Genomic DNA, 57,671 nt, shown 5'->3' on the forward strand with positions numbered 1-57,671 from the left:
CAAACCCGTACAAATTCCATCCCCCTTCTTCGGCGATGGGATCACGATTGATCCACCTGCCATCAACCGGATTGTAATAGCGGTAATTGTAATAGACCAAGGAAAGTTCTGCATCGTTCATCTCGCTGCTCCACTGCACCGGCTGGACGAGGCTACCCGTACCGGTTACGGTCCCATAGGGTGAGTAATCGTAAGCCGCCGCGATCGTTCCCTGCGCGTCGAAGACTTCCGTGACGTTCTTGTTGAAGTCAATGCCATAGCAGTACAGGGCATTGTCTCGCACCAGGGCCAGGGGGCGCGTGGCTACTGGTTCCAAAGGATCCCACAACAGTGTCCGGAGCACGTTCCGGCTGTTGAGCATGTCCAGCGCAGCTATCTGCAGGTAGCCGCGGTACAGGTAGCGTTCATGGCTGGTGACCGTTCCGTTGACGGTTACTTTCTTCATGTAGCGGCGGCCCTGGTAGTCGTACCCGCATTCAACCACCGTAGCGCCGTCCTGGCTGGTGAAGCCCACCGCACGGTTGGCCGCGTTGTAAGCGGCCGTCCAGATACCCGTTGATGTTTTGATCAGCGTCTGGTTGCCCGAGGCGTCGTAGTGCGGCACGAAGGGGGCTTCCAGAGTTGAGAGTGGAGAGTTGGGAGTGGAGTTGGCGATGCTGGTGTACTGGTTGAGTTCGTTGGCTGTGTAGGCGAGTTCCTCGGCCAGTTCCTGCGCCGTCTTGCGGTTGCCGATGTTGTCGTAGCTGTAACCGTAGGGGGCGGTGCCCAGGGTAGCTGCGGTGAGTTCGTTTCTGCCGTTGTAGCTGAAGCTGTCATTGCGGGCAGCTTCGGTTCCCCGCTGCCGGGTGCGGGTGACCGGGCGTCCCAATGCGTCGTAGCTCTGGGTGCGCGAGACCGGCACGGTTTCTCCCAGATGGTAGTTGATGGCTGTTGCCAGGTCGCGGTGTTCTTCATAGGCAAGTTCCCTGACGATGCCGTTGGGCATCGCCAGGCTGAAGAGCAGGCTGCTTCCTGCCAGATAGCTGTAGGCGAATGTCTGTTCTTCTCCTCCGTGCATGATTCCGGCGCCGGCAAGCCGCCCGTTGGCTTCATACCCCTGGCTGACTTCCTGAAGAACGGTGGTTCCCTGCTTTAAGGCGTAGCCGGAGGAGCGGCCATAGGCGTCGTAGCTTTCCTGAAGCTGATAAGCGCTTCCCCCGATGGTGATGCTATCGGTGTCCGGTTCGCTGTATTGGTTGTAGGAGATGGTGCGCGTACCGGAAGCGTCCGTCACCCGCATCAGCTGGTTGAGGTAGTTGTAGGCGTACTGGATGCCGGGCGTGGAGTCGCTGTAGGAGACGGAGGTGTTGACCCCCTTTTTCAGGTTGTAGCCCCAGGTGGTGACGATCCCCCGCGCGTCCGTGAGGGTCGATTTGAGGTTCAGGGCGTTGTAGGCGGTGTCTTCATGGGTGCCGTCCGCGTAGGTTTTGCGCACCAGCAATCCCGTGGCGTCATCGTAATTCCAGGCGGTGACATCCCCGTCCGTGCGTCCCGTGGGATCGGTGGTGATGTCGCCGGCATCCTCCCGGAAGGTGGTGAGGCTGACCATTCTGTCGGCTTCGTCGTAGGCAAAGAGCAGGGGCTGGATGGCCGTGCCCCATTCGGCAGTCTTTCGGCCCCGGAGGTCGTACTTGTAACGGGTCTGCATTCCCGAGGGCGTTGGTGACCACGGAAGGCTGGTCAAAGAAGGGATCGTAGGCGGTAGAAGTCGTGTTGCCCGCCGCATCCGTCACCGAGACGGTGCGCCCCGCAAGATCGGTACGCGTTGTGGTCGTGTTGCCCCGGCCGTCGGTGCTGGCGTAGATGACGCCGGTTTCCGCATAGGTGCGGGTTTGGCTGGTAGTGATGCCCGCGTGGTCCGTCTGCGACGTGGTGAACCCGTCGATGACTGTAGCGGTGGCCGTGACATTGGAAGTGGGAATGCTGCTTTTTTGCGTCCGCAGGGCGCCTGTTCCGTATTCGCTCCACTGCGTGGATATATTTCCCCTGGGGTCGATGGAAATGACTTTGCCTTCCAGCGTGGACGAGAGGACGGAAAGAAGCGTCTTCTGCGTCTCGTCATAGGTGCCGCCCTGGCCGTTGTTCCTGGTCGCCGTGACGACACGGTACACCCCGTCTTCGGCTTGTTCCACGCCGTAGCTCCACGCGGTGATGCGCGAGTTGGACACGGTGGCCGGATCGGCAAGCTTCCAGGTTTCCTTGACCTTGTTGCCGAAGGCGTCGTATTCCCACAGGGTCGGGGCCATCGTTGTGGCCGCGGTTTCCGCATCCGTCTGTGTTTTGGTGAGCTGTCCCTTGGCGTTGTAGGTGTTTCTCGTGTACATGAACCCGCCGACGGTGTTGGGGACGCCCGTGCGCAGGGTTTCCCCGGCTCCGTTGACGATGCTGCGCTGCAGTTCGGTTTCCGTTTCACCGGACACGGCTTTCGTGAAGGTCCGAACGCCGTCATTGGCCAAGTCAATGGAATGGATGACATGACGCTGTCCCGTGCCGGATTCTTCCAGGACCGTTCCGTCCGGCGCGTTGCGCGTGACGAACGTGGCTCCGGAGGGAGTGGTTTGCGTCGTCGTCAAGCCGTCCTGGCTGTAGGCGCAGGTGGTGACCCGGCCCAGGACGTCCGTAGAGGAAGTTATCCTCCCCAGCAAGTCGTACTCCGTGCTTTCCTCGGTCGTCATGGCCCCCGTATCCCGGCGCGTGGAGAGGATGCGTCCCGCCGCATCCCGCGCGTAGGTGGTGATGGTTTCCGGCGTGACGACGGTTTCCCCGTCCGTCACGCCGGAGCGGGTTGTTTCCATCAATTGTCTTGCCGTGTCGTAGGCATAGTCCGTTCTGACGCCGTCTTCATCAATACCCCACAGCAGGCGCCCGTCGCACATCAATTCGCGCTGCGTCACCCGGCCGTTGCCAGCCGTCTTTTTCACCCACCGGTTCTGCGTGTCAAATTCGTAAGAGGCGCTGTCTGTGATGGCCCATTCCCCGCTGCTGAGCAGAACGTGGCTTTCCTCCCTGACGCGCTGCCCTTCCGCCGTGATCCAGGCAATGGTGCGCGTGCTCTGTCCCGGCACGGTTTCCCCGTTGAGGCGCGTTTCAACCGTTTCCGTGTAGAGGGCGCCGTGTTCCGTCGTGGCCGCGTAGTCGTGCCACGTTTGCACGCCGTTGAGGTCCCGGGTCATCCGGGTGCGTCCGCGGGCATGGATGTTGGCGGCGCCGGCCAGCCATTGTTCCGTGGCCGTCAGGCGCGTGCCCGTCACTCCCAGCCCCGTGACCCGCTTTTCCGTCCTTTTGACGTGGTTGGCCGTCGTGTACTTGTAGGCAATGGTGGTCAGCGTCTTGACGTGTCCTTCCAGCGGAAGCAGGTCTACCGTTTCCGTGGCGGGTTCGCCGTTGAAGTCGGCTTCTCCCGAATAGGCATAGGTGTAGCGCGTGATGCGCCTGCCGCTTTCCGCCCACGGTTCGTCGCGGGAGAGCAGCCGGCCGTAGAGGTCATACGCGTAATGAGTCTGGCTGCCGCCGGGAGCCGTTTCCGTCTTGAGCCGTCCGCACTGGTCGTAGGCGTATTGCGTGGTTTGCGCCTCCGGGCTTTCGTAGCCTTCCACCCGGGTGAGCAGCAGGTCGCCTACGTCCGTCGTTTGATAGATGGAGCAGGTGCGCGCCGCCATGATGCCCCCTTTGGAGATTTCCGTCACCAGCTGCCAGACCGAGTCTTCCGGTTCCACCTCCGTGCGCGTGCGGGTGGTTGTAATCGCCTCTTCTCCCGTCCCCCTCCGCATGTTCCACGCCAGGCCGTTTTTCCACCAGGTGACGGCATAGGGCTGCCTGGCCGGCGTCTGCTCCGTGATGGTGAATTGGCCGTCCGTGGAAAGGGAGAGGGCAAACGTTTTGAAGGGAACGCCTGTAACGCTATAAAATCCCTGTTCGTCCGTTCCGGTGATTTGCCCCGGCGTGTAGAGCGCGATGAGGTAGCCCGTAGCCGTGACATCTTCCACGTTGAGCAGGCCGTCCCACAGGTTCCAGATTTGCCTGAGGGAGCCGTCCTGGGCATGCCTGACGTCCAGATAAGTGGCGACATTGGAGATGACCTGCCTGTCGGCCGTGGTGTAGGTGAGGAGCGTTCCTGTTTCCGCCGAGAAGAGGTAGGCGCTGCCATCCATGACGGTCCATTGCAGGCAGGATTGCCCCTCCACCGTGGCCAGAGCCGCGCGCCCTCCGCCCGACGTGTCCACCCCGATGGGCAGCACGGACCCGTCCGTGTAGCAGCGCATCGCAATCACCCGGTCTCCCTGCACCAGATTGAACCGCACTCCGGGCACAATGCCCCCTTCGGGCACGTCCAGACGGCTGTTCAAGGGATGGTTGTAGGCCAGAGACACCGGGTTTTCCAGGCCGGAGATGTTTTCCTCAGCCCTCAGTTCCAACCGCCCCGCAGGAAGATTTCCCAGCCCCCTGAATGCCCCAAAGTTGCACGACCAGTACATCAGCGTAGCCGTGCTTTCCGCCGTCACGCTGCACCCTGCCGAGGAGTAGTTCCCCAGTGTGCTGCTTTTCACACCCGCCGCAGAGCCCGACCGGGCCAGCGACGGGGAGGGCGGCGTTCCGCCGCTGTTATCACACGTGTCTCCCTCGCACGGGCACTTCTCAGGTTCCTCCTTGCCGCCCGGCTCCGTCGGAACCACGTCGATGCTGTAGTTGCAGATGGAGACGTTGTCTTTTTCAGGCTTGTAGTCGATGTTGGTCTGGTTGACTTCCCAGCTGTAAGCGCCGGAAGGCAGCTGCGCCCCGCCGGTGCCCGTGTGGTATTTGTGGCCGCCCTGGTCTCCCGCCTCCTGCGAGTTTTCCTTCAGGTCCACCTGCGCCACCACCTTGCCATTGGAGTCCTTCACCTCCAGGCTGCCCCAGTCGTCCACCCCCAGGAAGAGAGAACAGGTGCCGTAGAGCTTTTTGCCGTCCGCTCCTTCCGGGATGGTGAAGGTGCCGTAGGTGCTGTACCCGTCCGCCGAGGTGCTGGGAGGACCTACTTTGTGGTTGTCTTTTTCGTGGATTGGTTCAAACGGCAGCGGATCGGGCTCCGAAGCGGTGCGCATGCCCCGCAGCATGGGTTTGGCCGTAGAGCCGAAGTACCATTTGCGGTAAGCAGGAATGGAAGAAGACTTGCTGCCAGGAGTAGCAGCTGGAGTGTTCATAAGGTATTAAGGTGTTGGGATTGATGAACGAAATGAGAGGAAGGCTGTCCTCCATGATCATTTCCCCAGTAGCATATGTCCGCATCTCATGTCAATGTAATTATCCCGAATTTTCCATATTTACGTTATGAAATCATGGGAATTTATTATGGATAAACTACACTACTATTTTTAACATCAATTTGTTTGTATCATAGACATTAATATTTTCTATCTGTTAGAGAAAAGTTTCTGATAGAAGACCATTTTTTCCTGCCTCCTGTCAGATTCCCGGAAAAAGTCCTATTCTTCGATAGGAAAGAAAATACTTATGTCTGCGAAGACAGGTTTTATCCGGCTTTAATTCACTTGCAAAGTTTCAAACAAATACTGCACGCTTGCAAAATTTTTCATGTGAAAAACCAGAAGGAGAAAGATTGCTCCTTTTCCATGGAATCCGTACACTTTTGCCATGCCTGTGACTCCGGAACATATTCTCCAAGACATTTTTTCTTTTTACCGGGAAAAAGAACTCCCCGTGCTGCTCAACCAGTATAAAAGATGGTCGGAAAGCCGCCCGCTGGAAGGATGCCGGATTATTGACGCCTCCCCTGTATTCCGGAACACCTGCGCCAAATACGCCGCCCTGCTGGCGGCCGGAGCGGATTTGACGGTGGCCGTCTCCCGGGTCATGCCCCATGATCCGGAAATCCTTCTCCTGCTGGCGGCCTATGGAATTCCCGTGATAGGCGCGGAACGGACCGAAGGTCCTTACGATGTCGTCCTGGATTGTGCGGGCGCCCTTTCCCATGTCCCCAGCCGCTGCGGTTATGTGGAATTGACGCGGTCCGGTGCGGAACATTACGCGGGATGCACGCAGCCCGTCTGGATGGTGGATGCGGGGAAAATCAAACAGATTGAAACCTGCCTGGGCACCGGGGAAAGTTTCTTCCGCGCCCTGGCCTCCCTGGGATTTGATGACTGGCATGGGAAAACGCTTGTCGTCATCGGGTATGGGAAAGTGGGCCGAGGCATCGTCCTGCATGCCCTGAACAACCGGATGCGCGTCATTGTGGCTGATGTAGAAGAAAAACGCCTTCCTTCCCCGTCCGTTTCCTTTCTCTGCGCGACGGATGGCGCGGCTCTCAGCCACGCGGTAAAACAGGCCTTCTGCGCCGTCACGGCCACCGGCAGGCGGCATGCCCTGTCAGGTCTGATTGATCCCGCCCTGCCCTGCTCCTCCGGTGTTCTGCTGGCGAATATGGGTGTGGAAGACGAATGGGGGCCATCCATCCCGAAAAACAGCATTCTGAATGAAGGGCGTCCCCTCAATTTCATCCTGCCCGATCCCACGCAAATGTGCTATATTGATCCTCCACTGGCTCTTCACAACCAGGGCGCCGTGGAACTGGCCGCAGGCCGCGGAAAGCCCGGTCTGTTTCCACCTCCTCCGGAAATGGAGGAATACTTCCTTTCCCTGATCCGTTCCGGGGGAATCATTCCAGAGCAACTGCTGGACTCCCTTTCCTGACTTATCCTCTTGCGTCCCCGGAGCCGGAAGAGTATCCTATAGAATGCGGCTGGAAACTCAACATGCCCGCCGGATCCGTTTCATTGACTTCGCAACTCATGAGCACTTATTATTCCTACCATAGCTATCACCTGGCCGGGAAGCTTTACGGCACTCTGGGGTGCGCCCTGGCGTGGGGCATCTTTGGAGCCGGCTGGTGGATTCTCCCACTGGCTGCGGTCCTGACTTGCCTGTGGCTTTCCGTCATTCTCGGCAGGCCGCATTTTTTGACTGTCACGTCCGTCTTCATCGCATGGGGCAACGGAATCGCGCGCAGGGAAATTCCCTGGGAAGCCATTGAAAGCATAGGATATACGCCGGACCAGGAAAACAAGCCGGGTCTCAAAATAGAGTTGAAAGACGGCAATATTCTGGATGTGGATTCCTCCTGCTTCTCCTCCCTGCCCGCCGTGCGGGAAGCCATTCTTCAAGCCTCCGGCAAATATCCCGTGCATCTTGCTCCGGACCTGTTTGCCGCTCCGGGCATGCTGAGCGAATAAGCATTCCAAAAGCCTTTTTTTCCACAGAGGGAGGGAAGACGTTATCCTTTTATTTTCCACAGATCCATGCTTCATCTCATTCGGGAAAATGAAAAATGTTCCACGTAGAACATTCATGTGAATAACATATTCATTCCATTCACTTTCAAACAATAAAAAACAGGCGCCATGTTTCCACGGCGCCTGTCCCTTTGTATGAATGATTTTGTGCCAGTCAAAATCAGTTGGGAGATCTCATCGGCATGAGCACGTACAGGAACTCATCGCCAATCTTCAGCACGCCCGGGCTCATTTCATCAATGAGGTTCAGCGTGATCATCGTATCGCCGGGCATGGTTTTCAGGGGGGCCATGAAGAAGTCCGGATTGAAGGAGATGGAAAGGGGCCTGCCGGAATAAGTGATGGTCACGGATTCGTGCGCCTCACCCACGCCTTCCGCGCTGGATGCCACTTCCAGTTCGTTTTCCCGGAAGTTCAGCTTGATGTTCGTGCTCTTGTCCACGGAGAGGAGGGAGACGCGGCGCACGGTTTCCAGCAATTCTCCGCAGGGAAGCTCAATGCTTTCCTTGCAGTCCGTCGGAATCACCTGGCGGTAATTCGGGTAATTGCCGTCAATCAGCTTGCTGATCAGCAGCGTATCGTTGATTTCAAAAGCCGCCTGGTTGCGGGTGAAACGGATCGTGACGGAACCCACTTCATCCAGCAGGCGCCTCAGTTCCCCTACGGCCTTGGTAGGCAGAATGGCGTCCAGCTGCTGTTCTTCCGGGAAATCCAGAGCAGTTTCCGCCAGGGCCAGGCGGCGGCCGTCCGTAGCCACCAGCGTCATCTTTCCATTGCGGAAGGAAAGGGAGATGCCGTTGAGCACGTAGCGGGTCGTATCCGTGGAAATGGCGTATTCCGTCCGGCGGATGCAGTCGCGCAGAAGGTTCTGCTCCACCTGGTACACGGTTGCCTGTTCAAAGGAAGGAAGCTCGGGGAATTCGTCCGCCGGAAGGCCGTTCAGCTTAAACTGGGAGCGGCCGCATTCCACGGTCGCCTGGTTGCGCTGGTTCACATCCACCTGCACTTCCGCTTCAGGAAGTTCGCTGATAATGCTCACCAGCTTTTTGGCGGGAAGGGTAACCGTACCGTCCCTCACCACGTTGGCGGGCACCACGCCCGTGATGCACACATCGAGGTCGGTTGCAGTAAAGCGCACCTGCCCGTTTTCAGCTTCAATCTTTACATTGGAAAGAATGGGCAGCGTCGTTTTGGAAGACACCACACTGACTACCTGTCTCAGGCCATCCAGAAATACTTGCTTGGAAATAGTAAACTTCATGTGACTGTGCTTTTATCTGCCTCGCATCCTCTCACAAATGCCTCCCTCTCTTCAAGTTCTTTCTCCGTCAAATCGGCATATTTGGCAGTATTTTTTTCAAAAGCATACCATATATAGTAATTCACCATTTTAAAGGGCATATCTTGCATGGTGCGTTTTTTGAGATTATTTAAGCATTCTTAAAAGTCTGTTCCACCAGCTGTGCGTCTCCGGCATTTCCGGTTCGCCGGAGCATTGGAAATGCAGCTTCAGCAAGGTTTTCGGACAGAAATTTTCACAAATGCAGGAAACGGAAAGAAATAAAGTGGTAAAAACTTTTTCATCCGTACTCATTCCGGAAATCTTGGAATGAAACAAAAAACTTTGTTGGTTTCCACTCAGGATACCCCCGTTCACGGGCAAACCATGTGTTCGGTTCCGAAAAACCGTCCTACCGGAAAATTTCGCCGGGCATGGTCCATGTTCCGGGGGAAACCACTCGTCCCGGCAGTACAACGGTATTGGCTCCAAGCCTGACGTGATCTCCAATGACGGCTCCCAGCTTGTTCCTTCCCGTTTCTACCAGCCTCCCTCCAGCCATCATCCGCTGCTCCGCCCCGTCGTGCCTGAAATTGGAACAAACCGTTCCCGCGCCAAAATTGACATCGTTTCCGATGATGGAATCCCCGGCATAACTCAAATGAGAAATAAACGTCCCGTCCCCCACAATGCAATTCTTCAACTCAACGCCCTGCCCCACAACACACCCGTCTCCCAAAGAAACATATCCCCTCAAATAGCAATTCGGACCAACCCTGCAACCGTCTCCCACCCATACGCAGCCTTCCACCACCACGCCGGGCAACACTGCGGAATCCCTCCCAAGCCGCAAGGTTCCCATAACATGCGCGCCGTCTTTTATGAAACCGCCATCTCCTTCCATTCCCCTCATCACTCTCTCCTGCCAGTCCAGCAGATCCCACGGATATACCAGCCGCTCCACGGCCATATTCCTTTTCAAGGAACTCCGCCGTACTCCCGGAGCCCCCTTCCCCGCCAGAAAACAACCCTCCGCATTCCTCAGCTCGCATTCCCCCGGTCCGTAATCCGCCAGCCACACAGCAGCCTCCGGTGAAAAATCATGCATGGACACCTCCACAGCTCCATCCCCGCTCCCGCGCTCTTCCTCTTCCGGTCCCAAAACGGCTTCAAAGCCCGCTTCCCGGAGTTGTAAGGCACAATACGCACCTATGCTTGTCCCGGCCACGGAAAACGCGTGGAAGGGCCTTTCAGGACCCGTTGCCGGAAAAGTGAGATCCCTCTCAGGAATATAAATCAATCTGGCAATCCGCATGCAGGAATGATATTCCCTGTTCCGTACTTTCTGCAAGAGCAATGCAGCCGGTGCCCGGAGTGACCTCTTCAGGAAATAACTGTGTGAAAGGAATAGTGAATCACAAGTGAATACTCTGTGAATAACTTATTCAGACATTATTCACATTTCTGTTAACGGAATTTATTCACATTTGCAAAAAGGCAAACCACACTCATTTTAAACGCGAAACCAGTGTTGTTCACAATTGCCACAGGGTAGAAGAAGAAGGAATTTAATATTGTTAAATCTAATACTCTTCAACACACATCTCTATTGTCCTTTTTCCATGATCCATGATACAAGGTCCCCATGAACGCAGAGGATCGGGATGCCCGCTGGATGAAACTGGCCATTGAACTTGCCGGAAAAGGGCTCGGACTAACCAGCCCCAATCCCTGCGTAGGCGCCGTCATCGTTCACAAGGATCAAATCATCGGCTCCGGATTTCACGAAAAAGCCGGCCTCCCCCATGCAGAAAGAAATGCCATTGCCGACGGTATTGCCAAAGGCAATGCCGGGCTGTTTCCAGATTCCACCCTTTACGTTACATTGGAACCGTGCAGCACGACGGGAAAAACTCCCCCTTGTACGGAAGCCATTATGGAACACGGTTTCAAGAGAGTAGTTTACGGTTCGGAAGATCCCAATCCCGGTCACAAGGGAATTGCCGCAGAAATCTTGAAGAATGCAGGCATTAAAGTTACCCGGGGAGTTCTGGAGAAGGAATGTGACTTTTTGATCAGGGCTTTCCGTCTGAACATGATGGAAGGCCGTTCCTGGGTAATCGCCAAAAGCGCCATGTCCCTGGACGGACATATTTCCCGCAGTTCGGAACGTTCCCAATGGCTGACCGGAAAAGCGGCCAGGTCTTTTGTGCATACGCTCCGTTCCGAATGTGAAGCTGTCATGACAGGAGGAAACACGGTGCGCATGGACAATCCGTCTTTGACGATCAGGAATCCGGAAAAACCCGTTTCTCCCCTTAAGGAACAACCGTGGCGCATTATCCTGACCCGGAATGCCGCTTCCATTCCGGAAAATTCCATCTGCCTGACGGATGAATTTCGCGACCGCACCCTGATCGTAGAGAATGTATCCAATTATTTGGAATTGTTACAAAATTTATACACGGAAAGAAAAATAAGCTCCCTTCTGCTGGAATCTGGAGGTGTTCTGATGAAGGAATTTTTGAAAGCCGGTCTGGTGGATGAATGGGTGGGGTTTTATGCTCCCGTCATTACGGGCGGCGGTGTTGACGGAGTGGAGGGAGGGGATTTCCTGGAGCGTGAAGCTCATCTTGTAAAGCCGTCTGCAAGGATGTTTGGAAACGATGTATGCATCCGGGGTGAAGTGCGTTATCAATAACAGGAAGCTTTGTCTCCGGATGCCGTGACGTTATCTTCCTTTTTACGGCAGACTATTTCCGTTTTTCTTCTGGAATTCCGTTTCAGGTCCTGGTGAACCTGCCATTTGACCATCTCTTTCATCATTGCCTGGTGCCTGTCGTTGCTTTCTTTCTGCAGGACAATTAATATGGCATGGACCATGCCGGGAATGTATCCGACAAGGCAAAGGAAGATATTGAGGATAAAGCTTCCGCATCCTCCATAAGCCAGTGCCATGGAAGGCGGCAGCAAAATAGCCAGAACGTACCGCATGATGTAATGATCATATGTCGTTTTCTATAGGTCAACAAGCACAATGATTTTTATCTTTGCGTGCTGAAGATTTCCAAGAAAGGAAATTTCACCCGGAAAAAGTAACGCGAATGCTGTTTATCTGTTCCGTTTCTTCAAATAGACAAGCAGAAGCGCTATATCCGCCGGAGTAATGCCGGGAATGCGGGAAGCCTGTCCTATGGTGGCAGGACGTATTTTACCCAGCTTGATAACGGCTTCCTTTTTTAAAGCATGGACGGATTCGTAATTGATATCGTCAGGGATAGTTTTTTCCTCCATCCGTACGATTTTTTCCGCCTGTTTTTTTTGCCTTTCAATGTGGCCCTCATACTGGATGTCCGTAGCTATGGCATCCCAATGTTCCACGTGGAACATTTTTTTCATGTCTTCCGGCAGCATGGACCAGTCATTTCCGGGGCGCTTGAGCCAGATGGAAACGGGCACACCTTCATATTTCATTGCCGTAGCCTGTTTTATTCCCTCTTCAATGGCCTTCCGCCTGTTTTCTGTTTCCTTAAACAGATCATGGGTGATGAGGCCGTTTTCAAACGCCAGGGGAGCCAGCCGCAGGTCAGCGTTATCCTGCCGCAGCAGCAGTCGGAATTCCGCGCGGCTGGTGAACATGCGGTATGGTTCGTCCGTTCCCTTGGTAACCAGGTCGTCAATCATGACGCCTATATAAGCCTGGTCCCTCCGGAGAATCAGAGGGGTTTTTCCAAGGACTTTCAGGGCGGCGTTCGTTCCCGCCATCAGGCCCTGGGCGGCAGCTTCTTCATAACCGGAAGTCCCGTTGATCTGTCCGGCAAAATACAGGTTCTCTACGAGCTTGGTTTCCAGAGTGGGGTGAAGTTGGGTGGGTGGGCAGAAGTCGTATTCCACCGCATACCCCGGGCGTATCAACTGGGCATTTTCCAAACCGGGAATAGTGCGGATAAATTCGCATTGAGCGGAGTAGGGCAGGGAAGTGGACACGCCGTTGAGGTAGAATTCTTCCGTGCTGCGTCCCTCCGGTTCCAGAAAAACCTGATGGCTCGTTTTTTCTGCAAACCTCACGATTTTGTCTTCAATGGAAGGGCAGTAGCGCGGCCCTATCCCTTCAATGATACCGCTGTACAGGGGACTGAATTTCAGATTATCCCGGATAATGTCGTGCGTGGTCTGGTTGGTGTACGTGATCCAGCAGGGCATCTGCTCCATCCGGAAATCTTTGTCTCCCCACGTGTTCAGTGTACAATAGGGTTCGGAAAAACGCTTCAGCAGCTTGCGTGAGCGGTAGCTGAACAGGGCAGGGGGAGTGTCCCCCGGTTGGAGTTCGCAGACAGAAAAATCAATGGACCTGCCGTTGATGCGGGGAGAAGTGCCTGTTTTCAGCCGTTCCACCTGAAAGCCCAAATCCGCCAGGCCCGAGGAAAGCGTGGAAGGTGCACAACCCATGCGGCCGCCTGTGATATGCTGCAGTCCTACATGCAGCAGGCCTTTCATGAAGGTGCCGGAACAGATGACCACGCTGCGTGCATGAATGGTATAGTCCAGGGAAGTGACGGCGCCCGCGGCCTGCTGTTCTCCATTGACAAGCAGCTTGACGACGTCTCCCTGGAACAGCCGTACGCCGGGGGCGGTTTCCAGCACTCTTTTCATGCGTGTGCGGTAGGCAGTCTTGTCGCATTGGGCGCGCGGAGCGCGGACGCTGGGGCCCTTGGAAGCGTTCAGCATCCGGAATTGAATGGCGGTGGCATCCGTATTCAGGCCCATGGCTCCCCCCAGAGCATCTATTTCCCGGACAATATGCCCTTTGGCAAGGCCGCCGATGGCCGGATTGCAGGACATTTGGCCGATGGTGTCCAGATTATGAGTAAGAACGGCTACGGAACAGCCCATGCGGGAAGCGGCCAAAGCCGCTTCAATGCCCGCGTGTCCTGCGCCGACGACGAGAACGTCGAACACGGAAGATGCTTGGGTGGAGGAATTCATCAGGATGCTGAACAAATGGCAAGACGGTGCAGGACCAGCCGAGGATCAAGAGAAGAGGAAACCAGGGCCTTGTCGGCCTTCATGCACTCCTTCAAGGTCTGTTTCAGTTTCTCCGTCTTGAATTTGGCGGCGTTTTGAGCTGCCAGGAAAAGCGGGTAGGCATTCGGGGTGCCGTCCTTCTTCAAGGGAATCAGCGCGGATGCATAAGAGGGCAGGGAAGAAATTCTGGCGGTGAAATCCTTGAAATTGGTAGGTTTCAAATTGAAAGCATCACACAAAAGCTTGGCGGCCAGCAAATTTCTAAGGGTCGGAATAAACGCGGCACGCATGATGGTGACGGCATTTTCCCCGCGTTCCAGTTGAAAATCGATCAGGGAAATGGCTGTGTCGCTCTTCTTGTTTTCCAGCGCCCGTGAAATTTCGAAAATTACTCCCGTGCGGGTGAGTGGAACCATTCTTTCCACATCCTCCGGCATGACCGTCCGCCGTTCCGCTCCCAGGAAAAGATCCAGCTTTTCAATTTCGGAAATAATCTGGCGGGAAGACTCGCTGACGCGGTGGATGAACAATTCCAGTGCGGAAGGGTCGAAGGCCATCCCTCTTGCAGCCGCTTCCTTGTTTACCAGGGGCATCAGGCTGCCTTCCCAGCCGGCCTTGGTAATGTCCGGCTTATTCAATTCTACCGCTGCGGAATGCTGGAGCAAGAATTTATTAAAGGAGCGGCGTTTGTCGAATTCGGAAGCGGAAACAACCAGAATGACGTCCGGACCCAGCCCGGCTTCCAGCAATTGCTTCAGGGAATCCAGAGCCGTTTCCGTGGTGGAGGATCTGCCTGTAACGGAATCCCCCAGGAAGTTGCAATTTTTCATCCAGACCACCTTGCGTCCGGGGAAAAAGGGCAGTGTGCGCAGGGCCTCCATGACCTGGCGGACAATTTGGGCCGCTTCATCGGAATCTCCGCAGCCCGCTTCCAGAATTTCATGGGAAAACTCGTTCGTTCCTTCCGTCAGGGCGGCAAAGACGCCGGAAGCCTTTTCACGCACCATCCCTTCATCCGTGCCGAAAACGAGATGAATGGCCTGTTGTTCTGGAATAAAGCTGCCCATAAAGCGTGCCCGTTCATACCACAAAATCCGGTTTTTTGAAAGACGTATTTGTCATTAGAAAGTTTTTTCATTTGAAGAAGATAGGCTTAAATAGTATCAATGGGAAAGGAATGAGGGATATAATCCGGAGTTTTTCCGTTCCTTCCCTTCCCATACCCTTGTGATCAAGCCGAAAACCGTTTGATCATCACCACGGCAGGGCATTTTCATGAGATCGAACATCTGGACACGGACTCTACTTGTCATCATGATGACGGTTATGATGACCGTTGTCGCCGTGGCTTATTGGAGGTGGGAAAGCCGCGTTACGGAAAGGAATATTTCCTTCAGGTCGGAAGTGTTCACCACCGCTCAGGAATCCGAGTTGAAGGACACGGACATTCCCACTCTTCATCAGCTCAATGAGGAATACTCAAAGGTGGCGCAGCTCGTGGAGCGGGTTCTGGTCAGCATAGACACCACGGGCGTAACCAATGTCACCCAGCCTTCGGAAGACGGACAGTCCGTCATTGAAAAAAGGCTGGCGGTGCACGGCCTGGGTTCCGGAGTCATTGTCACCAAGGAAGGGCACATCATCACCGCCTACCATGTCATCCAGAACAAGCATGCCCTGAGGGTCACCCTGAGCGACGGAAGGAGCGTCTCCGTGCATCTGGTGGGAGTAGACCCGGAACTGGATATCGCCGTGCTGAAGGTGGACAAGCCGGACAACCAGACGACCTTCAATCCTCTTCCCTTCGGCAACAGCGACAAAGTGGCTCCCGGAATGATCGTTCTGGCCTGCGGCAACCCCTACGGACTGGGCACGACGGTCTCGCGCGGCATCATCAGCGCCCGGGAACGCAAGCTGATGGATTCCGGCCTGGATCTGATTCAGACGGATGCCAGCATCTTTCCCGGCAATTCCGGCGGGCCTCTCATCAACATTCGCGGGGAAATCATCGGCATCAACAAATCGATTCTCCCCAATACGGAAAAAAGTTATACGGGCATCGGCTTTGCCATTCCTTCCAATCTCGTCCAGCACTCTTTCCAGCAAATCTGCGTGCATGGCCGTCCCATGAGGGGGTATCTGGGACTGGACATCGTACCCAATACGCCCCCTCTCCGCAGTTTTCTGGACTATCATGAAGCCACGGGCGCTGTCGTGAACATGGTCAAATCCGGCTCCCCGGCTGAACAGGCCGGTCTCCGGACGGGAGACGTCATGCTCAATTTCAATGAAGTTCCCATTCTGAACGTTCAAGATGTGCTTGACCGCATAGAAAACCTTTCCATTGGCGACAAATTCCGGTTGAAAATCTGGAGAAAGGGGCAAAAAATGAATCTTACCCTGAAAGTTGGTGACAGCATTCTGCAAAATGCCCCCTCTCCGTGGGCGGACTTCATGGAAGGTGTAGGCATGCACTTGCGCGAACTCACGGCGGAAGAACAATCCATTGGCGCACGGGGGCTGCTGGTCATTCAGGTGAACCCGAAAAAATCCGTGGGCCAGATCCTCCAGACGGGGGACATGGTCTTTGCAGTGAACCACCAGAGCGTCAGTACCATGGAAGCACTGGTCAAAGCGTTGCGGGAGGGGCCCGCCCTGCTGACCGTTTCCCGTGACGGACAGCAGTTCAACGTGAAGGTGGATGCCCGCCCGGTTTCGGAAAAAACCCTGCTTCCCCGCATTCCCACGGCTACGAAAAGCAATGCCATCCTGCCGAGGGAACTTTGAATTCCGCTGCCGCAGTTTCCTGCGGAGCGCTTCCTCTGCCGTCGCATTTTGCGGCATTCCCCGGCACAGGCTTGACTGCCAGATAAAAACGCATATAATATATCACCTTTAAGAAATTAAACTTATGACTCGTCATACCATCTCCGTACTTGTTGAAAACAAATTCGGCGTGCTTGCCCGCATTGCCGGTTTGTTCAGTGGACGGGGCTACAATATTCATTCGTTGAACGTTGCCCCTAGCCAGGACCCGCGCTTTTCACGGATGACCATCGTCGTACGTGAAAAGGAAGACGTCCTGGACCAGATCATCAAGCACTTGGAAAAACTCGTCAACACGGTGGAAGTGGTGGATTTCCGCAACACGGACAACGTGTACCGGGAGACGGTATTGACCCGCATCGGCGTGGATTCCGCCACGCGGCATGAAGTCATTGAATTCTGCCAGATACTGGGCGCCTCCATTGTGGACGTCACCAAAGACGCCCTGACCATCGAGGTTACGGGCGGCGAGCATAAAATCGACCGCTTCCTGTCCCTTATTGAAGATTACAACGTGCAAATGCTGACGCGCAGCGGCCGCATCGCACTTCCCAAACCCCGGCAGTAAGAAACCTTTCCGGCTTTTCCATCAAACCCTGCAGGACGGTCTTGCAGGGTTTTTTTCTCCCTTCCTTCCATGAACATCACTTATCCTGACCTTCCCATCTCCCGCCGCCGGGATGACATTCTGGCGGCCCTGCGGGAGCATCAGGTCATGGTGGTGGTCGGGGAAACGGGTTCCGGCAAAACCACCCAGCTTCCCAAAATGGCCATGGAACTTGCCGGAGACAGACCGGGCAGAGTGGGCTGCACCCAGCCCAGAAGGCTCGCCGCGGCTTCCGTCTCCCGCCGTGTGGCGGAAGAACTGGGCTGCGAATTGGGCGGTCTGGTGGGGTACCAGGTGCGGTTTGAAGAAAAGGCGGGACCGGATACGCGTTTGAAATTCATGACGGACGGCATCCTGCTGGCGGAAACTCAGCATGATCCGGACTTGCGCCAGTACCATACCCTGATTCTGGACGAGGCTCACGAACGCAGCCTGAACATCGATTTTCTGCTTGGATATCTCAAGCTCCTGCTGGACAGGCGGCCGGACCTGAAGCTGGTGATCAGCTCCGCTACGCTGGACGCGGGGGGATTCTCCGAATTCTTCAACGGCGCGCCCATCGTGCAGGTGGAAGGGCGTACCTACCCGGTGGACCTGCACTATTTGCCGCCTCTGCATGAAGACGAGGAACTGGCCGCCCATGTGGCGCGGGCCGTGGACTGGCTGGATGGCCTGGACGACCGCGGGGATGTGCTTGTCTTTCTTCCCGGCGAACGGGAAATACGGGAAGTGGCGGAAAAACTGGAAGGCCGCCAGTTGAGGAACACGCGCATCCTGCCCCTGTTCGCAAGGCTGGGCCTGGCGGACCAGCAAAGAATCTTCCATCCGGAGCAGGGGTCCAGACGCATCGTGCTTGCCACGAATGTGGCTGAAACGTCCCTGACCATTCCCGGCATCATTTACGTTATCGACTCCGGCCTGGCGCGTATCAGCCGCTACAGTCCGGCTCGCCAGGTGCAGCGGCTCCAGATAGAACCCGTCTCCAAGGCCAGTGCTCGCCAGCGTGCGGGACGCTGCGGACGCGTGTGCGAAGGCGTCTGCATACGCCTGTACAGTGAAGAGGAGTGGGAAGACCGCCCCGACTTTACGGACCCGGAAATCAAACGCAGCGCCCTGGCCGGAGCTCTGCTCAGGATGAAAGACCTGGGCCTGCCGGAAATGCCGGAATTCCCGCTGCCGGACCCTCCTTCCTCCAAACTGGTGACGGAAGGCTACCGTACCCTGCGGGAAATAGGAGCCTTGGGCAAGGCCCGGCAACTTACATCCGTGGGCAAAAAACTGGCTCGGCTGCCCATTGATCCGCGGCTGGGCCGTATGCTGCTGGAAGCGCAGCATGAACAGGCCCTGCCTGAAATGCTTGTCATCGTGGCCGGTCTGGGCATCATGGATCCCCGTGAGCGTCCGTCGGACGCCGCCCAGAAGGCGGATCAGGCTCATGCGCAATGGAAGGACGAAGACAGTGACTTCCTGTCCCTGCTCAAGCTGTGGAAAGATGCGTGGCAATTCAGGGAAGGGCGGCGTTGGCGTAAAAACCAGCTCCGCAAATGGTGCGGAAAAAACTTCCTCAACTTCAACCGCATGATGGAATGGTTCAACCTGTGGGAGGACCTCTCCCGGCTGGTGAAGGAAACCTTGAGGTGTAAAATATCCCCTCTGGAACAGGAAACGGACCGCCAAGCCTCCTTTGCCATGATCCACCGGAGCATTTTGGCCGGCGTGCCGCGCCAGTTCGGCCTCTGGGATGCGGACAGCCGGGAATACCGCGGCGCGGGGGGGCGTTCCTTCGGCATTTTTCCCGGCTCCGGCCTGTTCCGCCGCAAGAAGCGGAGCGAATGGGTCATGGGCGTGGAACTGGTGGACACCACCCGCCTGTGGATGCGCCGCGCCGCCCGGCTGGAACCGGAGTGGGTGGAGCAGGTGGCTCCCCATCTCTGTGAATCCCATTACTCCGGAGCGCGGTGGGACAAGGAACAGGGTGCGGTTTACGCGGTGGAGCGCGTGGTATGCGGCGGCCTGCGTATCATTGACAACAGGCGTGTTCATTACGGACGCATCAATCCCGCCCATGCGCGGGAAATCATGATCCGCGAAGGACTGCTTGGTGGTGGCTTCCGCACGAAGGCCGCCTGCATCCGGCATTTGGAATCGCTCCGCGAGGAAGTGCGCCAGATAGAGCTTAAACTACGCCGTCCGGACCAGGTCTGGTGCGAGGAAGGCGTTTTTCAATTCTTCAACGGCCTTGTTCCGCAGGACTGCTGCACGGCGAAGGCCTTTTTGCGGTGGGCCGCAGGCATGGAAAAAAACAACCCCGAATCCCTGCATGTTCCGGCGGAGGAAGCCATGTATGAATTCTGGGGGAAGGACCTGCTGGCCGGTTTCCCGGATGAAATTTCCTGCAACGGTGCGGAATACGCCGTCTATTACCAGAATGACCCCGGCGCGGAAGATGACGGCGTAACTTTGGGAGTCCACATCGACCAGCTTCCAGACGTGCCGGAATGGCTGCCGGAGTGGGGAGTGCCGGGCCATTTGGCCCAAAGGGCGGAATGCCTGCTGCGCACTCTTCCCAAAGATCTGCGCGTCTTTCTCCAGCCCATCAGCCAGAAAGCCGCCTACTTTGCTGAGCTGCGGCATGGACTGGAACCGGACGGCCCGCTGGCGCGGAAACTGGCGGAATTTGTGGAAGCGGAAACAGGGAGGTTCTGTGCTCCATCCTTCTTTGATATGAAACGTATTCCGGCGGAACTGGTTACAAAAGTCTGGGTATGCGACGATGAAGGCGAAGAGCTTGCCATGGGTACGGACATTGCGGAACTAAATAGCCGCCTGGGTAAAAAACTCTCCCGTCGGTTCAAGGAAACAGCAGCGGATATCGTATCTGTGACCGGCATGAAGGAATGGACCTGCGGAAATTTGGAGCGTACGGTGAATGTGGCGGGAAGGCCGGGTTATGTGGCCCTGGTGGATGAAGACGGATCTGTGGGCGTCCGTGTTTTTGAGGATGAATTGCGCGCGGCGGAATCCCACCGGAAAGGGTGTTTGCGCTTCATGCGCTTGCGCCAGACGGACCAGCTCAACCATCTCCGCAAGAAATTTCCTCTGAGGCTGGAAGGGAAACTCTCCCTACATACGCTCGGGCAGGTGCCGTCCACCAATGCGGACGACTTGGTGGACGTTTCCGCGGAGATGGCCATGGGGCGCCCCTTGCCGCGCACGGCGGAACAATTTGCTGCTGCGGAAATGAACCTGCGCCAGAACCTCTTTGACGCCGCGCATCATGTAGCAGAGATATGGGAACTGGTGGCGGCTACGGAACATGCTGCCAGAGACTTCATGGCCGCACAACACGGAGTGCGCCATACGGAGCGCATCACGGCTGATCTCCAGAGCCAGCTTGACTGGTTGCTCCGCCCCCGTTTCCTGTGGGCGCATGGAGCGGAGCGCCTGCCGGACCTGAAGCGGTACATGCAGGGCATCGCGGAGCGCATCAGGCGTATCGGCCAGCAGCCTCTTGCCAGAGAACTCGAACGTCTCGACCTCTTTGAACGCGTATATCTTCCCTGGCATCAGGCCCTGCCGGAACATTCCGGAGACCCGCGCTGGACGCAGTACGGCTACCTGCTGGAAGAATACCGCCTGGCCGTCTTCGCGCCTGCCGTCTCCGTCAAGGGCCGTATCTCTGAAAAGCGCCTGGGAACCGCTTTTGAAGAATTAAATATTAGGTAGAAATTGAAGAGATTTTTTACCATTAGCCGTATTTTTTTCTCATACCATTATTTTACTGATTTAATTAAAAATCTTGCCAGACTTGTAGATCACAAAACGGAGGAAATACAAGAATTGAATTATTGTCTCCGAATATGGTTCATTAATTCACTCAATAAAAAATCCTGTTTTTTATTTGAATGAATACAATACGAATCTGGCAGATGGAAAAAATGCCGTCTTATTGTAACGGGGCTGATGAGACGAAATAAATTTGAAACATTACGAAAGCTGAGAATTTAAAGCAATGGATTGACGTTCAGTATTTTTTGTGGATGATTCAGGGATTTTTAGAAATTCTTTCTCTCCTATGGGCATGGAAGCATCGGGAAAATAATCCCTTGCTTTTATCTGTTAACTGTTCATCCTTCCTCTGTCTGGTTGCCGGAATTTATTTAAACCTGCCTCCTCCGCTGGCCGTAGTCTTTTACTGAAGGCGGGAGGATATGCTGGATTTCCACTCATACCAATCCGCAGGGATACATGATTTTTAAGAAATTTGCCATTCGGAAAAAGACGGCAAATAATTCGGGAGAATCTTATTCTCCATTCCTTGCGGCAGTTTCAATAAAAAATGCGGGTTCCGGCTTGAGCCGTGGTCCCCTGTCCATGGAAAATGTTTCCGGACTACAGTCCCTTGGACAGCTGGGCGAATTCGATCAGGTTCGTTTCCTTGCCGAACAGCACGAGAATGTCGTGGTCCTCGAACACGAGGTCCGGGGATGGGGTGCCGATCACGGGAATGCGCGGGATGGAAAGGATTTCACGGCGTCCCTGGGGCGTTTGGGCCTCCCCGCGGCGTACGGTGAGCAGATTGAGGTGGTGTTCCGTGCGCAGGCCCACGTCGCGGAGCTGCTTGCCCACCCAGATGCGCGGCACGGCTATTTCCACAATGCTGTGGTTTTCATCCATGGGGGAAACGCGCAGAAATTCGGGGGACTCCAGCTGGCTGGCGAGCTGCTTGGACGCCACGCGCGACAGGTTGATGAGCGCGTAAACGTTCATCTGGCTCAGAATATGTTCGTGCACCGGGCTCATCACGCGTGCGTAAATGTAGCGCACGCCCATTTTCTGGAGGTGAGTCACGACAAGAAGGTTTTCTTCAAAACTGTCCCCGATGGCCACAATCACGGCGGACTGGTCGTCCAGCTCCAGTTCCCGCAGGGCGGCCGGATTGGTATAATCCGTCACCACGGCGTAAGTCACCAGGTCCTTGACCTGCTCCAGTTCTTCATCGGAGGAGGCGACGGCCACCACTTCAATATTGCGGGCGGAAAGCTCTGTGCAGAGTTCCTGTCCAAACTGGCCCAGGCCGATAACGGTGTATCTCATAACGGTATATTCAGGTTAGCGGGATTTTGACGGATGGATAGCGGTAATGCCGCGGGGTGGGGGTGCCAGCCAGGGCGATGAGGAAGGCGAAAAGCCCCACGCGGCCGGCGAGCATGTTGATGATAAGCAGGTATTTGGAAGGGTCGCCCAGATGGGGCGTGATGCCCCGCGACACGCCTACCGTAGCAAAAGCGCTGCAATTTTCAAAGAAGATATCCAGGGAGCTCAGAGCTGGCTCCAGGCTGCAGATCAGAATGGTAAAACAACCGATCCACGCGCAGGACACCACCACGGTGATCACGCACCGCGCTACGGTCCGCTGGTCGATGCGGCGCCGGAAAAACTCCACATGCTCCCTGCCTTGGAGAATGCGCAGGATTTCGGCCCCCGCAATGGCGCAGGTGGTGGTGCGCATGCCCCCCGCGGTGCCTCCGGGGCTGCCGCCCACAACCATCAGCCCGCACATGATCAGGCTGGCGGCGGGCAGGTAGCGGCTGTAATCGCTGATGTTGAATCCGGCCGTGCGCGCCGTCACGCTGTCGAAAAGGCAATTCCAGAAATGCTGGGCCAGTGGTTCGGAGGCATGCGGAGCGGATACGGTGAAAATCGCCAGTGTTCCTCCGATCAGAAGAATACCGGTGGTGATCATCACCAGCCTGAAATAGGGAGTCCATTGCATGCGCAGGCGGCGGTGTCTGGCCGTAAAGCGGTTGACCAGCCGGGCGTAGAGTTCCTTGTAAATGCCGAATCCCAGGCCGCCGCAGACAATCAGGGTCATGATGACCGCCTGCCCGGTGTGGCACAGGCGGATACCCGGTTCCATCAAATTCATCGGGAACGTGGAAAACCCCGCATTGCAGAAGGCGGAAACGGAATGGAAAAGGGAATGCCACCACAGCGGTTCCCCCATCAGGTTAATGTCCCTTCCCTCCCAGGAAAAATAGAGCAGTACGGCTCCGCACAATTCGATAAGCAGGGTGCTGACGATGATGGTGGTGATGAAGGAAACCACGGAACCCAGGTTCCCCTCGTCCAGCAGGTCCGTCAGCAACACGCGGTCGCGCAGGGAAAAGCCCTGGCCGGCCACCATGGCCACAAAATAAGCGAAAGTCATGATGCCGAACCCTCCGATCTGGATCAGCGCCAGCACGAACATTTCTCCCAGCGGTGTAAACACATTGGCGAAGTCAACTACGTTCAGCCCCGTAACGCAAACCGCGCTGGTGCTGGTGAATAGGGCGTCCGTAAAGCTCAGCGTAATGCCGGGATAGGTGGAATTGGGAAGCAGAAGCAATCCGGTTCCGGCCAGAATGACTATTCCCAGGGAAGCTACAAACTGCATGGCCGGAGCCATTAGTGGCCTTCCGTGTTTCTGCTTGCGCAGCAACCATTCAAAAATCCTGGTCAGGGACATCAATGTGGGAATGGCGATCAGGCCCGCCGTGATGACCAGACGGGACAGCTCCGTAAAACGCATGAAATTGTCTTCCTGCTGTTCCCGCGCGATCAGGGCGAAAATCAGCAGGCAGCTGACAATCTGGAAAACAAGCAGCCGCGGCCGCGGCCGGTTGATCTCTTTCCGGAGGTAGGAACCCACGACGCCCGTCAAGTGCCCGAAAGTGGCTACGGCGGCAATCAGGCGCGCCCATTCGTGTTCCGCCCGGTCCAAGGGCCAGCCCAATTCCCAGATCACCGACCCCAGAAGGATGGCAATGCAGATGGCTGCAAGTTTGGTGAATCCCGAGCGCGTGGTTGTCATGGGTGAAATGCCTTGCGCGGAGTCTACCACCTGGATATGGAAAGAAAAGCTCTTAAGCCGTTTGCCGTTCCTCGCCCGGGTTCCTTTGGTTAATTTCGGAACTTATGCCGTAAATACGGTTAAGGGAAAAGACAGGCCTCTCGGAAAATTCCCGGCATGATCCGGGACTGTTCTGGAGCGCCGGCATCCATTCTTTTTTGTTAACTCGCGGGCAGATAAATACCCGGGAGAAAAAAATCACCCTCGGCGGCGCATGGTCAGCAGGGCCGCCATGCCCAGGAGTCCCAGCAGGGCTGAAGACGGCTCGGGAACGGAAAGCGTTACGATTCCTGTGGAAGTGTCGTAATCCAGCACATTCCAGTCATGGGCGGCGTCTGCCATGGAAAAATCTTCCGCAGAGGAAAGCCCTTCCAGGGTCCCCCCTGAAATGTCCATTATCTTGAATGACATGGTATCCGCAGCATTCGCAATTCCGCTGATGTCCAGCGTCAATCCGTTCAGCAGGTTCAAGGTTCCACCCGTCATGATGATGGCGGCCAGCCCTTCGCCTCCCTCTACCAGGTTCATGGATGAAAGTTCCACGGTAAAGTTTCCCACCGTCAGACCGTCGCCCGTTCTGACCGTCATGGAATTGCCGGCCAGGATGCGGGAACCGTCGGACAAGGTGAGCGTTCCTGCCAGATGCTGGTTGGCCCAGACAACTTGGTGGGCGATTTCCACCCGTGCCGCCGTTCCCCAGTTCAGCACCTCTCCTCCGGCCAGGCGGATGATGTTGGAAACATTGTAATGGTTCAGGTTCAGCGTGCCTCCAACGTTGACTGCTGCCGTTCCATTGCCCAGGGCACCCTTGTTCCCCAGTTGCAGCGCGCCTCCGTTAACCTGAGTGCCTCCTTCATACGTATTGGCGTGGGCCAGCACCAACGTATTGTTCGTGGTCTTGGCCAGCGTCCCTTTTCCAGAAATTTCACCGTCCAGGGTAAGAACCTTCCCGGCGGTATTGGAAGATCCGCCGAAAGAGGATAGGGTACCTTCCTCCAAAATAAAACGGTTGTTCCATGTATTGCCCGCATTTTCCCAGCCGGCAAGAACGGTAGCGCCCTGCAGGGTTACCGTTCCGGTTCCCCATCCGGAGCCCGCCGTCTGGGAACCGGTTCCGTTCATCGTCATTTCAACGCCGGGGCCGATGAACCAGCTGCCCGTGAAAGCGGGGGCGGTCGCGCTGAGATAAGTATTCACCTCCACCCGTGCTACGCCGGAAGGGCTTTCCACCAGCGTGGAATTGCGGATGGCGACATCTCCCGTTCCCGTGATGAACGTGAGCTGGTGGTTGCCGGAGGAGCTGTTTCCCCGGATGGACAGGGTGCTTCCTCCCGCAATGTCCCACTGCTGGGTGCCCTGAAGTTCCAGTGCGGAGGCGATGGTCAGGTTTTTTCCGGCGGCGATGTCGATGCCGCCGCTTCCCAGGATCAAATGGCCGTCCTGCATGGAGGGCGCGGAACTTCCATCAGCGGCTACCCCACGGATGGTGATGGTATTCAGGTATGTGTCTTCAATCCTGATGCCGTAAAGCGTGGCGTTGATTCCGGCGGCTGAACTTACCATATTATCCTTGGCGGAGGAGGCTACGTCCCAGACGGCCACGCTGTCCATCGGCAATTTGCCGTTCATCCAGGCCTCCGTGGAGGAAAGGACGGCGTCGTAATTTCCGCTACGGACCGTGCCCACGTCATAGCCGGCCAGTCTGGCCGCCTCATAGGCATACCGGGCTCCGATCGTAATCTGGGACTTTCCGTCGTAATGAACGCCCATGCTGTCGCCGGAGGTGATTTTGGCGAGGTCCCGTGTGGGAACCCAGCCCATCTGGTCGTTTGCCCGGGCCAGGGCCTCCTGCTGTTCACGGGTCGTTCCGGAGGAACCTTCATTGCCGTTGAATCCTCCGGTGACGTCTCCCGTTTCGGCATTGGTGACATTCGTTGTATTCCACTTGGCTTGTTCTCCCAGTATGGCCTGGTGCTCCGTCAACCGGGAGACATCCACCCCTTCCTGTGCCACATCCCTTTGCAAATTGTCCAGAAACGTTAACAAGGAATTGGCTACATTATTGCTTTCGGCGGCTGTGTTGGATTCCCCCTGCAGGTACATCACGCCCATGATCTCCACCTTGTCGTAGTTGTTGGCCAGGGCGTTTTCACAGGCCTTCATGACGGTTTCCACGACCGCATTGTAGGCGTTCGTACCCTTGTTCCAATAGGAATTGCCTCCTCCGTCCAGGGAGGCTTTCACGATCCCCATGTCCGCATTGCCGGAGGACGGTCCGCCCAGGGACCATCCCTTGCGCTCCATCACGGCGGCGAACCCATACTCCGGCCCCATGCAGTTGTAAGAACTGGCGGCCGTTCCGCATACCTGGGGAGCAACGGAGCCCCAGGAGGAAGAGGGTGGAGGATTGTAATCCACGGAATTGCCAGTATTTTTGTTGAAATTGTTGTGCCAGAATTTGGTGCTTCCGTCGGACTTGTACTGCTCCAGCATCTCTACGGACGCCGGGGAACCCTTGACGGCTCCCAGGGAATTGGATTGCCCTGTCAGGATATATAATTGGAGCGTTTTGGCTTCCGCTGCGCTGATTAAAGCCGCCGCCAGACAGGCGTACAGCAGGCTGCGGCAAAAGGGAGTCGGTTTCATTGTTGTTGTAGTTAGAAGGGTAAAAATGAAATCCGTTGGCAGCGCAACACGGTCAGCGGCTTTCAGGGAGTGGAAAAGCCGTGGCCTATTTCCTCCGGCGGTGCAGGAACAGTGCGCCAAGTCCCACAAGGCCCAGGGAGGCGGTTGCCGGTTCCGGGACATTGATGATGGCGGCCAGGTCGTCCTGGGTTGCCGCTCCCTCCCAGAAGCTGATGCCGGATATCGTTGCGGCAGACTGGTATCCGGGAAGAGTAGCCCAGGAGCCGAGGTACAGCGTGTTCAAAGTTCCGGATTGTTTTTGGCTGGGCCAGGATAAGGCTTGAGCAAAGCCGTTTTGTGTAATAAACAGCGTGTAGGCACCCTCCGCCTGGACGGAAAGAGTCAGGGAAAAAGGATTGTTGAAGTCAATGGCTGTTCCGCTTAATCCGCTTCCGGGGCGGCCTGTACTGCTGCCGTTGTTGGCAATGCCAATCTTGTCTCCATTTTCGTAACGCCCTATCAGGGAATTGCTGTTGGCTTCTCCTATGGAAGCGCAAAAAAGGGAATCCTGATTGTTGAGGTCCGTTGCCTTTTGAAAATTGATGTTGACAGTGTACCCGCTGCCTCCGGTCGCACCGGAAAGTCCCAGAGAAGATACGTCCAGCATCGTTTTCGTATTATTCGCAGGGTTGGTGGTAAAAGTCCCGTCGTCGTTTCGGGTGGCATTGGCAAGTGACAGGGAGAGAGATTTGGAACCCAGATCGGAAACTGCGGTTTCTCCCTGTCCGAAATGGGAAAATCCGGAAACAAGAGTAACGGCCGCTTGTGCGGCGGAAATTGCGGCGGCGCTGATGATCAGCATAGAGAGTGTTTTCTTCATTGCATAAGCTAGTGTGAATTAAAAACGTTTGCAGAGAACGCTCCCATCCCTCTATCGGATTCTAAATTCGGTTCCCTACGAGTATGAGTTAGACTTGATACAAGTCCGGGAAATCCTGGAAAAAGGAGAAATTAAAAAAGGCCAGAAACAATTTAATAATCTTATTTTCAATAGATTAATATATATAATATGTTGATTGTTAATTTTTCTTATTGTTTGCGGATTTAGAATCCGGAAATACTTCAATACATAACATTATTTGTTGAAATACAATGTGTATTTTACAAAAATGAAGGTACTTGTCATGGAGGGAAGAAAAAGATCTTGGGTAGAAAAAACGATACCCTCCTTTTGAAAACATCCTGAATCAAGCCGTATTTTAGGCTTTTCCTTTGCTGGCGGGAATGGCTTGATAAGGCCGTGCTGGCTAAAAGAATCATTCCGTGTCTGGACGTGACGGACGGCAGGGTCGTCAAGGGGACCAATTTCGTCAATTTGAGGGATGCCGGGGACCCGGTGGAATGCGCCAGGGCGTACGACGCCCAGCAGGCGGACGAGCTCGTTTTTCTGGACATTACCGCTTCTTCCGACGGCCGCGCTACCATGGTGGACGTCGTGCGCCGCACGGCTGCATGCTGTTTCATGCCGCTGACGGTAGGCGGCGGTATCCGTTCCGTGGAGGACATGCGGGAAATGCTCCTGGCTGGCGCGGACAAGGTGTCCCTGAATACGGCGGCCATCAACCGTCCGGATTTGATTAACGAAGGAGCGGCAGCATTCGGCAGCCAGTGCATCGTCGTCGCGATTGACGCCAAAAGGCAGGCACCCGGCAAATGGGGCGTTTCCACCCACGGCGGCCGTAGATTCGTGGGGCTGGATGCGGTGGAATGGGCCATGGAGGCGGAACGCCGCGGCGCCGGGGAAATCCTGCTTACCAGCATGGATGCTGACGGCGCCAAAACCGGGTATGACATTGAACTAACCCGCACCGTCAGCGAGGCGGTGCGCATTCCCGTAATCGCCAGCGGCGGGGCGGGTAATCTGGACCACATGGTGGAAGTGCTGGTGGAGGGAAAGGCGGATGCCGTGCTGGCGGCCTCCATCTTCCACTTCGGCGAGTATACGGTACCGGAAGCCAAAACCTACTTTGCTTCCAGGGGGATTCCGGTGCGACCCTTGGCGGAATAGTGCGGATGTTCTTTTTTCTTGAGAGAAAATGGAATTCCGGTACGTAATGTACGCATGCGCCACTTTTTTTTCCCTCTGTGCTCCGTTATTGCATTAACGTCTTTTGTTCAAGCCCAGTCGCCGGACAGGCATCCCCTGTACGAACCCGCTCTGGTTTCCGCTGGAGCGGCGGGTGATGCGGGCAATTTGTTTGCCGGGGCCAAAGTCACCGCTTCCGGACATTACGGCAATGACCGTCCGGAACTGGCCGTGGACGGCCAGGCGAACAACGCCGGCAAATACTGGGGCTGTGAAGGTGTTCCCGTCTGGCTTCAGGTAGATATGGGAAAACCCCGCTCCCTTTCTGCACTGCATGTCTGGCCATATTGGGAAGGGGGACGCATTTACAAGTACAAGATAGAAGGTTCGGAGGATGGCAAGAACTGGAAGATGCTGGCAGACCAGTCATCCAACAGCATTGCAGCCACTTCGGAAGGCGTCCCCTTCAAATTCAATCCCCAGACGGTCCGGTACGTCAAAATCACCTTCCTGGGCAACAGCGCCGGCAATGACAAGGGAGGGCATTTGGTGGAAATCAAGGGTTACGGTCCCGATGCCGCTCTGAATCTGCAGGCCGCCGCGGTGAAGGATTATGACCGTATTCCATGGAGCGGCGCTCCCAGGCAGGAAATGCTTCAGGATGCCGTGCGCCTGTCCGGATGGAGGGGCGAACGTGCCGCCGGACAAATTGCCGTTTGGTCTTCCCAGGCGCAGCCCCAGTTGTCCGCCTCCTGCGCCGGAGTAAAAAACGCTGCCGGGCAGGTTATTCCCGTCCGGACCACCATGATACGCTATACCAAGGGCGGCAACAGGATCATTTCTGATATTATCGGTAGTGAAAACGGCTGTGACCTGCAGGCGGGAGGCGTCCGGCCCGTCTGGGTGGAAGTCAATATCCCCCCGTCTGCCAAACCCGGCGTGTACAAGGGAAAAGTAGTGGTTTCCGCTGAAAGCGGCTCTCCAGTGAGCATTCCCGTAATTCTGGAAGTGGCTCCGGAATTCCTGCCTGCCCCCTCCAACTGGCAGGTTCATCTGGACCTTTGGCAGCATCCGCAGGCTGTGGCCCGCTGGCATGATGTGGAGCCGTGGTCCCCGGAACATTTCGCGCTGATGAAGCCGGTGATGAAAAGGCTGGCGGACGCCGGGCAGAAGGCCATTACCTGTTCCCTCATTGATGAAGCCTGGAACGCCCAGACTTACGACTGGTTCCCCCCCATGATCGAATGGATCAAGGGCAGAAACGGAACCATGCGCTGGAACTATGCCAACTTTGACAAATGGGTTTCCTTCATGATCAACGAGGTGGGCATCAAGGGGCAGATATCCTGCTATACCATGATTCCGTGGAACATGAAAATCCGTTATCTGGATGAAGCTACCGGAAAATACAAGTTCCTGGACCTCAAGCCGAACGATCCTTCCTACGAAGCCATCTGGGGACCTTTCCTGACGGATTTCCGCAAGCACGTCAAAAGCAAAGGCTGGCTGGACAAAACCTGCATCGGGCTGGATGAACGGCCGGACGCCATGGTGAAGGCGGCCAAGAACGTGCTGGACAAGTATGCTCCGGAATTCAAAATCGTTTCCGCCGTCAACCGGCCTACCGCCATGACCCGGCACGTGTATGACGTCTCTCCCGTGCTTGACCATGCGGATACGGTCACGAGCGATCTGCTGGCGCAGCGCAAGAAAGAGGGGAAAAAGACGACATTTTATGTTTGCGTCTATCCCAAAAAGCCAAATACCTTTACCATCTCCCCGTTGGCGGAGGCGGAATGGCTGCCTCTCTTCGCCGCCGCCAACCATCTGGACGGTTTTCTGAGGTGGGCCTACAATTCCTGGAACCGCAATCCGTTTGAAAAAACGGACTTCGGCAACTGGCCTGCGGGAGACTGCTACCTGGTTTATCCCGGCAACCTCAGTTCCCTGCGGTTTGAAAAGCTCCGCGACGGGCTGGAAGAATTTGAAAAGGTTAATATCCTGCGCGCCCGCGCCGCGAAGAATCCGAAGGCGAAAGCCGCCGTGGCTCGCATGGATGAGGAGCTTTCCAAACTCTTCACAGTGGAAAGAAGCCGCGGCGATTCCCATGAGGATGACGTGCGCAAGGCCCGTAAAATCATCCGGAAGACGGCAGAAGCCACTAGATGATTTCATAGATTCCGTATTTCCACATCTTTATTTGATAGAAAGCCTGTTCCTGTCTTTCCGGTTACCGGAAACAACGGACAGGCTTTTTTATCGTTCTATCACCGATGGAAAGAGGGCAATACTCCAAATACTCTTCCTGTTTTTCTTTATGATCCCGGTAAAGCCGGTCACTATCGCGCGTGACTGAACGTTTCTCGACAATGGTTCATTTCCAGATATAATAATCACGGTTTGGACTATGCGGACAGGGTTCTGACTGGAATATTTATTATGAACACCTTGCTCACAGGGGTATGCTTTTTATGTTGTTCGGCCGCCTTGCTAAAGGCGGTCGAACCCCCTGTTTTTTCCCTTTCTTTTTCAGAGCTTCCCTCTTTTCTTCAGTGGAACATACGGAAACAGGTTTCCGGACAGGGAGACCTTATTGAATCCTGGACGGGTTGGAATTCTGGATTAAAGAATTCGGAAGGCCCCCACGGAGGCCTTGTTTTTATGCAGGAAATCGATCTTGTGGGGGACAAGGGGAAAGAAAGAGTCTTCTTATATCAAAGTCCCGAAGTAGCTGGAACTCTTCCACGGCAGGATGAACATGTAAGTTTCATCTGTAATGCAGATGGCATCTATCTTTATACGGTTCCTTCCTTCTGCCTGCGCGGGAAGAAAATCGGCAGTGTTTTCCGCGGTGAAGAAGCCTATTATTTTTGTCCTGACAGGCATGTTAACAGGTATCGCTTTACGTATGGATGGAAGCAATGGGAACTAACGGAACAGTATGGCAGGATATTGGAATGGAGTGGCTGTGAAGAGACTGATCCCAAAGATGGAACCCATTGGAAAAGCGGTGTGGAGCAGACGGAAAGCGTTTATGTAACTACGGGCGTCATTAAGGAAACATGCTCCCTTTCCCCAGGCAGACGCCGGGTCCCTCTTTCCCAGAAAGCCGAAGGTGAAGATCCGTTTGAAACAATAGTAAAAGAAAAGGCAAAATCGCCTGCATCACCTGAACAGGAAAAATTGAAAGAAAACAAACCTTCTGAAACAGTTTGGGTTGTTTCCCTGTTTGAGCTTCTTACGCAGGATATTCCCCATTGGAAATGCTTTAGGGAAGTTTCTTTAAAAGAGGCGGAAAAAGAATGGAGGAAAGTTTCCGGTCCTGCCATTGAACAATCCCGGCAATGGAACCATAAAGAAGCCGTGCGGGCCATGGATGCGCTTCTTCACGTAAAAAATCTCCGAGAAGTAAAAGCCTGTCCCTTATTTCCATCTCCGGCTGAAACTATATTTGAAAGAAGTTCAATGAAGCCGGAAGGAGCTGTGGACCGGGAAGAGCCGTAAAAACAGGAATATTCTTTGTCTAGCGGGCTTGGTGGATGTCCATTTGCTGATAGGCCTTTCCCCAGCGGGACATGGAAGCCAGAATGGGATGCAGGCTGTAGCCCAGTTCCGTAAGTGTATATTCCACGCGCGGAGGGACTTCGGCATAAACCTTGCGGGTGAGCAGGCCATCTTCTTCCATGGCCCGCAGATTGGCTGTCAGGACTTTCTGCGTTACGGGACCGATGGATTTCCGGAGTTCTCCGAATCGTTTTGTTCCTTCCAGCAAATCCCGGATGATCAGCACTTTCCATCGGGAGGAAATCAGCTGGAGAGTCGTCTCGACGGGACATGGAGTCATTTTGCGAGTCATTGGTTTTAAACGATAGTTCCCTTTTGGTAACTAAAGCACAATTTTCTGCCTACTTTACAGATGGGATATTCAGGCCTACTGTAGGGAAGGTTTGCCGGACAGGCAAGCATGATAGGGAATAAATCACAAACACGGGAATAAAATGAAACGAATGGAAAAAATAGCCGGCGGTGAAAATTTCAGCGCGGCAAGTGTCGGCAAATTTAATGAATTGGGCGATTATGTTCTGGAACTTTCTCCGGAAGTGAGAATTCCGGGCAAAGTATTCGGAGGAGCTGCCCTGCATACAGGCGGGGGGGATTTTTCCTTCCAGCTTTTTCAGCCGGGCACGGAAACGGGATTCCTGCATACGCACAAGAATCATGAGGAACTCTACTTTTTCCTCAGCGGCAGGGGAGAATTCCAGGTGGACGGCAAAGTTTTTCCCGTATCTGAAGGCAGTGTTGTCCGCGTAGCGCCTCCCGGAAAGCGTTCCGTGCGCAATAATGGTTCGGAGCCGCTCGTGATGCTCTGCGTGCAGTATCGCGGAAATACGTTTACGAGCGAGGATGCGCTGGACGGCGATATTCTTGATGAGCCTGTGAAGTGGCAGTAGCGGGTTTCGCCGGGACGCTTCCGTCTGGCGAATCACCAAGAAAATGACACTCCGGATTGTTCCGGAGCGCCACTCCCTTTTGCCTGCCAGCCGTTGAGCGGAAAATTGGCCGGGACTCATGGCGGTTCTAAACTCGTGCAGACTTCATGAGGGCGCCTGCAGGAAAATAGAAAGGCTCCCTGATGAAAACTCACATCCGGACAAGCCGTAAATCAATAAAAAACGCCCCTGGCGGAAGAACCGCGCAGGGACGTTGAAATTAAGGAAGATAACCTTACTCCGCGTCCGCAGGTTTTTCAACGGGCATCGCGGCCATGTTCTGGTACAGGTTCCAGCGGCGCCAGACGTCTTTCTGGGCCTGGTCAAGGAGGTTTTCAAATTCTTCCTTGTTGGTCTTGGCCAGAAGCTTGAAGCGGTTTTCGCTGAGCAGGACGTCGCGCAGGTCGCCCTTCGGGCCCTTGCCTTCCACGATCAGCGGATTCTTGCCCTGCAGGGCAAGATCCGGATTGTAGCGGTACAGCAGGATGCGGCCCGTGTCTACCCACGCCTTTTGCTGCTGCAGACCCTTGGCCATGTTGATGCCGTGGGAAATGCAGTGGGAGTAGGCAATGATCAGGGCGGGACCGTCGTAGGCTTCCGCTTCCACGAAGGCTTTCAGCGTGTGTTCGTCCTTCGCGCCGAGGGCGACGGAGGCCACGTACACGTTGCCGTAGGTCATGGCCATCAGGCCCAGGTCCTTCTTCACGCCATGCTTGCCGGTCGTGGCGAATTTGGCCACGGCTGCGCGCGGGGTGGACTTGGAGCACTGGCCGCCGGTGTTGGAATACACTTCCGTGTCCATGACCAGCACCTTTACATTCTTGCCGGTGGACAGGATGTGGTCCAGTCCGCCGTAACCGATGTCGTAAGCCCAGCCGTCGCCGCCGAGAATCCAGACGCTCTTGCGGACCAGCTTGTCCGCAAGAGTGAGGAGGCGCGCACATTCCGGCTTGCCAGTGATTCTCTGCTTCAATTCCGCGACGTTTTCGCGCTGTTCGGCGATGTCGGCTTCGTCCTTCTGCGGGTTGGCAAGGATTTTGTCCACCAGTTCCTGGCCGATGATGCCGGCGGCGTCATGGAGGAGTTCGATGGCGTGTTCCATCTGCTTGTCCAGGGAGACGCGGAAGCCAAGGCCGAATTCGGCGTTGTCTTCAAACAGGGAGTTGGACCAGGCGGGACCGCGTCCTTCGGCGTCGTGGGACCACGGGGTGGTGGGCAGGTTGCCGCCGTAAATGGAGGAGCAGCCCGTGGCGTTGGCGACCACCAGACGGTTGCCGAAGAGCTGGGAGAGCATCTTCACGTATGGGGTTTCACCGCAACCGGCGCAGGCGCCGGAGAATTCGAACAGCGGGCGGAGCACCTGCATGGAGCGGATGTTGTCCGTCTTCACCTTGGTGCGGTCCACGTCCGGCAGGCTCATGAAGAAGTCCCAGTTGGCTTCCTCCTTGTCGTGGATCTTCTCGTTGGGAACCATCGTCAGGGCCTTGTGGGTCGGGTCCGTCTTGCTCTTGGCCGGGCAGACGTCGGAGCAGAGCGTGCAGCCCGTGCAGTCGTCCGGGGAGACCTGGATGACGAATTTTTCACCCTTCCAGTCCGGATGTTTGGCGTCCAGGCATTCGAAGCCTTCAGGAGCGCCGGCCAGGGCATCCGGGGAGAAGAACTTGCTGCGGATGGCGGCGTGCGGGCAGACGGCCGTGCATTTGCCGCACTGGATGCAGAGAGTGGGGTCCCATTCCGGCAGGTCCAGGGCGAGGTTGCGTTTTTCGTACTGGGAGGTGCCGTTCGGGAAGGTGCCGTCCACGGGCATCTGGCTGACGGGGATGCTGTCCCCTTCACCGCACATCATTTTGCCCAGAACGTCCTGGACGTATTCCGGAGCGTTCGCGGACATGACTGCCGGGATGGCGTGGCCGTTGACGGTCTTGCCGGTGATGTCCACCTGGTGCAGGTTGTCCAGCGTTGCGTCTACGGCGGCGATGTTCTTGTCCACCACCTCCTGCCCCTTCTTGGCGTAGGTCTTGGCAATGGCCTTCTTGATGTAGCCGATGGCTTCATCTGCGGGAATCACGCCGGCCAGCTTGAAGAAGCAGGTCTGCATGATCATGTTGATGCGGCCGCCCATGCCCGTCTTGCGGGCCACGGAGAAGGCGTCGATCGTGTAGAGCTTGATATTCTTGTCCAGGATTTGCTGCTGCATGCGGGCCGGCAAGGTATCCCACAGCTTGTCCGCCGGATGAGGGCTGTTCATCAGGAAAGTGGCCCCGTTGGCGGCGTTCTTCAGGAAGTCAAACAAATTCAGCAGGGAAGGCTGGTGCAGGGCCAGGAAGTTCGCCTTGGTGATCAGGTACGTGGACTTGATCGGGCGCGGGCCGAAGCGCAGGTGGGAGATGGTGGAGGAGCCGGACTTCTTGGAGTCGTACACGAAGTAGCCCTGAACATACAGGTCCGTGTGCTGGCCGATGATCTTGATCGCATCCTTGTTGGCGCCCACGGTGCCGTCGGAACCGAGGCCGAAGAACATGGCGCGCGTCACGTCATCCGCTTCCGTGGAATAGTCTTCGTCGTAGGGAAGGCTGGTGCCCAGCACGTCGTCGTTAATGCCGATCGTGAAGTGGTTCTTGGGCTTGTCCTGGGCCAGGTTGTCATAGACACCCTTGACCATGGCGGGAGTGAATTCCTTGGAGGACAGGCCGTAGCGGCCGCCGACCACCGTGGGCATGCCATTGGTGAAGGCAAGGTCTCCGCTGGCCTGGGCGTCAAAGAGAGCCTGGATAACGTCCTGGTGGAGCGGTTCGCCCTGGGCGCCGGGTTCCTTCGTGCGGTCCAGCACGGCGATCTTTTTGACCGTGGAGGGAAGGGTCTTGATGAGTTCCGCGGCGGGGAAGGGGCGGAACAGGCGCACTTTCAGCACGCCTACCTTGGCGTTTTCACGGGCAGTCATGGCTTCCACCGTTTCTTCCACCGCTTCGGCGCCGGAACCCATCAGGATGATGACGTTTTCAGCGTCCGGGGCGCCGGTGTAGTCCACCAGGTGGTAGGAGCGGCCCGTCAGGGACGCGAATTTGTCCATGGCCTTCTGCACGATGGCAGGGGTAGCGGCATAGAACGTATTGACCGTTTCACGGCCCTGGAAGTAAACGTCCGGATTCTGGGCGGTGCCGCGCAGAACCGGGGCGTCCGGTGTCAGGGCGCGTTCGCGGAAGGAATCCAGCCATTCCGTCTTCACCATGGCGTTGAGCGTGTCGTCGGAAATATCGGCGATCTTGCCGATTTCATGGGACGTGCGGAACCCGTCGAAGAAATTCATGAAGGGAATGCGGGATTCCAGCGTGGCGGCGTGGGAAATGGCGGCAAAGTCTGCGGCTTCCTGCGTGGAGGAACCGCAAAGCATGGCCCATCCGCAGGAGCGGGCGCTCATCACGTCGCTGTGGTCGCCAAAGATGGACAGGGCTTGGTAGGCTAGGGAGCGTGCCGCCACATGGAACACGGCCGGAGTCAGTTCCCCGGCAATCTTGAACATGTTCGGAATCATCAGCAGGAGGCCCTGGGATGCGGTGAAGGTCGTCGCCAGGGAACCGGTCTGGAGGGCGCCGTGAACGGTGCCTGCGGCGCCGCCTTCACTTTGCATTTCCACGACGGAGGGAACGGTGCCCCACAGGTTCTTCCGGTTGGCGGCCGCCCAGCTTTCGGCGGATTCACCCATCGGAGAAGACGGGGTAATGGGGTAAATGGCAATGACTTCAGAAAAACGATAGGCTACAGAGGCTACGGCTTCGTTAGCGTCAATCGTGCTGTAAGTTACGGTTTTTTGATCACTCATAAGTCTGCACGGATAGTATAATTGATAAATATGGTGCGTCTTAACGGAATTGATTATAACATGTCCCCCTCCAAAGGTAAAAGCAATTATGTGTATGTGCTCTCCTGTCGTTCATTTTTTATAATAAGACCAGATACGGACCAGAGAGAAAAATGCCGTTCGCGGCGTATGGTATTGGTTTTCTTAGAAAAAGATTATCTTTTGAAAAAACGGGGAAGTGTACTGAAATGCAATTTCAGGATATTTGCGGGGACTCCGGCCCATGTGGAAAGGCTGGCTCTTCTTTCTGCCGCAGGATGGTGGAGGAAAATGGAATCCTCCCTGCAGAATGTAAGGGAGGAACGGCATTTTACGCAGGAGAACCCTTCAAAAATGGATTCTGCCTGACAATCCGCTAGCCAAAACGGAACCAAGCCTTTAAAATCCCCCGCACTATGTCCGAACAACAGCAGGCACATCCCAATACGACGGAATCCGAACTCATTGCCGTGCGCAGAGACAAGCTCGCCAAAATCCGCGAGCTGGGAATCGATCCCTATGGTGCAAGATTTGACGCGACCACCACGCCCGCCGAGTTGAAGGCCGACTTTCAGGAAGACAGGCAGGTGGCCGTGGCGGGGCGCCTGCTGGCCATTCGGGACATGGGCAAATCCCAGTTCTTCGTCATTGGAGACGTGCGCGGCAAAATCCAGGGCTTCCTGCACCGGAATGAAGTAGACGAAACTACCTGGAACCTGTGGAAGCTGCTGGATCGCGGGGACTGGATCGGCATCACGGGGACCACGTTTCTGACCCGTACCGGAGAGCCTACCGTCAAGGTCTCCGGCCTGGTCATCCTTTCCAAGAGCCTGCGCCCCCTGCCGGACAAATGGCACGGATTGGCGGACAAGGAAGCTACCTACCGCAAGCGGCATCTGGACCTCATCTCCAATGAGGAAAGCGCCGCCCTGTTTGTTACCCGTTCCCTGATGATTGCGGAAATCCGCCGTTTCCTTCAGGACCGCGGCTATCTGGAAGTGGAAACCCCCATGCTTCAGGACGTAGCCGGGGGCGCCGCCGCCAAGCCGTTTGAAACGTACCATAACGCCCTGGACATGCCGCTGACGTTGCGCATTGCGCCGGAACTCTTCCTCAAGCGCCTCATGGTAGGCGGGTTCACCAAGATTTTTGAACTCAACCGCAGTTTCCGCAACGAAGGCATCGACCGCCGCCACAATCCGGAATTCACGATGCTGGAAGCCTACTGTGCCTGCGGAGACTTTGAAACCATGGCGGACATGGTAGAAGAACTCATCTGCCATCTGGCGGAAACGTTCTGCGGCGGTCTTCAGATCGACCACAAGGATGCGGAGGGCAACGTTCTTTATACCATTGACCTCACGCGCCCGTGGAAACGTGCCGACTACCAGGACCTGATCCGCGGCGCAGCCGGCCAGGACTGGTTTGACATTACGCCGGAGGAACGCCGCGCCCGCTGTGCGGAACTGGGTGTGGAAATCAGCCCGGACATGAAGGATGTGGACGTTTCCCAGCAGGTATATGAAAAGCTGGTGGAGGAAAAAACCATGAACCCCTGCTTTGTCACCCACGTTGCCAAGGACCTGGTGCCCCTGGCCAAGCTCAACAGGGAAAATCCGGACGTGGTGGACGTGTACGAACTGGTGATCAACGGCCAGGAAATCTCCCCCGGCTATTCCGAGCTCAATGACCCGGACGTCCAGAAGGAACGCCTGGAACACCAGGCAGCCGGGGAAACCCAGCGCGTGGATTACGACTTTATTGAAACGCTGGAATACGGAATGCCCTCCGCGGGCGGCATCGGCATCGGCATTGACCGGGTCATCATGATGCTGACCGGCGCTTCTTCCATTCGTGACGTCCTGCTCTTTCCCCAGTTGAAGCGGAAGGACAGTTAACCTTACCGCATGCCGCATGGCCCGACGCACTCCCGATTCCCTGGACTGCGCTTCCGCTCAATGGATCGGCAAACGCCGCGAGCAGGAAGACGTGGTAAAAAGCCTTTCCGTTGACGGCGGAATGCTGGGAATCGTGTGCGACGGCATGGGCGGCCATCTCCGCGGCGCCTGCGCCTCCTGCGTGGTGGCGGATGCATTTGCCTCCGCGTTTGTGGAAAGTGGCCGGCAGGACATCCCCGCCCGCTTGGCGGAAGCGCTGCACGCGGGCAATGAGGCGCTGGCCGCTACCCAGAAGGAACCCGAAGAATCCGGAACCACCCTGCTGGCCGTGTTCATCCGGGACCGTTGTCTGTGGTGGATTAGCGTGGGGGATTCCCCCCTTTATTTGTGGAGCGGCACGGATGGAGCCCGGATGGACCGCCTTAATGAAGACCATTCCATGAGACCGATTGCGGACTGCCTTTACAGGAAGGGGGAAATGTCCCTCCAGCGTGCCCTGCGGCAGCGCTGCGTGCTCCGCTCCGCCGTAATGGGCGGCCCCATGGAACTGGTGGACATCAGCGCGATGCCCCTGCTGCTCCATCCCGGGGATGCCGTTCTGGCCTGTTCGGATGGCTTGCAGGTTTGGTCCGAATTGTTGAGAGAGCCTTCATTCCTGGCCCTTAACGCGGCGCGGGACCGTTCCAGCCGGCATCTGGTGGAAACCATCATGGAGCAGGTGAAGGATATGCTGGAGCCCCAGCAGGACAATGCCTCCGTCTGGGCCGCCGTGGTAAGGAAATCTTGAAAGCCTTCCTACGGAACCATTAAAACGGATTCAGCGTGAACCATAAAGCGGGCGCCACCTTGCCGTTGCGTCCCTTGGCTATCAATTCCGCCAGCTTGGAACTCCACATGTCGATCGTCTTTCGGTGATTGCCGTACATCGTGTAATCCCTGACGCTGCCGAAAACGGTCGGTTCATCCGAACGGTAGTCGCCGAATACGGCCAGACGTTCTCCGGTGCGCGCATCCGTTACACGGCCCGTCATGGCCATGTCCCCTTTGGAGATCAACCCCAGGCCGTAGGAAACCCCTGGAATAAAAAAGGATGACCCCAGGGACAGAAGATTGACGCCCACCAGGGTGCGGTTGATGCTGACAAAGGCCGTCTCCAGTACCAGGTCGGCTTTTTGACGGCTGTCCGCCAGGGCGATGGGAAGTCCTGGTTGTGCGGCCAGATCTTCCCGGAGTTTCCGGTCAAACTCTCCCGCCAGTTTCACGGCCTGGGCTTTAAACTCTTCCGGGTGCCAGTGATGGCCCGCTTCCGGCGTCAGGTAGTCTATGGTCGTTGGGGCAATGTAAAGCCGTGTATAATGCTTTTCTTTTCCCTGGACTTTCGGATTCACCCAAAGGCCTTCAAACGGGGCGTTCCACGGTTGCAGGGTTTCGGAGGCAAACTCCGTCTTCGGTATTTTGGCAAGCAGATGTTCCGTACATGAGCAGAACAGGCTGGCCAGTGCGGCGCAGACAAATACCAGCGGAAAAAAGGATTTCATAAGGATTTTTATGAGGACGGAATTTGTGTGAAGACTAGCAAATCTCAGGAAAATCGGCAAGGGAATCCCTCTGGTGAAGAAAAATGCTGCGGACTGTGCGGAAACGGCACGGTTCGCGCTCCGGAAACCGGGAATATGAGGATTCGGGTTGAAATCACGAAAAAACGGACTAATGATACAATCCTGTGAGAACTATCCTTTGCTCTTTGTTGTTGGCTTCCTCCGTTGCCGTTGCTGCGCCTGTTTCCATTGGAGTGGCGCCTTCCGGCGTTGTGGTAAGGTTTGATATGCAGAATTCCCCCGGCTTTATTTTTATAAGCGATCCTTTTCCCGGTGTGGAAGTAGGGTTGCTCCTGACGCCTTCCGAGGAAAAGGTGCAGCTGGTCGCCGGCAGGGAGAATGGGCGCCTTGTTTGTAAGGACTCCACAGGGAAGGACCTGGGCAAGGTAACTATTGCTCCGGTTTATTCCATGGGGGTTGTCATACCTCCGCAATGCGGATGCGCCGTGAATGCCCGGGAAGCGCCTGCTCCGGAAGCACAATGGATTCATGTCAAGGGAACCTTGCCCGTACAAGTTCTGGACGGAGAGGAACGAATGGAACCTGTTGCGCTTGAAATGAAGAAGGGGGCGACTGCTTCCGCGGGCCATGTGGCGCTCACGGTGGAAAACGCTGTTGTCAAAGACGGTTCCATCAAATTGAACTTGAAATTGTCCCGGAAAAACAAGGACGTTCCAGTAGGCAGAATTCTCTTTCAGAAAATGGATGGAACAGCTCTTGAGGCCAAGGGAGGCACGAAACACATCTATCTGGCACAGGAGGACTATACGGTTGAGTGCGAATATGCCATCCCTTCCGCGGATGCGGAACTTAAGGTGGTGCTTTTCAAAAAGACAGGCAGGGAAGTACAGGTGCCTCTTGACCTGAAAGTAGGCCTCGGAGGTCCCGCCAGGTAGGGAAGGCCGTTCCGGCGGTCCGGGTCCGGGAAATTCTCAATTGTCATTTCCCCGGTGCAGGGGTAGAATGCTTTCCACACGAAATGACTGCCTGGATAGTTCTCTACATTGCGGCCTCCTATCTGGTGGGAGCGGTTCCGTTCGGCTACCTTGCCGGCAGGTGCAGGGGGCTTGATCTCAGAAAGGAAGGGTCTTGCAACATTGGCGCTACCAACGCATGGCGCGTGCTGGGCTGGCGGTGGGGCGCACCGGTATTTGTCCTGGACTTTCTGAAAGGGTTCATTCCCGTATTTGGCGCATTGCACTGGCTGCCGTTTCTGACCGGGGACAGTGCCGGATGGGACTTCAACACGGCGGTGGTCCTGGTATGTTTTGCCGTGGTGTTGGGCCATACGTACACCTGTTTTCTCGGATTCAAGGGGGGAAAGGGCGTGGCGACAACGGCGGGCGTTCTCTTTGCCCTCAATCCGGCAGTGGCCTGTACGGCTTTGGCTACGTGGCTGGTGCTCGTAGGAATATCCGGCATCGTCTCCCTGGCCAGCATTCTGGCGGCGGTTGCGATGATCGTGGCGGGATGGTGGATGTATCCGCTCGCCGAGGGAGGAAGCATCTCGTCCCAGGTTCTCTATATTGCCTTTTTTACGTTGATCGGCCTGCTGGTCATTTTCAAACACCGTTCCAACATGGCAAGACTGTTCAATGGAACGGAACACTCCTTCTACTCCAAAAAGTCCAAGTAAGATGATAAATCGGTTACATAAAATAGCGGTGATCGGCGCCGGTTCCTGGGGCACGGCTTTGTCCATGGTGCTGGCAACCAGGGAATGCGAGGTTGTGCTGTGGACTCCGGTGGAGGCCCAGGCCAGGGAACTGGCGGAAACGAGACGCAACCCTGTTCTATCTGAAACCGCCGCTCCCCTGGCTCCCAACATTCATCCCACTTGTGACCTGAACCTGGTGAAAGATGCGGAACTGATCGTGGTGGTGGTGCCTTCCGTAGCCATGCGTTCCGTGGCGCAGCAGCTGCGTGATCTGCCCGTGCGGTCGGATGCCGTTATTGTCTCCTGCACCAAGGGCATTGAACAGGGAACCCATAAAAGAATGACGGAAATTCTCCAGGAATATCTCCCTTCAAATCCCATCGGCGTGCTTTCCGGTCCCAACCATGCGGAAGACATTTGCCTGGGTCTTCCCTCCGCCTCCTTGATTGGTTTTGAGGATCCGCAATATGCGGATTGGGTGCAGCAGATATTTGCCTCCAAGACCTTCCGGGTTTATTCCGCTACGGACATCATCGGAATGCAGCTGGGGGGGACCATCAAGAACGTTTTTGCCATTGGAGCCGGATTATGCGAGGGACTGAACCTGGGGGATAACGCCCAGGCCGCCCTGCTGACGCGCGGGCTGGCTGAAATGACGCGCATCGGCGTAGCCAGCGGAGGCCGTAGGGAAACTTTCATGGGCCTTTCCGGGGTGGGAGACCTCATTGTCACCTGCTATTCCCGCCATTCCCGCAACCAGACGGTGGGGCGCAGGCTGGCGGAAGGAAAAAGCCTTCAGGAAATCCTGGATACCCTGGGCATGGTGGCGGAAGGAGTGCCCAACACGCTATCCGTGTATGAAATCGCCCGGAAATTGAAGGTGCGCACGCCTCTGATAGACGCTGTTTACGCCGTGCTTTATGAGTCCAAGGCGCCGATGGAAGTCCTGACGGAACTGATGACGAGAGACCCCAGGCCGGAAATGGATGCGGACGATCATTGATCGTGGCTGTTGTGCGAGGTGGGCCGGTACAGGCGTGCCGCCGTCATGAGCGCTGCGTGCTGCAAAATGGCCGTAACCTTGTTAGGAAGCAGAAAAATTACGTCCGCGAACCGGAACGGGCAGGAGTCACAGGGGCGGCCTTTATCAATTTCCCGGACGGATCGGATGCCTCCCTCCAGGATCCCTCCGTCGTCGCCCATCCGGGCGGCGTCAAGGAACAGACGGCAGGGCTGCATGCCCGGAAATTGGCAGAACAGGGTGATCATTGCCTTTGACGCCCCTTGCCAGGGTGAAAGAACGGGTGAACCGTGGCATCTGGAAAATCCTTACGTCAGGACTGAAGGCATCAGTGTGTTAATTGATTACTTGACCCCGTTTTCCTATGTGGATAACGGCAGGAACGCATTCCCTGCGGATTGTTACGGGCAGCGCTGCCGGGAGCAAATGGATGAGCGATGATCCATATGTCCGCGCGGCAAGCGGGGCCAAAAGTTACCGCGAGTGGAAGGCGTTGACCACATATCGTTATATGACGTGCCGGAATATGTGGATGAAGCCTTTTTCATTCTGTCATCATTTTTCAAGAATCATCCTTAATCTGTGCCCGGAAGCCTTGCTCTTCCTTCTGCGGCATCCCCCGCGGCGAGTCTGTGCCGCAAATGGAGAGGAACAGGCTGCCGTCCCCGGCTTTTTCCTTTTCAAGGGAGTCAGGCGCAGAGAGCGGATGTTTTTTTGTTTTTTTGAGTTGCTTTTCCTCGACAAATTATACTATATAAACAATCAGTATGAAACGTGCCATCATCTCCGCTCTTTTCGCCGCCGGAGCCCTTGGGGTTGCCAGTGCGGACATTCAGGCTCCGCCCGCTTCCGAATACACTCCGACCCGCAAGCTGGGCCGCGCCCTTGCCAACCTCATTTACTCCGTTGAAGAAATCCCGCTGGGGATTATCAACTGGACGAGCCGCGAAGGCGACTACGCCGGATTCTCCGTCGGCATTGTGGATGGTACCGCCACCATGTTTGAACGCATGGGCTACGGCATCTATGAACTTGTCACTTTCTGGGCGCCTACCTACAAGTGCACCTACAGGCCTCCTTATCAGGGCCGTTGCGGCATGAGCGGCCTCAAGGAATACAATCCCAACGGCGGCTTGAGCGAATTCCCTGCGGAACTCAGCTTCCAGAGCTACTATAACTATTCCCGCCAGCAGCGCGACTAAGCCGGGAAACTGATTGATCAATTTCAAAAGGGTTGCCTGTACTGCGGGCAGCCCTTTTTTATGGTATTCTTATCCCGGGAAGGGAAGTTGCATCCTCGTGTGCGGAATGAAAAACAAGCCTGGAAGAAACGCTTTTCCGGGAACGGCGGTTTCCGTAGAAAAGAAAACAGGCACGGAAACGTTTTGCATCATGTGACGGCAGTCACGATTGACGGAAGACAGGGAAAGAAGTACCTTTTCACAACGGAAAGGCTTCAATACCATGAATAATACAGTTGCTTTCATCGGCCTGGGCGCGGCAGCCTGCATTACGGCGCCTGCATTTGCCCAAGACACCCATACTTCCCTGACCAAGCAAAGCGTGGCCTGCATGCAGGAGATTACCGCCGCAATGAACAAGGTGACGGACGAGCCTGGAGCTGCCGCCGCAGTGGAAACCGTCAAGAAGGTGCATGAGAAACTGGTGGACCTGGGAAAACGGCAGTTGGAACTGCCCGGCGCCACTTCCCAGGAGCAGGCCCAGATTGCCGCGCAGATGGTGGAAATACAGAAAGTTTCCGGAGAACTGGTGAAGTCCCTTGCTCGTCTCAAAAAGGAAAACCTGCTTACTCCGGACTTGCAGAAAGCCCTGATAGATTTGCAGTCCGTTCAGACGGAACTGGCGCAGGCTTCCAAAGACAAGGCTGCCCGGGCGGAACCGTTTCCGAAGGATGCGGAAGGCAATACGCATGAAACCCTCCTGGAAAAAACCGTGGAAGAAGTAAAGAAGCTGGATGAGGCTCTGGCGAATGTAAAGGATGTGGAAACTAGCGCCGCCGCCGAGAAACAGGTCAAGCATTACCGGACTGCTTTGCTTGACATTGCCAAAAAGCAGGCCGCCCTGCCGCCCCTGACCAGGAACCAGCAGGCCAAGCTGACGGGAATACAGCAGCAGCTTGTGGAAATGATGCAGCCCGTCATCAAGCACATGGCAGCTGTCATGCTTTCCCCCAATGCCACGCAGAACCTGAAGGAATCCCTGAAATCCCTCTCCGAGCTGCCCAAGGAAGTCCAGAAAATTCGCGAAGAAGCGGCCAAGTAGCCATTTTTGGAAAATGCCTCCTTTTGGGCTGGTCAAAGATAATAATTGTTCTAAAGTGGCAGTCCTGAGGAATGCGACCGACTTTTAGTGAAACAGATCTCAATGAACGTCCCTTTCTGGTTTTCTGGGAGGTGACGCGCGCTTGCGCCCTTGCGTGCAAACATTGCAGGGCCGTGGCCCAGCCGCGTCCGCATCCTGATGAACTGGACCATGAAGAAGCCTTGCGGCTGATTGATCGGCTGGCGGAACTCCGGCCGCCCATGCTCGTGCTGACGGGAGGGGACCCCATCATGAGGCCTGATATTCTGGAACTGATCCGCGCGGCGGCGGACAAGGGGCTGCATGTGGCCTTGAGCCCTGCCGCCACGGCCAGGCTGGTGCACGCGGACTTTCATGCGTTGAAAGAGGCGGGGGTGCAAAGCATGTCCCTGAGCCTGGACGGCGCCCATGAAGCCACGCATGACGCCTTCCGGGGCGTGCCGCACACGTATGAACGGACCCTCCGCGCGGCGGAAATGGCCAAGGAGGCGGGCATGCACCTCCAGATCAACACCACCATTACCAGGAGCACGCTGGGTGAGTTCGACGACTTTGTAGAGCTGATGAAAAAAATGCAGCCGGGCATGTGGAGCGTCTTCCTGCTTGTTCCTACGGGCCGGGCGGCAATGGATGAAATGCCTGCTGCGGAGCAGGTGGAAGCCGTCTGGAAAAAACTCAGCGAGGTCAGCCGGGAAGTCTCCTTCGGCGTCAAGACCACGGAAGGGCACCATTACCGCCGGGTGGCCCTTCAGGAGGCACGTGCTCAGGGAGCCACGCCGGCGCGGCGCGCCATTCCCACGCGCGACGGAAAGGGCATCATGTTCATCTCCCACATCGGTGACATCCAGCCCTCCGGCTTCCTCCCCATCACGGCGGGCAATGTCCGCACGGACGACGTGGGCGAAGTGTACCGCACGCACCCCCTCTTCCTCAAGCTTCGGGATGACAACGCGCTACTGGGCAAATGCGGCCGCTGCGAATACCGCACCATTTGCGGCGGTTCCCGCTCCCGGGCATACGCCGTGTACGGAGACATGATGGCGGAGGACAACCTCTGCCCCTATCAACCCAGGCTTTCACAACACCATGATTAACATCACCAGACTTTGGACAGGGGCGGAACAGCCCGCGGACCATTTGAGATACGGCCAGGGCCACGGGCACGGCCGTTCCGCCGGGGGAGCCGTGGAATCCTGCGCTCCCGCCTCTTCCCGCGTCCGCAAGCCCATTGTGGTATGGAACATCACCCGTACCTGCAACCTCAAATGCGTTCATTGCTATGCGGACGCGTCCGCCCGGAAATTTGACGGAGAACTGGACTGGGACCAATGCTGTACCGTCATTGACGATCTGGCGGACTACAAGGTAAACGCTCTCCTGTTCTCCGGCGGGGAGCCCCTGGTACATCCCCGTTTCATGGACCTGCTGGAACGGGCCACGGGAAAAGGGCTGAAAGTCACCATCTCCACGAACGGCACCCGCATCACGCCGGAATCTGCCGCGCGGTTCAAGGAACTGGGTGTGGCGTATGTGGGCATCTCCCTGGACGGCATCGGCGCCGTTCATGACCAATTCCGCGGGGTGGAAGGCTCCTTTGACCAGGCGGTGCGGGGGTTCAAGCTGTGCAGCGACGTGGGCCAGAAAACGGGCCTGCGCCTGACCCTGACCCGCAACAACGTGCAATGCATGGAGCAGATTCTGGACTTCATTGACGCCAACGACATTCAGCGCGTCTGCTTCTACCATCTGGTGCCTACCGGCCGCGGCGTGGAAGTGCAAACGCTTACCCGGCAGGAAGCCCGCCATGCCATGGACACCCTCATTGCCCGAGTGGAAGAATGGAAGGCGGAAGGCAAAAACCGGGAAGTGCTTACCGTTACCCAGCCTGCGGACGGCATTTATCTGCTGCTGCGCCAGCTCCGGGAAGGTTCCCCTCTGGCGGAGGAAACGTTGAAACTGCTTCAATGGAACGGCGGCGGAGCGAACAGTTCCGGCCGCGGCATTGCCAACATCGACACGCAGGGCATGGTGCATCCGGACCAGTTCTGGCAGTCCGTGACGCTCGGCAACGTGAAAAATAACCTGTTCTCCGACTTGTGGGACGCCAAGGCGGGAGCCGCGGCGGAAATGCTGCCCGAATTGCGCGGGTCCGACGACCCGCTGGAACGGCAGAAAAAAATAGAAGGCCGTTGTGGCCGCTGCGTCCACTTTGCCCTGTGCGGCGGCGGATTCCGCACGCGAGCCGCTTTTGCCAACGGGCACTGGTACGGTTCCGACCCCGGCTGTTATCTGACGGAAGAAGAAATCTCCACTCCGCTTCCGGAAATCAAATAATCCTATTGGTTCCGGCAGGGGCGGAGCGGCATATGCTCCTTCCCCCCTGAAACATGGACGGAAAACAATTTTTCACCGCAGAAAACGTTCTGCATGGAAGAAAATATTCCGTTGTGAAAAGGAAATGGCCTTGAAGGCAGGGAAACCCGGGAATTCTCCGGTTGACAGTTGCGTAGTGTAAAGCCTCCGGAACGGGCGGATCTGTTCCAGTCCCAATTTTCGGCAAAAAGACAGTCTTCGTGAAACACTACAGACAATCAGGCAAAAGTGGCCTTGCGGCTCTGTTTTCCGGGAATCCGGTGTTCCGTCCCTGATGAATGAAACACTGCTCTCCACTCCGGCGGAGAAGGCGCCGGCGTAACAATTCACCGTGGAAATTTCTTCTCAATAAATGCACCCAATGTCCGGAGGAGGAGGGAAACTCCAGTAAAAACACTCCGCGGGACGTCCCTGAGCAATCGCAATATTTTGTTCCCCGGCCCATTTGGAACCACCGCCTTCCCGTCCTTTTTTTCCCTGCTTTACAAGGATGGGGGCATCGCATAGCATCCCTGCATCATGAATCAGGAATTGAGACCGGAAACCCTGTGCGTGCAGGCGGGCTGGACGCCGAAAAAAGGCGAACCCCGCGTGCTTCCCATTTACCAGAGCACGACATTCAAATATGAAACCAGCGAACAGATGGCCAAGCTGTTTGATCTGGAGGAACCTGGTTTCTTCTACACGCGACTGCAAAACCCCACCAACGAGGCAGTAGCCAGGAAAATAGCTGACCTGGAAGGCGGCGTGGCTGCCATTCTCACTTCCTCCGGCCAGGCTGCCTCCTTCTTTGCCGTCTTCAACATCTGCGAGGTCGGCGACCACATTGTCAGCGCCGCTTCCATTTATGGGGGAACGTACAATCTCTTCGCCGTTACGTTCCGGAAAATGGGCATAGAAGTCACCTTCGTGGACCAGGACGCCCCGGCGGAAGAAATTGGCAAAGCGATCCGTCCCAACACGAAAGCCCTGTTTGCGGAAACCGTCTCCAACCCGACGCTCTGCGTGCTGGACATCCGTAAATTTGCGGACATCGCCCATGCCCACGGCGTGCCCCTCATCGTGGACAATACGTTCACCACGCCCATCAACTGCCGTCCCTTTGAATGGGGTGCGGACATTGTCACCCATTCCACCACCAAATACATGGATGGCCATGCCGCCGCCGTGGGCGGCGCCATCGTGGACAGCGGCAACTTTGACTGGGAAGCCCACAGGGACAAATTCCCCGGATTGACGGACCCGGACCCGTCCTATCACGGTCTTTCCTACAGTAAAAGCTTCGGCAAGGGCGCTTACATCACCAAGGCGACCGTCCAGCTCATGCGCGACCTGGGTTCCATCCAGTCTCCGCAAAATGCCTTTCTGCTCAACCTGGGATTGGAAACCCTCCACTTGCGCGTTCCGCGCCATTGCGAAAACGCGCAGAAAGTGGCCGAATTCCTGCAGGAACAGGAAGACGTGGCCTGGATCAACTATCCTGGCCTGCCTTCCAACAAGTACCATGACCTGGCCCAAAAACAGTTCCGCGGCGGCCAGTCCTGCGGGGTGGTGACATTCGGCATCAAGGGTGGCCGCGAACGGGCCATCAAATTCATGGACAGTTTGAAACTGGCCGCCATTGTTACTCATGTGGCGGACTCCCGTACCTGCGTGCTCCATCCCGCCAGCCACACGCACCGCCAGTTGACGGACGAACAGTTGATGGAAGCAGGAGTCAGGCCGGACCTCATCCGTTTCTCCGTAGGCACGGAAGCGGTGGAAGACATTATTGCCGACCTCAGGCAGGCTCTGGAAGCCATCCGTTAAATCTGTCTTGCCTTCCTGTACATGCAGCCGTTCCGTGGAGATGTCCGGAACGGCTGTTTTTGCATCTGTGATGGATGAGGCGGGCAGGATGTCGGAGGAACGTTGAAGGGCGAGCCTGGAAAAATAACCGGAGCATCCATCCCGCTGCAAGAAACGGACCTATGGCAATGAAGGCTGGTGCCTCTTGTAAAATCTTGCAGAAAGTCATGAAGGGGCAATAATTTCATCTTCTCTTTGTTGGAACGTTTGTTTTTACGTAAAAAACTGATTTTAATGACGTTGTACAGAGAAAGACAGAGATGGAGCTTCCTCGGAAAGGGCTCGTTTTTTCAGTTTCAACAGGATGTGAGTGATTTCAGAAAAGGTGGAAATTTCAACTGCTTTTCTTCGCAATTGTAAATTGACATGCCATAATAAATTTATTACGATGTGGTACTTATGAAAAGTAGATATTGTGCTGTATTAATAAGTTGTGCCAGCGTGGTGACTGCAAATGCCGCTACCATCATTGCCGAACTGCCTGAATCCGCCAATCTGTCGCAAACTGCGACGATGGCGCCGCAAACAGGAGAACAACTGCTGAACAAGGTAAAAAACCGTGAAATCGGGGTCTATGCGGGAGGCAACAACAACAGCTTGGGCAACTGGCCCCAGAACGGAGAGGGAACCTGGATCAACAATGATAATATCGGCTCCATCATCCTTTGCGGCAGAAGCGGAGTGGCGGGCGATTCCTTTGCCATGGTGTTGGGCGGACCCCAACAGGGAGACCTTGTTTCCTCCATCGTCTTTTCCTGTGATACGCCTACCTCCGTCATCACCAGCTACACCATGGTTTTGGCGGTTTATGACTCTTCCGGAACGCTTGTCCAGAACCTTTCCACCGTGCAAGGCTTCACCTTTGATTCCACGTCAAGAACCACGTCCGTTTCCTTGAACATGGCGGATTCTCCACTGACGTGGGGTGAAGGGTACAAGCTGGTTGCCGGGGTACGCGGCGGTGCGGGTAGCGCTACCTCCCCCTACACGCTCACCAACATTCAGGTAGCCTATGAAGTTGTTCCGGAACCGGCTACCGTCTCTCTAGGTCTGCTTGGTCTGGGAGCATTGGTTATCCGGCGCCATCGGAGCCGGTGAGCAGCAAGCGTGCCCATCGGGAAGAAAACTGTCTGGAAGCCATCCCTTTTTCCTCTCTCTGTCCGGGAGAGGCTATCCTTTGGAATGGAACGAAACGTGACATTCTAAAGGCCGCGCGTTTTCCGGGATGAGGTCATTCCCGGAGGGAGCGTTCAAAGGCCCGGTACTGGACGGCTTCATACAAATGGTGATCCTGGATTTCCGAGCTGTCCGCCAGATCTGCTATGGTGCGGGCCACTTTCAGAATACGGTCGTACGCCCGTGCGGAAAGGGCCAGTTCCTCTACCGCGCGCAGCAGAATGGCCTGTCCCTCCGGCCGCAGGCGGCAATGCTTGTGCAGGGCTTTTCCGGAAAGAGCGGCGTTATTGCGGATTGAGGTACCCGCATATCTTTTTTGCTGGCGTTTCCGCGCGGCCACGACGCGTTCCCGGATGCTGGCGGAGCATTCGCCGGAAGGAGCCGCCGCCAGCATGGCGGGATCTACGGCGGGAACCTCCATCAAAAGATCGAACCGGTCGAGAAGGGGGCCTGAAATCTTCTGGCGGTAACGCGTTATTTGGGCCGGGGAACAGGTGCAGGTTCTTCGCCGGTCGCCCAAATAGCCGCAGGGGCACGGATTCATGGCTGCCGCCAGCATGAAACGGCACGGAAAAGTCATGGTCCCGGAGGCGCGGGAAATGATGGCGTGGCCGGACTCCAGAGGCTGCCGCAGCGTTTCCAGCGTCGCACGACGGAACTCTGGCAGCTCGTCCAGGAACAGCACTCCGTTATGGGCGAGAGACACCTCTCCGGGCGTGATATTGTTGCCCCCTCCCATCAGGCCTGCATCGGAAATGGTGTGGTGCGGAGCACGGAATGGCCGCTGTGTTACTAGGCCGCTTCCGCGTTTCAGCAGGCCGCATACGGAATGGACCTTGCTGGTTTCCAGAGCTTCTTCCCGGGTTAGAGGCGGCAGAATGGTCGGGAGTCTTTGAGCCAGCATGGACTTGCCGGACCCCGGAGAACCGCTGAGCAGGATATTGTGGGCGCCTGCCGCAGCAATCTCCATGGCGCGGCGCGCGTAAGTCTGCCCCTTGATCTCGTCGAAATCGACATTGGCTTCGGAGATGTCCCCGGCCTTTTGCGGTGCCGTAAAAGGTGCAGGCAGTGCGGAGGACGTCAGTAATTGCCAGGCTTCCTGTAAAGTGGAAACGGGAAAAATTTCCACACCGTGAACGGGTGCTGCCTCATGCACATTGGCGTGAGGCAGCATGATGCGTTTCCTGCCCATGCGCCGCGCTTCGATCACCTGCGGCAGGATACCCTGCACCGGGCGCACGGTTCCATCCAGAGCCAACTCTCCGATGATGCACCAGAGAGAAGCGTCAAGAGGCTTCTCCGCCGCTCCGGCGATCATTCCCAGGGCAATGGGAAGATCGAAACCGGGTCCCTGTTTCTTCAAATCCGCGGGAGCCAGGTTCACCACGAAAATCCCCTGCTGAAAAGGCAATCCGCTGTTCTGAATGGCCGTTTCCACGCGTTGCCCGCTCTCCTTGACGGCCGTATCCGGCAGACCCACGATGAATGTGCGTTTTTCCGCCATGGGGCGGAAATCCACTTCCACCTCCACTTCTACGCCTTCCACGCCCAGGACGGTGGAGGAATATAACCGTGTCATCATGCCTGCATCTTAGGCAGGAACGAAAAGAAAGAAAGAAAAATGAAATTAAATATGGATAAAACCAATAAAACCTTCAGCGCTGGGAGGCGCGCTTGAGGATTTCCCTTTCTCTCTCCGTCAGGCTGGACAGGCCGGAACGGGAAATCTTGTCCATCACTTCATTCACTTCTGCTTCCGTAGGGTAGGGTTCCCTTTCAGCGGAGCGGGAAGACCACGGAGCGGGGCGGCGACTATAGGAAACGGGGCGTGGAGAAGAGAGCTTCTCCTTCAGCAAGATCAGCAGCGTTAAAATAAACCCGGCCAGCATGCCGCCCAGGTGGCCGGCTTCGCCGCCTGCATTATTCCACTGGAAAATTACCACGGCACAGGCAATACCCAGCACGACCAGCGCAAACTGGCGTACGCTCAGGTTCACGGGGGGGAACAGAAGCTGGACCCGGGCATGGGGGAAAAGCACGGCGCAGGCGGCCATGATGCCGTAAATGGAGCCGGAAGCGCCCACCATCGGGATAAAGCGCCATTCCGGGTCAAAAAAGCCCATGTAACCCAGCAGGGAGGAAAACAGAGCCGCCGCCACGCCGCAGAACAGGTAATACAGCAGGAAGCGCAAATGCCCGAAACGTTCTTCCACCACGGGGCCGAAAAACCACAGGGCGATCATGTTGAACAGGATATGGCCCAGATTGGCGTGCAGAAACTGGTAGGTGAACAGGCGCCACAATTCCCCCTCGTGAAAACACATGTACTCGCTGTAGGCCCCATACAGCTGCACAAGGTCCAGGCGCCCCGGCGGGTAAATATCCCGCGGAACTTCTACCTGGAAAAAGAACCCGAGGAAAAAAATGACCACATTGAGCAGGATCAGCCAGTGCACGACAACGGCGCCGCGCTGGTCGAACAGGCGCTCCTTCACCGTATTTCCCCAATTTTCCTGCTCTGCTCGCATATAAGACCGCATGTAAACGTGTTCAGGGCGCTTTGACAAGGAAAATGCATGTCCCGTTCAAGGTAGGCCGGAAAGAGGGAATACTACTTCCACAGAGCGGCGGGGAGCAGGTCCGGAGGCAGTACCGCTCCGTGAACCAGGTGTTCCGCCAGTTGCGCCGCAGTCCAGGGGGATGTCGTAACACCCTTGCTTCCCAGCCCGGAAAAGACGAACTGCTTTTCCAAACCGGGAATGGGTCCGGCTACGGGCTGGCTGCGCCGGATGATGGGACGAACAGCGGCACGGGCGCGGATAACGTTCATTTCCCCGGAATAGCGTTTAACCATGTCCAGCATCAGTTCCTGGACGGCTGGCGCTTCCGGAACGCCCGGGGCATCCCAGGACCAGGCGTACGTGGCGCCGAACCGCCAGAAAAATCCGTTGTAAACCAGCCAGTGCCCGAAATGCAGAATGCCGGCGTGCCATTCCAGATCCTTCAGCTCCAGATCCAGAATCGTTCCCTTGGATGGCCTGCCCTTCAGGGGGGCCATGTCCGGATGCATTCCGGCCTCCCAGCCAGTGCACCACACAATATGTGAAAAAGAGTCCCCGCACCAGTGAAAAAAGCCGTCTGCAGCCGGCTGAATATCGTCGGGAGCCACCTCCGCTTCTACAAACCGGCCCTCTTCCGAGAAAAAGCGGCGCATGGCATTCACCATCGTTTCCACATGCAGGACGCCGGAACCGCGCGTGTAGGCCGCCTGCCCTTTGCCCTCCCAGTGCTCCGGCCACGGAAACAGGGGACCGGCGTAAGAGCAGGACTCCGGGGCCGTCTGGCGTTCCTGCCATATCTCAAGCTGATCCTCCGTTTCCAGCTCCCGGAAAATGGGAGTCTTCTGCCACCATGAACCTCCCAGTTCCCGCTCGGTTTCCGGGTAAAAGGAGGAAAGGGCGGAAAGACACTCCTCCTGCCGCCACCCGGGCCGGAAGGCGCGGCCTGTCAGCGGATTCACCAGTCCGGCGGCTACGCGGGATGCCGTTTCCGCAATGGGACGGTCGGCAATCGTAAAATCCGCTCCGCGCCGTTTCAGCTCCCATGCCAAGCAACTGCCGGCAATACCCTGGCCGATGATAAGAACTTTCATGACTTGCTGTGAAAAGGAACCGGACATAAGCCGGAATAAATGGAAAAGAAAGGTGATAGTACTCCATTCTCTTCCGGGAAGGGAAAAGGTCCGCAGGTGCATGAAGCGCCTGCGAACGGTAAAAGGGGCATTTACAGGGCCGCCACGATGGCGTTCCCCATCTCCGCGGTATTCACGCGGATTTCCCCGGCGGCGCCCGTAGCCAGGTCACCCGTGCGGTAACCCTGGTCAATCACGCTGCGGACGGCGGAATCAATCGCGTCCGCCGCCTCCTTTTCTCCGAGGGAATAGCGGAGCAGCATGGACAGGGAAAGAATCTGGGCGATCGGATTGGCAATGCCCTTGCCGGCAATATCCGGAGCGGAGCCGCCGGAAGGCTCATACAGGCCGAAAAACAGCCCGTTGTCTTCGGCGCCCTGGCAAAGGCTTGCGCTGGGCAGCATCCCCAGGGAGCCGCAAATCATGGCCATCTCGTCGGAAAGAATATCGCCGAACAAATTCTCCGTGACCAGCACGTCGAACTGGCGGGGATTGCGCACCAGCTGCATGGCGGCATTGTCCACGTACATATGAAGCAGCTCCACGTCCGGGTAGTCCCTGGCGACCTCCGTCATCGTTTCACGCCACAGGAGGGAATTGGTCAGGACATTCGCCTTGTCCACGCTGGTGACACGCTTGCGGCGGCTGCGGGCTGCCTCGAAAGCCACTTTGGCAATGCGCACCATCTCGCTCTTGTGGTAGCGCATCGTATCCACGACGACTTCGTCGTCCCCTTCCTGTTCGCGGAAACGCGGCTGGCCGAAATAAAGCCCTCCCGTCAACTCCCGCACGCACAAAATGTCAAAGCCGCCTTCAATCAGCTCGTTCTTGATAGGAGAAGCATGCGTCAGGGCGGGGAGACAAACGCCGGGACGCAAATTGGCATACAGGCCGAAATGCTTTCTCAGCGGCAGCAGGGCGCCGCGTTCCGGCTGTTCGTTGGCGGGCAGGTGCTCCCACTTGGGACCGCCCACGGAGCCGAATAAAACGGCGTCCGCCTCTTCACAGGCGCGGATGGTCTCCTCGGGAAGGGCCTTGCCGCAATGGTCGATGCCCGCGCCGCCCACGAAAGCCTCCTTGCGGCTTACGGTAAATCCAAACTTGGCGCTCACGGCGTCTAGAACCTTCAGGGCCTCCGCCATAACCTCGGGCCCGATGCCGTCGCCGGCCAGAACAGCAATATGATGGTGATGTTCACTCATGTCGCTGACAGACTGAGCGTTCTCCCCCCAAAGGTCAAGAAGCACCGTTGCCATGCCTGCGGTGCGAAGGCCTTTTTGCGTCAAAAAGCGTGCAGGAACAAAAAAGTACTTGCCAAACGCCTGAGTCTCCGCTAAAAACCCCTCCGCGCTCTACGGAACGCAAACTCCCCTGTAGCTCAGCGGTAGAGCGGGTGACTGTTAATCACTAGGTCGTTGGTTCGAGCCCAACCGGGGGAGCCATTAATAAGCCCTGCAAGCCAAAAGCTTGCAGGGCTTTTCTTTTGGCAGGAATAGAAAATCTGATGCCGGAATGGTTTTACATTTACAGAGATTATCAGGAATTTCTAGCTATTCTGGAAGAATAGGCAGGAACCCTTTTTAAGGCTATTTTCCCATATGGGGAAGTAATTGTTAAGAGTTTGATAATATAGTGCTCCAATGATTATACTGGCAAATTCCGGGAGCTCCCTATAAAGTAAAATCGCCAGAATACTATAAAATATGGAAAAACTTTTGTACAATAACAAGTTATACGTTTGTCACGAGTATCTGCTGGAAAAAGATTTTGAATCGGCTGTCATTGAACAAGCGCCTCATATTTTTGGAGAGAACAGTATCTATATTGATATTAAGAAACAAATCGGCGAAAGCATCATCACAATTCCGGATGGATACTTGATAGATTTTTCTCTTGAGGTTGAACCCAGGCTACACATTATTGAAAATGAATTATCCAGCCATGATCCTTATAAACACATCGGTTCTCAGCTTTTAAAGTTTGCTATTTCATATAAGGCCAGTGGCAGAAAAATAAAAGAATTTCTGCTTGATGCTTTAATGAAAGACGAAAGCATGAGAGAACGTGTTGAGGCAGGTTTTCTTCGTGCAGGATACAGGAATATAGATGCTTTTCTTGAAAGTCTTATTTTTGAAAAACCGTTGAACGCTGTCGTTGTTATTGATCACTCTTCTCCAGAATTGGAAAATGTTCTTGGCCAATTGACTCTTAATACGGATATTGTTGAATTTAAAACATTTAAATATAGAAATGATTACATTCATCAATTTACTCCATTTAATGCAGAGGTGAGGGACGTCATAGAAAAAGGTAAAATCCTTAAGCCTGAGACATTGAATACCGTGGTCGTACCTGCAAGAGAAGAAGGATTTGAAAAAGAATTTCTTGGCAATAATCGTTGGTATGCAATACGTATTAGTGCATCCATGATAGATCGGTTAAAATATATAGCTATTTACCAGGTTTCTCCTGTATCAGCAATCACCTGCTATGCTGAAATCGTATCTATGGAAAAATATCAGGATACAAATAAATACTTGCTGTATGTGAAAAATTTGAAAAAAATAAAACCTATACCGCTGGATGCGAATAATAAAAGGTTAGCACTTCAAGCGCCTCGGTATACCGCTATAGATCAGTTACTGAAAGCCAAAAAACTTTCGCAGGTATTTTGTTAATCCGTGGAAATATCAGATAGCTTGTACCAGCATAATATTTTTGTGCCGATTCTTGGTTGATGATGACCAAAAAAGCTTCCTCCTTTTTCTTCACTTCTGGTTGGAGGTACGCATCAGCACGCGTTTTTTCAGCCAGTCGCGGACGGGTTCATCGTACAGTTTCAGGCAGGCATAGGCCAGGGCTATGCAGATAATGAGCGTGCCGGCGATGACGGGAAGCGCCTGGGAGAGGGGGACCTTGTTGTTGTAGAGCCACGCCGTGTAAAGGTAAACGATGGGATAGTGGGTGATGTAGAGGGGGTAGGAAATATCGCCCAGGAATTTGCAGGCTTTTGAGGAGAAGCGGTCTTTCGTGTGTCCGCTGGCGGCCATGAAGATGATCAGGGGAAAGATGACGATGATGCAGAAGG

At 55.8% G+C, this 57,671-nt stretch carries 42 protein-coding genes, 1 tRNA gene and 1 pseudogene (1 of these 44 running past the window's edge); 25 read left to right on the plus strand and 19 right to left on the minus strand.

The features are described 5' to 3' along the window. Positions 1 to 1,490 precede the first annotated feature (1,490 nt). Entirely contained in the window at positions 1,491 to 5,219 is a 3,729-nt protein-coding gene (locus V3C19_RS00005) for a hypothetical protein (protein WP_330937116.1), read from the minus strand. A gap of 451 nt (positions 5,220 to 5,670) precedes the next feature. Between V3C19_RS00005 and V3C19_RS00010 the strand changes: the two genes are divergently transcribed. Continuing rightward, the gene (locus tag V3C19_RS00010) at positions 5,671 to 6,729 is read left to right on the plus strand and encodes a hypothetical protein (protein ID WP_295932153.1); all 1,059 of its coding nucleotides are present in this window, start codon (positions 5,671 to 5,673) and stop codon (positions 6,727 to 6,729) included. Between the two features lie 98 nt (positions 6,730 to 6,827). Further along, positions 6,828 to 7,268, plus strand: a complete 441-nt coding sequence (locus tag V3C19_RS00015; protein ID WP_130084026.1) for a hypothetical protein — start codon at positions 6,828 to 6,830, stop codon at positions 7,266 to 7,268. A gap of 220 nt (positions 7,269 to 7,488) precedes the next feature. On the opposite strand, the gene dnaN is transcribed toward V3C19_RS00015, so the two are convergent. The 3 genes from dnaN to V3C19_RS00030 all read right to left on the minus strand — a co-directional run bounded on the left by dnaN (position 7,489) and on the right by V3C19_RS00030 (position 9,715). Then, positions 7,489 to 8,589, minus strand: coding sequence for a DNA polymerase III subunit beta (gene dnaN / locus V3C19_RS00020; protein ID WP_067569578.1), 1,101 nt, complete (start codon positions 8,587 to 8,589; stop codon positions 7,489 to 7,491). Then, positions 8,586 to 8,738 carry a hypothetical protein gene (locus V3C19_RS00025; protein WP_153812564.1) on the minus strand — a complete coding sequence of 51 codons (153 nt, stop codon included), beginning with the start codon at positions 8,736 to 8,738 and terminating at the stop codon, positions 8,586 to 8,588. The genes dnaN and V3C19_RS00025 overlap by 4 nt, the downstream gene beginning before the upstream one ends. Positions 8,739 to 9,019: 281 nt before the next feature. Continuing rightward, positions 9,020 to 9,715, minus strand: a complete 696-nt coding sequence (locus tag V3C19_RS00030; protein ID WP_302388198.1) for a DapH/DapD/GlmU-related protein — start codon at positions 9,713 to 9,715, stop codon at positions 9,020 to 9,022. A gap of 537 nt (positions 9,716 to 10,252) precedes the next feature. Here V3C19_RS00030 and ribD point away from each other — a divergent pair. Further along, positions 10,253 to 11,308 carry a bifunctional diaminohydroxyphosphoribosylaminopyrimidine deaminase/5-amino-6-(5-phosphoribosylamino)uracil reductase RibD gene (gene ribD, locus V3C19_RS00035; RefSeq protein ID WP_295932152.1) on the plus strand — a complete coding sequence of 352 codons (1,056 nt, stop codon included), beginning with the start codon at positions 10,253 to 10,255 and terminating at the stop codon, positions 11,306 to 11,308. Here ribD and V3C19_RS00040 read toward each other — a convergent pair. The 3 genes from V3C19_RS00040 to holA all read right to left on the minus strand — a co-directional run bounded on the left by V3C19_RS00040 (position 11,302) and on the right by holA (position 14,699). Next, complete coding sequence (locus V3C19_RS00040) at positions 11,302 to 11,601, minus strand: YqaE/Pmp3 family membrane protein (protein WP_295932149.1); 300 nt, start codon at positions 11,599 to 11,601, stop codon at positions 11,302 to 11,304. The two genes, ribD and V3C19_RS00040, sit on opposite strands and share 7 nt — an antisense overlap. A gap of 117 nt (positions 11,602 to 11,718) precedes the next feature. Next, positions 11,719 to 13,593: a tRNA uridine-5-carboxymethylaminomethyl(34) synthesis enzyme MnmG gene (mnmG, locus tag V3C19_RS00045; RefSeq protein ID WP_295932148.1), complete on the minus strand. Its 1,875-nt coding sequence runs from the start codon at positions 13,591 to 13,593 to the stop codon at positions 11,719 to 11,721. Then, positions 13,593 to 14,699, minus strand: a complete 1,107-nt coding sequence (holA, locus tag V3C19_RS00050; RefSeq protein ID WP_130084031.1) for a DNA polymerase III subunit delta — start codon at positions 14,697 to 14,699, stop codon at positions 13,593 to 13,595. The genes mnmG and holA overlap by 1 nt, the downstream gene beginning before the upstream one ends. Positions 14,700 to 14,946: 247 nt before the next feature. Here holA and V3C19_RS00055 point away from each other — a divergent pair, with 247 nt between their 5' ends. The 3 genes from V3C19_RS00055 (at position 14,947) to hrpA (ending at position 20,791) form a co-directional block, all read left to right on the plus strand. After that, positions 14,947 to 16,419 (plus strand): trypsin-like peptidase domain-containing protein, encoded by a 1,473-nt coding sequence (locus V3C19_RS00055; RefSeq protein ID WP_161981654.1) that lies wholly within the window; start codon positions 14,947 to 14,949, stop codon positions 16,417 to 16,419. Between the two features lie 124 nt (positions 16,420 to 16,543). After that, positions 16,544 to 17,026, plus strand: a complete 483-nt coding sequence (ilvN, locus tag V3C19_RS00060; protein WP_067569564.1) for an acetolactate synthase small subunit — start codon at positions 16,544 to 16,546, stop codon at positions 17,024 to 17,026. Between the two features lie 69 nt (positions 17,027 to 17,095). Then, entirely contained in the window at positions 17,096 to 20,791 is a 3,696-nt protein-coding gene (gene hrpA, locus V3C19_RS00065; RefSeq protein ID WP_295932145.1) for an ATP-dependent RNA helicase HrpA, read from the plus strand. 666 nt (positions 20,792 to 21,457) lie between these two features. Here hrpA and V3C19_RS00070 read toward each other — a convergent pair. The 4 genes from V3C19_RS00070 to V3C19_RS00085 all read right to left on the minus strand — a co-directional run bounded on the left by V3C19_RS00070 (position 21,458) and on the right by V3C19_RS00085 (position 27,465). Further along, positions 21,458 to 22,162: a TrkA family potassium uptake protein gene (locus V3C19_RS00070; RefSeq protein ID WP_067569558.1), complete on the minus strand. Its 705-nt coding sequence runs from the start codon at positions 22,160 to 22,162 to the stop codon at positions 21,458 to 21,460. Between the two features lie 10 nt (positions 22,163 to 22,172). Then, positions 22,173 to 23,921 carry a potassium transporter TrkG gene (locus V3C19_RS00075; RefSeq protein ID WP_295932142.1) on the minus strand — a complete coding sequence of 583 codons (1,749 nt, stop codon included), beginning with the start codon at positions 23,919 to 23,921 and terminating at the stop codon, positions 22,173 to 22,175. Between the two features lie 237 nt (positions 23,922 to 24,158). Next, positions 24,159 to 26,606 carry a sialate O-acetylesterase gene (locus tag V3C19_RS00080; protein ID WP_295932139.1) on the minus strand — a complete coding sequence of 816 codons (2,448 nt, stop codon included), beginning with the start codon at positions 26,604 to 26,606 and terminating at the stop codon, positions 24,159 to 24,161. Positions 26,607 to 26,691: 85 nt separating this feature from the next. Beyond that, complete coding sequence (locus tag V3C19_RS00085) at positions 26,692 to 27,465, minus strand: PEP-CTERM sorting domain-containing protein (protein WP_130084036.1); 774 nt, start codon at positions 27,463 to 27,465, stop codon at positions 26,692 to 26,694. Positions 27,466 to 27,885: 420 nt separating this feature from the next. Between V3C19_RS00085 and hisF the strand changes: the two genes are divergently transcribed. The 3 genes from hisF (at position 27,886) to V3C19_RS00100 (ending at position 32,175) form a co-directional block, all read left to right on the plus strand. Next, positions 27,886 to 28,653, plus strand: coding sequence for an imidazole glycerol phosphate synthase subunit HisF (hisF, locus tag V3C19_RS00090; protein WP_130084037.1), 768 nt, complete (start codon positions 27,886 to 27,888; stop codon positions 28,651 to 28,653). Between the two features lie 54 nt (positions 28,654 to 28,707). Then, the gene (locus tag V3C19_RS00095; RefSeq protein WP_130084038.1) at positions 28,708 to 30,840 is read left to right on the plus strand and encodes a glycoside hydrolase domain-containing protein; all 2,133 of its coding nucleotides are present in this window, start codon (positions 28,708 to 28,710) and stop codon (positions 30,838 to 30,840) included. Between the two features lie 270 nt (positions 30,841 to 31,110). Further along, positions 31,111 to 32,175 carry a hypothetical protein gene (locus tag V3C19_RS00100; RefSeq protein WP_130084039.1) on the plus strand — a complete coding sequence of 355 codons (1,065 nt, stop codon included), beginning with the start codon at positions 31,111 to 31,113 and terminating at the stop codon, positions 32,173 to 32,175. A 19-nt stretch (positions 32,176 to 32,194) separates the two neighbouring features. Here the strand turns inward: V3C19_RS00100 and V3C19_RS00105 are convergent, their stop codons facing one another. Then, the gene (locus tag V3C19_RS00105; protein WP_130084040.1) at positions 32,195 to 32,527 is read right to left on the minus strand and encodes a helix-turn-helix domain-containing protein; all 333 of its coding nucleotides are present in this window, start codon (positions 32,525 to 32,527) and stop codon (positions 32,195 to 32,197) included. Positions 32,528 to 32,669: 142 nt separating this feature from the next. Between V3C19_RS00105 and V3C19_RS00110 the strand changes: the two genes are divergently transcribed. Further along, entirely contained in the window at positions 32,670 to 33,122 is a 453-nt protein-coding gene (locus V3C19_RS00110; RefSeq protein WP_130084041.1) for a cupin domain-containing protein, read from the plus strand. A 274-nt stretch (positions 33,123 to 33,396) separates the two neighbouring features. Here V3C19_RS00110 and nifJ read toward each other — a convergent pair whose 3' ends face one another. Beyond that, complete coding sequence (gene nifJ / locus V3C19_RS00115; RefSeq protein ID WP_295932134.1) at positions 33,397 to 36,981, minus strand: pyruvate:ferredoxin (flavodoxin) oxidoreductase; 3,585 nt, start codon at positions 36,979 to 36,981, stop codon at positions 33,397 to 33,399. 60 nt (positions 36,982 to 37,041) lie between these two features. Here nifJ and V3C19_RS00120 point away from each other — a divergent pair, with 60 nt between their 5' ends. From V3C19_RS00120 to V3C19_RS00130, 3 genes are read left to right on the plus strand one after another with little or no spacing between them, the layout of a single operon-like run. Continuing rightward, positions 37,042 to 37,368: a hypothetical protein gene (locus V3C19_RS00120; RefSeq protein WP_295876219.1), complete on the plus strand. Its 327-nt coding sequence runs from the start codon at positions 37,042 to 37,044 to the stop codon at positions 37,366 to 37,368. 47 nt (positions 37,369 to 37,415) lie between these two features. After that, positions 37,416 to 38,897: a lysine--tRNA ligase gene (gene lysS, locus V3C19_RS00125; protein WP_130084044.1), complete on the plus strand. Its 1,482-nt coding sequence runs from the start codon at positions 37,416 to 37,418 to the stop codon at positions 38,895 to 38,897. 16 nt (positions 38,898 to 38,913) lie between these two features. Continuing rightward, on the plus strand, positions 38,914 to 39,684 hold the full coding sequence (locus V3C19_RS00130) for a protein phosphatase 2C domain-containing protein (RefSeq protein WP_130084045.1): 771 nt from the start codon (positions 38,914 to 38,916) through the stop codon (positions 39,682 to 39,684). A 19-nt stretch (positions 39,685 to 39,703) separates the two neighbouring features. Here V3C19_RS00130 and V3C19_RS00135 read toward each other — a convergent pair whose 3' ends face one another. Then, complete coding sequence (locus V3C19_RS00135) at positions 39,704 to 40,435, minus strand: DUF3313 family protein (protein ID WP_130084046.1); 732 nt, start codon at positions 40,433 to 40,435, stop codon at positions 39,704 to 39,706. A 287-nt stretch (positions 40,436 to 40,722) separates the two neighbouring features. Here V3C19_RS00135 and V3C19_RS00140 point away from each other — a divergent pair, with 287 nt between their 5' ends. The 10 genes and pseudogenes from V3C19_RS00140 to V3C19_RS00185 all read left to right on the plus strand — a co-directional run bounded on the left by V3C19_RS00140 (position 40,723) and on the right by V3C19_RS00185 (position 50,814). Then, positions 40,723 to 41,391, plus strand: coding sequence for a hypothetical protein (locus V3C19_RS00140; RefSeq protein ID WP_130084047.1), 669 nt, complete (start codon positions 40,723 to 40,725; stop codon positions 41,389 to 41,391). Positions 41,392 to 41,474: 83 nt separating this feature from the next. Beyond that, a complete protein-coding gene (gene plsY, locus V3C19_RS00145) occupies positions 41,475 to 42,131 on the plus strand; it encodes a glycerol-3-phosphate 1-O-acyltransferase PlsY (protein WP_130084048.1) in 657 nt (218 codons plus the stop codon). 1 nt (position 42,132) lies between these two features. Further along, positions 42,133 to 43,155 carry an NAD(P)H-dependent glycerol-3-phosphate dehydrogenase gene (locus V3C19_RS00150; RefSeq protein ID WP_130084049.1) on the plus strand — a complete coding sequence of 341 codons (1,023 nt, stop codon included), beginning with the start codon at positions 42,133 to 42,135 and terminating at the stop codon, positions 43,153 to 43,155. Positions 43,156 to 43,298: 143 nt separating this feature from the next. Then, positions 43,299 to 43,752 (plus strand): annotated as a pseudogene (locus V3C19_RS12805) (hypothetical protein). A 188-nt stretch (positions 43,753 to 43,940) separates the two neighbouring features. Then, positions 43,941 to 44,375 (plus strand): exosortase system-associated protein, TIGR04073 family, encoded by a 435-nt coding sequence (locus tag V3C19_RS00160; RefSeq protein ID WP_130084050.1) that lies wholly within the window; start codon positions 43,941 to 43,943, stop codon positions 44,373 to 44,375. A gap of 262 nt (positions 44,376 to 44,637) precedes the next feature. Beyond that, positions 44,638 to 45,456 carry a hypothetical protein gene (locus V3C19_RS00165; protein ID WP_130084051.1) on the plus strand — a complete coding sequence of 273 codons (819 nt, stop codon included), beginning with the start codon at positions 44,638 to 44,640 and terminating at the stop codon, positions 45,454 to 45,456. Between the two features lie 173 nt (positions 45,457 to 45,629). Continuing rightward, on the plus strand, positions 45,630 to 46,589 hold the full coding sequence (locus V3C19_RS00170; RefSeq protein ID WP_238623824.1) for a radical SAM protein: 960 nt from the start codon (positions 45,630 to 45,632) through the stop codon (positions 46,587 to 46,589). Then, positions 46,582 to 47,829, plus strand: coding sequence for a radical SAM protein (locus V3C19_RS00175; RefSeq protein WP_130084053.1), 1,248 nt, complete (start codon positions 46,582 to 46,584; stop codon positions 47,827 to 47,829). The genes V3C19_RS00170 and V3C19_RS00175 overlap by 8 nt, the downstream gene beginning before the upstream one ends. Positions 47,830 to 48,387: 558 nt before the next feature. Next, on the plus strand, positions 48,388 to 49,677 hold the full coding sequence (locus V3C19_RS00180) for an aminotransferase class I/II-fold pyridoxal phosphate-dependent enzyme (RefSeq protein ID WP_295876200.1): 1,290 nt from the start codon (positions 48,388 to 48,390) through the stop codon (positions 49,675 to 49,677). Positions 49,678 to 50,157: 480 nt separating this feature from the next. Continuing rightward, entirely contained in the window at positions 50,158 to 50,814 is a 657-nt protein-coding gene (locus V3C19_RS00185) for a PEP-CTERM sorting domain-containing protein (RefSeq protein ID WP_161988156.1), read from the plus strand. 133 nt (positions 50,815 to 50,947) lie between these two features. Here V3C19_RS00185 and V3C19_RS00190 read toward each other — a convergent pair whose 3' ends face one another. From V3C19_RS00190 to leuB, 4 genes are all read right to left on the minus strand, one after another. Then, a complete protein-coding gene (locus V3C19_RS00190; protein ID WP_295932109.1) occupies positions 50,948 to 52,474 on the minus strand; it encodes a YifB family Mg chelatase-like AAA ATPase in 1,527 nt (508 codons plus the stop codon). Positions 52,475 to 52,547: 73 nt separating this feature from the next. Beyond that, the gene (locus tag V3C19_RS00195) at positions 52,548 to 53,420 is read right to left on the minus strand and encodes a rhomboid family intramembrane serine protease (protein WP_161981348.1); all 873 of its coding nucleotides are present in this window, start codon (positions 53,418 to 53,420) and stop codon (positions 52,548 to 52,550) included. Between the two features lie 83 nt (positions 53,421 to 53,503). After that, positions 53,504 to 54,544: an FAD-dependent oxidoreductase gene (locus V3C19_RS00200; RefSeq protein WP_295932106.1), complete on the minus strand. Its 1,041-nt coding sequence runs from the start codon at positions 54,542 to 54,544 to the stop codon at positions 53,504 to 53,506. Positions 54,545 to 54,675: 131 nt separating this feature from the next. Beyond that, positions 54,676 to 55,785: a 3-isopropylmalate dehydrogenase gene (gene leuB, locus V3C19_RS00205; protein WP_295932103.1), complete on the minus strand. Its 1,110-nt coding sequence runs from the start codon at positions 55,783 to 55,785 to the stop codon at positions 54,676 to 54,678. A 165-nt stretch (positions 55,786 to 55,950) separates the two neighbouring features. On the opposite strand from leuB, the gene V3C19_RS00210 reads away from it, so the two are divergent. Then, positions 55,951 to 56,025 (plus strand) — tRNA-Asn (locus V3C19_RS00210). Between the two features lie 261 nt (positions 56,026 to 56,286). After that, a complete protein-coding gene (locus tag V3C19_RS00215) occupies positions 56,287 to 57,261 on the plus strand; it encodes a hypothetical protein (protein WP_130084091.1) in 975 nt (324 codons plus the stop codon). A gap of 90 nt (positions 57,262 to 57,351) precedes the next feature. Here V3C19_RS00215 and V3C19_RS00220 read toward each other — a convergent pair whose 3' ends face one another. After that, a protein-coding gene (locus V3C19_RS00220) for an acyltransferase (RefSeq protein WP_130084092.1) crosses the window boundary here: on the minus strand, positions 57,352 to 57,671 show its 3' portion. 832 nt of this gene lie beyond the right edge of the window; only the last 320 of its 1,152 coding nucleotides appear in the window; its start codon lies beyond the right edge, outside the window; its stop codon occupies positions 57,352 to 57,354.

Source organism: Akkermansia sp. AE01SA01 (assembly GCF_036417395.1).
In the GTDB taxonomy this organism is placed as follows: domain Bacteria; phylum Verrucomicrobiota; class Verrucomicrobiia; order Verrucomicrobiales; family Akkermansiaceae; genus Akkermansia.

What these genes read in the sequence shown, in the direction of transcription:
- V3C19_RS00005 (WP_330937116.1), bottom strand. Translation starts at nt 5,219, where the DNA reads ATGAACACTCCAGCTGCTACTCCTGGCAGCAAGTCTTCTTCCATTCCT.
- V3C19_RS00010 (WP_295932153.1), top strand. Translation starts at nt 5,671, where the DNA reads ATGCCTGTGACTCCGGAACATATTCTCCAAGACATTTTTTCTTTTTAC.
- V3C19_RS00015 (WP_130084026.1), top strand. Translation starts at nt 6,828, where the DNA reads ATGAGCACTTATTATTCCTACCATAGCTATCACCTGGCCGGGAAGCTT.
- dnaN (WP_067569578.1), bottom strand. Translation starts at nt 8,589, where the DNA reads ATGAAGTTTACTATTTCCAAGCAAGTATTTCTGGATGGCCTGAGACAG.
- V3C19_RS00025 (WP_153812564.1), bottom strand. Translation starts at nt 8,738, where the DNA reads ATGCAAGATATGCCCTTTAAAATGGTGAATTACTATATATGGTATGCT.
- V3C19_RS00030 (WP_302388198.1), bottom strand. Translation starts at nt 9,715, where the DNA reads ATGCATGATTTTTCACCGGAGGCTGCTGTGTGGCTGGCGGATTACGGA.
- ribD (WP_295932152.1), top strand. Translation starts at nt 10,253, where the DNA reads ATGAACGCAGAGGATCGGGATGCCCGCTGGATGAAACTGGCCATTGAA.
- V3C19_RS00040 (WP_295932149.1), bottom strand. Translation starts at nt 11,601, where the DNA reads ATGCGGTACGTTCTGGCTATTTTGCTGCCGCCTTCCATGGCACTGGCT.
- mnmG (WP_295932148.1), bottom strand. Translation starts at nt 13,593, where the DNA reads ATGAATTCCTCCACCCAAGCATCTTCCGTGTTCGACGTTCTCGTCGTC.
- holA (WP_130084031.1), bottom strand. Translation starts at nt 14,699, where the DNA reads ATGGGCAGCTTTATTCCAGAACAACAGGCCATTCATCTCGTTTTCGGC.
- V3C19_RS00055 (WP_161981654.1), top strand. Translation starts at nt 14,947, where the DNA reads ATGATGACGGTTATGATGACCGTTGTCGCCGTGGCTTATTGGAGGTGG.
- ilvN (WP_067569564.1), top strand. Translation starts at nt 16,544, where the DNA reads ATGACTCGTCATACCATCTCCGTACTTGTTGAAAACAAATTCGGCGTG.
- hrpA (WP_295932145.1), top strand. Translation starts at nt 17,096, where the DNA reads ATGAACATCACTTATCCTGACCTTCCCATCTCCCGCCGCCGGGATGAC.
- V3C19_RS00070 (WP_067569558.1), bottom strand. Translation starts at nt 22,162, where the DNA reads ATGAGATACACCGTTATCGGCCTGGGCCAGTTTGGACAGGAACTCTGC.
- V3C19_RS00075 (WP_295932142.1), bottom strand. Translation starts at nt 23,921, where the DNA reads ATGACAACCACGCGCTCGGGATTCACCAAACTTGCAGCCATCTGCATT.
- V3C19_RS00080 (WP_295932139.1), bottom strand. Translation starts at nt 26,606, where the DNA reads ATGAAACCGACTCCCTTTTGCCGCAGCCTGCTGTACGCCTGTCTGGCG.
- V3C19_RS00085 (WP_130084036.1), bottom strand. Translation starts at nt 27,465, where the DNA reads ATGAAGAAAACACTCTCTATGCTGATCATCAGCGCCGCCGCAATTTCC.
- V3C19_RS00095 (WP_130084038.1), top strand. Translation starts at nt 28,708, where the DNA reads ATGCGCCACTTTTTTTTCCCTCTGTGCTCCGTTATTGCATTAACGTCT.
- V3C19_RS00100 (WP_130084039.1), top strand. Translation starts at nt 31,111, where the DNA reads ATGAACACCTTGCTCACAGGGGTATGCTTTTTATGTTGTTCGGCCGCC.
- V3C19_RS00105 (WP_130084040.1), bottom strand. Translation starts at nt 32,527, where the DNA reads ATGACTCGCAAAATGACTCCATGTCCCGTCGAGACGACTCTCCAGCTG.
- V3C19_RS00110 (WP_130084041.1), top strand. Translation starts at nt 32,670, where the DNA reads ATGAAACGAATGGAAAAAATAGCCGGCGGTGAAAATTTCAGCGCGGCA.
- nifJ (WP_295932134.1), bottom strand. Translation starts at nt 36,981, where the DNA reads ATGAGTGATCAAAAAACCGTAACTTACAGCACGATTGACGCTAACGAA.
- V3C19_RS00120 (WP_295876219.1), top strand. Translation starts at nt 37,042, where the DNA reads ATGTCCCCCTCCAAAGGTAAAAGCAATTATGTGTATGTGCTCTCCTGT.
- lysS (WP_130084044.1), top strand. Translation starts at nt 37,416, where the DNA reads ATGTCCGAACAACAGCAGGCACATCCCAATACGACGGAATCCGAACTC.
- V3C19_RS00130 (WP_130084045.1), top strand. Translation starts at nt 38,914, where the DNA reads ATGGCCCGACGCACTCCCGATTCCCTGGACTGCGCTTCCGCTCAATGG.
- V3C19_RS00135 (WP_130084046.1), bottom strand. Translation starts at nt 40,435, where the DNA reads ATGAAATCCTTTTTTCCGCTGGTATTTGTCTGCGCCGCACTGGCCAGC.
- V3C19_RS00140 (WP_130084047.1), top strand. Translation starts at nt 40,723, where the DNA reads ATGCAGAATTCCCCCGGCTTTATTTTTATAAGCGATCCTTTTCCCGGT.
- plsY (WP_130084048.1), top strand. Translation starts at nt 41,475, where the DNA reads ATGACTGCCTGGATAGTTCTCTACATTGCGGCCTCCTATCTGGTGGGA.
- V3C19_RS00150 (WP_130084049.1), top strand. Translation starts at nt 42,133, where the DNA reads ATGATAAATCGGTTACATAAAATAGCGGTGATCGGCGCCGGTTCCTGG.
- V3C19_RS00160 (WP_130084050.1), top strand. Translation starts at nt 43,941, where the DNA reads ATGAAACGTGCCATCATCTCCGCTCTTTTCGCCGCCGGAGCCCTTGGG.
- V3C19_RS00165 (WP_130084051.1), top strand. Translation starts at nt 44,638, where the DNA reads ATGAATAATACAGTTGCTTTCATCGGCCTGGGCGCGGCAGCCTGCATT.
- V3C19_RS00175 (WP_130084053.1), top strand. Translation starts at nt 46,582, where the DNA reads ATGATTAACATCACCAGACTTTGGACAGGGGCGGAACAGCCCGCGGAC.
- V3C19_RS00180 (WP_295876200.1), top strand. Translation starts at nt 48,388, where the DNA reads ATGAATCAGGAATTGAGACCGGAAACCCTGTGCGTGCAGGCGGGCTGG.
- V3C19_RS00190 (WP_295932109.1), bottom strand. Translation starts at nt 52,474, where the DNA reads ATGATGACACGGTTATATTCCTCCACCGTCCTGGGCGTGGAAGGCGTA.
- V3C19_RS00195 (WP_161981348.1), bottom strand. Translation starts at nt 53,420, where the DNA reads ATGCGAGCAGAGCAGGAAAATTGGGGAAATACGGTGAAGGAGCGCCTG.
- V3C19_RS00200 (WP_295932106.1), bottom strand. Translation starts at nt 54,544, where the DNA reads ATGAAAGTTCTTATCATCGGCCAGGGTATTGCCGGCAGTTGCTTGGCA.
- leuB (WP_295932103.1), bottom strand. Translation starts at nt 55,785, where the DNA reads ATGAGTGAACATCACCATCATATTGCTGTTCTGGCCGGCGACGGCATC.
- V3C19_RS00215 (WP_130084091.1), top strand. Translation starts at nt 56,287, where the DNA reads ATGGAAAAACTTTTGTACAATAACAAGTTATACGTTTGTCACGAGTAT.